The following is a 57671-nucleotide window of genomic DNA, read 5'->3' as shown; positions in this document are numbered from 1 at the left end:
CAACGGCGGCATCTATTACGGAGCTGAGCGGGCTGCTTCCTTCGCGGATGTGGGCAATGGCTCCAAATATTTTGCCTATGTGGAAAATGCCGTTGATCGCGGGCTGCTTGATGTAGGGAAAGAGTTCAATCCAGAAGCTGCGATGAATCGTGAAGAGATGGCGCAATTGATCGTGAAAGCGCTGGGTTATCACAGTCTAACTAAATTTGACGGTGTATTTAACAAAGATTTCTCGGATGCTGGGAAGCTGGCGCATGTGGGTGACGCTGCTATCGTGGTAGGGCTGAATATTATGACGCTCAGCGATGGTTACTTTGCCCCGCAGGATGAAGTGACGAAAGCACAGGCGGCTAGCGCGTTCTATCGCTTCTTGCAAACGAGAGCCGAATTGCAGGAGAAGCCGCGGTATTACTATTAATCTATTGTGAGTCGTATAAGTGAAACGACAAAAGACCTCTCAATGCACCATTGAGAGGTCTTTATTCAGCCGTCTAGGCATTTGGGTGGCCAGAGAGCTAATCTCTTTTGAAAAGAAAGCAGCACAATTGACGGTAATGTGCCTTCATATGCTCTTTCGTATAGGCTTTCTCGTTTTTGATATGAAAATAGCCGATCGGCGAGATGGAGCAAATGATTGTATGGGCTGCAAAATCTGGCTCCGTTTGCTGACCTTGCTCGGGTCCAAGGGATTCGAGAATAAGCTCCGACAATTTATCGCGTATGAAATGGTAGATAGGGGAGAGGAAGAAGTTGCCGCGGTCACCCTCGCAGTTGATATCAATCTTGGTTGACATGGCAACGATTAGCTCAGCTTTTTCTTCAATCTCATCAATCCATAGATCCAAAATGCCTGTCAATCGATCAATGGGTGCGGCCTGGTTATGTTTTTCGAGATACATCATAATGTCATTTATAAATTGCTTCCCATATTGTTGAAGGACATCGAAGCAAAGGTCCCCTTTATCCGCATATCTGCGATAGAGGGTTGCTTGTCCAATGCCCGCTGTTTTGGCAATTTGATGCATGCTGACCGATTGAACGCCATAATCATGAAAGAGTTGTTTGGCGGTTTGGAGTATTAATTGGCGATTTTCCATGGCGTCCTTGCGTTCATGACGAATGGACATCTGTAACCACCTCGTTAGATGTAAATTTATTGTGTTCGTATTGACAAAGAAACGAAGGTTCTGTTAGCATCATGAATGTAAACGGACATCTGTCCGTTTGCAACAGGAGTTATTGATGTTCGTGTAAGTCTGCCACCATTGTATTGTACAGGGTATACTATATACGGTCAACGATAGACAAGAGAGTAATTAATCGGATGGAGGGATGACATGTCTTCACAAGCAACATCGAAAGAAACAGAAGCTCCGTTTTCAATGCGCAGCATATTGGGGCCGCTGGTAGCGATTGTAGTAGGTATTTTCATGGTTATTTTGGACGGAACAGCGGTCAACGTTGCGCTTCCTAAGCTGCAAGAAGAGTTCAATCTATTGAATCTATCGCTCGTTCAATGGACGGTCATTGGTTATGCATTAGCACAAGCCGCGGTTATTCCGTTGGCAGGTTGGTTATCGGATCGTTTCGGTGCCAAGAAAATTTTCTTGATTTCCGTAGGTCTCTTTACAATAGGCTCTGGTCTATGTGCACTAGCGAACTCGGTTGAAATGTTGATTGCTTTCCGTGTTATTCAAGGCTTAGGCGGCGGTGTCGTCGTGCCGATTGCTATGGCCTTCATTTATCGTTTATCCCCTCCAGGCAAAGTAGGGGCTGTTATGGGGATGATGGGTATTCCAATCCTATTGGGTCCAGCTCTTGGTCCTGTTGTTGCGGGTTGGTTAGTTGAGTATCACAGCTGGCAGTGGATTTTCCTTATTAATCTGCCTATCGGTGTTATTGGTATTATTTTAGGTATTCGTACATTGCCAAATATGCAGCGTCAAAGCGTTGCTTCTCTTGATTTGTTGGGTATGTTGTTAGGGCCTTTAGCTTTCGCGGCACTTGTTTATGGTGTTTCCAACGGTGGTATTGATCCAATTACGGGGAAATCCACATGGACAGATGCAGATACACTGATCGGCTCTGGCGTTGGTGTCATTGCACTTATCCTGTTCATTATTGTTGAATTGAAACAGAAGAATCCACTTTTGGAGCTTCGCGTATTCCGTTCAGGGAACTTCACTAAGGGGATTATCGTGCAGTGGATTTCACAGATTGCTATGTTCGGTACAATGTTCCTTGTACCACTTTTCTTACAACAAGCACATGGGTACAGCCCATTGAAAACGGGACTAATCATGCTTCCTCAAGCTTTGGCTTCCGGATTGTTCATGCCAATCGGTGGTAAGCTGTCCGACCGTTTCGGTGCTCGTCCGCTCGTTATTGCGGGGATGGTTCTTACAACGATTTCGGCATTGCTGCTTTCCAATATTTCTGGTGATTCCGGTGTAGGCACTGTTATGCTGCCGCTTACGCTTCTGGGAGCGGGTATGGGACTATTCATGATGCCGCTGAACAATCACTTGATTCAATCGGCACCACAGAATTTGGTTGGTCGTGTAACGTCCTTGACGAACGCGGCACAGCAAGTTATGATGTCTTTCGCTATTGCCATCTTGATGACGATATTCAGTACGAAATTTAAGGATTTGATGGTTGAATCCGGTGCACAAAAGCCAGATGTAGGCTTATATGCTTCTGCATTCGGACATACATTCCTCATTTTGCTGGGTATCGCCATTGTTGGCGGTCTGCTTGGTTTGATGCTGCAGAAGCCTAAGAAAATTGAAGGCGAGTCCGGGAATGCGGCAGAAGTTCCAATGATGGTCGGTCATTAATCACTAAGGTTGGACGTATAAGGAGCCGCTCCTCAAGGTCAATTGACTTCGAGGGGCGGCTTTTGTTGTGTGACCCCGAGGTAGGCTGTAATTGTGAAAGACGTTAATACAGACACGGCAGCGCGAAACCTGATCGCTGTAACGATGAAAAACATGCTTACAGATGGAGAAAAATGCTCCTTCTATATTTGCGTACAGAACGCACCACATATGATACAATACTTGTTAAAACTCTAGTGGAAGCTTCAACAAAGAAAGGGTGTTCGAGAAAATGGTTGTGTCTGGTAAAGTGGGTTTGGAAGATATTATTAGAGCCAATCATGTGCTCAGCAAGGTGATCGAACCATCGCCACTGCAACGCAATGAGCTGCTCTCTAGCCAGTATGAATGTAACGTTTACCTCAAACGTGAAGATATGCAGATCGTGCGTTCGTTCAAAATTCGCGGAGCTTATAATGTAATCCAAAGCTTAACAGAAGTAGAGCGCGCAGCGGGTGTTGTGTGCGCAAGTGCAGGCAATCACGCACAGGGTGTAGCTTATTCCTGTAAGCAGTTAGGCATTGAGGGCAAGATCTTCATGCCGACTACGACACCGCGTCAGAAAATATCGCAAGTGAAGCTGTTCGGCGGCACTTTCGTGGAAGTTATCCTCGTAGGCGATTCCTTCGATGATTCTTCGACCCAAGCCAAGGCATATTGTCTGAAGGAGAATAAGGTATTCATCCACCCGTTCGATGATGTGCGTACGATTGCTGGGCAAGGGACTGTTGGCTTAGAGATCATGAATCAGATGCCAGAAACGCCGGACTTCATCTTTGCTACGATTGGCGGAGGTGGACTGGCTGCCGGAGTTGCGACTTATGTGAAGAGCGTGTCACCTCGAACGCGCATTATTGGCGCAGAGCCGGAGGGCGCGGCAAGTATGACAGAAGCATTGAAGCAGGGAAGCGTTGTTAAGCTGCCTTCCATTGAGAAGTTTGTTGACGGTGCAGCTGTAGCGCAGGTAGGCGAGATGACGTTTGACATTTGCAAAGAGAAGCTAGAGGATATCGTCATCATTCCTTCCGGCAAAGAATGTACAACCATTTTGGAACTCTATAATAGCAACGCAATTGTTATTGAGCCGGCAGGGGCGCTTCCAGTGGCAGCGCTTGATGCGTACCGGGAACAAATTCGCGGGAAGAATGTCGTATGTATTATCAGCGGCGGGAATAATGATATCGATCGGATGCAGCAAATCAAAGAAAGATCCCTCGTATACGAGGGCTTGAAGCATTACTTCATCTTGAATTTCCCACAACGTGCAGGAGCGCTGCGTGAATTTCTGGAGGAAGTACTAGGACCTACGGATGACATCACACGTTTCGAGTACACGAAGAAGAATAATCGTGATGATGCGCCGGCGTTGGTAGGGATTGAGCTTAAGAATAAAGACGATTATGAGGGGCTCATTGAGCGCCTATCGCGTAAGGATTACGGCTATATCGAAATCAATAAAGATCCGAAACTATTTAACCTGCTGATCTAGTATTTTATGACACGAGAGTGTCAAAAAATTAACATTGAGCAATCTAGATTTTATTAACCACTGGTTGTATAATCAATAATTGGGGCTTAGAACCTATATTGTCGGAGAAAACAAAAACAAGATGTTAACTTGTGTGACATGACGAATTATGTGATTCTAGGTGTGATTCGCTTCTCTGTTAGGAATCAAGATGATACACTTAATTTGAAGTCAACTTACATAATTTAACTGAATTTGGTTAACCTACAGTGTGGGCTTCATGGTTTCAATTAAATGATGATACGATGGGGGTAAAATCGATGAAGAAGATTTTTTCAACAGTTCTGATGACTGTAACGGTTTCTGCACTAGTGATTTCCGGTTGTGCCAAAAAAGAAGAGACAGGTTCATCCGCATCACCAGCAGCAAGTGCAGTAGCTAGCGATAATACAGGTAAAGACTTCAAAATCGGCATGGTTACAGATATCGGTGGCGTAAACGACAAATCCTTTAACCAAAGCGCTTGGGAAGGCTTGACGCAACTGAAAAAACAAACAAGCGCTAACGTGAAAAATCTTGAAAGTAAAAGTGATGCAGACTACACACCTAACTTGAATCAGTTCGTTAAAGACGGTTACAACCTGACTTGGGGTATTGGTTTCTTGATGGGTGATGCTGTTAAAACAGTCGCAACTCAAAACCCGAACGCAAAACTTGCGATCATTGATAACGTTGTAGAAGCTCCGAACGTAGAGTCCGTAACTTTCTCCGAGCAAGAAGGTTCTTACCTTGTTGGTGTGGTTGCAGGTCTTACAACAAAAACAAATAAAATCGGCTTCGTTGGTGGTATCGACATCCCGGTTATCAAACGTTTCGAAGCTGGATTCGTAGCTGGCGTTAAAGCAGTAAAACCAGATGCGAAAATTCAAATCAACTACACAGGTGCTTTCGACAAACCTGATCTTGGTAAAGCGGCAGCAGCAACGATCTACAACGATGGCGCTGATATTATTTTCCACGCAGCTGGATCCACGGGTAACGGTGTATTCAACGAAGCGAAGGATCGCGCTAAAAATGGTAAAAAAGTATGGGTTATCGGTGTAGATAAAGACCAATCCCTAGAGTTTGGTGATGAAGTTACACTTACATCCATGTTGAAGCGTGTTGACTCTGCGGTACTTCGCGTATCCAAAGATGTTGTTGCAGGCAAATTCCAAGGTGGTAAAGTCGTTACATTGGGTCTGAAAGATGATGGCGTAGGCCTTCCTGAAACATCCAAGAAAAACGTTTCTGCTGACATCTTGAAAAAAGTTGACGAGTACAAAGCCAAAATTATTAGCGGCGAAATCAAAGTTCCTGAAAAACCATAAGCGTCGAAACGACGTTATTGGTAAGAGCGATAGGTTTGCTTCTGTACAAACAAGGCTAGTTATATTAACTAGCCTTGTTCTTTAGTTTTAATGGGCATGGAGTAATAAAAAATTGATCCTTAGGGTGATCTGATGAGTGAAGCAGTCCCAGTTGTTGAACTTCGCAACATTACGAAACGATTTCCAGGCATTGTTGCTAATGATGCTATAAGCCTGAAGCTGAAAAAAGGTGAAATCCACGCCTTGCTTGGTGAAAATGGTGCAGGTAAATCAACATTGATGAACATTGTATTCGGTTTATATCAGCCGGATGAAGGCAGTATTTATGTGCAAGGCAATGAAGTTTTTATCGATAGTCCGAATCGAGCCATCGAGCTCGGCATCGGGATGGTGCATCAACATTTCAAATTGGTACAACCATTTACAGTAACTGAAAATATCATCTTGGGGATGGAACCCAAACGTGGTATGAATGTGGATATTCGAACAGCACAAGATAAAGTGCGCAAGCTATCTGAGCAGTATGGTTTACGTGTGGATCCAAAAGCCAAAATCGAAGATATTTCAGTCGGTATGCAGCAGCGTGTCGAAATATTGAAAACGCTGTATCGCGGCGCCGATATTTTAATTTTTGATGAGCCTACAGCTGTACTAACGCCGCAAGAGATTAGTGAATTGATGGTCATTATGCGTAACCTTGTGAAAGAGGGCAAGTCCATTATTCTCATTACACATAAGCTGAAAGAAATTATGGAGATCGCTGATACGGTGACGATTATTCGTCGTGGTAAAGTGATTGATTCGTTGGCATGCGTCCATGCGAATCCGCAAATTCTGGCCGAGAAAATGGTCGGACGCGATGTCTCCTTTAAAGTGAACAAGGAAGCATGCAAGCTTGGAGAGCCTGTTCTTCAGGTGCAAGATTTAATGGTGCGTAATCAGCAAGGATTAGCGTCGCTCAAAGGGCTTAATTTTGAAGTGAAAGCTGGCGAAATTCTGGGTATCGCAGGTGTAGATGGCAACGGTCAGAGTGAACTGATCGAAGCGTTGACGGGCTTGCGTGCTGTGGATGGCGGTAAAGTGCTGCTCATGGGCAGCGATATTACCAATCAGACACCGCGTGAGATTTCGGAGGCAGGGCTGTCGCATATCCCTGAGGATCGGCATAAACACGGGCTGGTGCTTGATTTTACAATGAGTGAAAATATGGTGCTCGAAACGTATTTCCATCCAGTGTATAACAAAGGCGGCTTCTTGAATTATGAGGCCATCGATAAGCATGCAGAAGCACTGATTAAGCAGTTCGATGTTCGCACACCGAGTATTTACAATAAGGCACGCTCCTTGTCTGGTGGTAATCAACAGAAGGCGATTATTGCAAGGGAAATACACAAGAATCCCAATCTGTTGATCGCGGCGCAGCCGACGCGTGGTTTGGACGTTGGTGCGATCGAATTCGTTCATCGGATGCTGATTGAGCAGCGGAACAAAGGGAAAGCCGTTCTGTTGATTTCGTTTGAGCTGGATGAAATTATGAATGTTTCCGATCGTATTGCCGTTATCTACGAAGGACAGATTGTGGGCGAAGTGATGCCACAGGATACGAACGATCAGGAGATTGGTCTGCTGATGGCGGGCAGTAAAGCAACCCAGAAAGGAGCCCTTCATGAATAAAATTGTTCGCGTCTTTACAAGTGAATCAGCGGTCAATCCCCTTGTGGCGATCGTGCTGGGGCTGCTATTCGGAGCGCTTGTCATGCTCGCTGGTGGTTACAATCCGATTGCTGCGTATGGAGCATTGTTCTCTCGGATTTTGGGCAGTCCATACGATATCGGGGAGTCGATTCGGGCGATTACGCCACTTATTTTAACCGGTTTATCCGTTGCGTTCGCATTCCGTACAGGGTTGTTCAATATTGGTGCGGAAGGGCAGTTCGTGATGGGGATGACGGGGGCTACCTTTATTGGTGTCAAAATCCATGGTCTACCATGGATCATCCATGCTCCCCTTGCGGTGGTTGTCGGCGCGTTAATCGGCGGACTTTGGGGCGCAATTGCAGGCTATTTGAAAGCGAAGCGCGGCGTTAACGAAGTCATTACCACGATCATGTTGAACTGGATCTCATTGTTCTTGTCCAACTATATCGTGAATGCCTTCCTTCTAGAGCCGAAGCAGCAACGTTCTTATATGATTCAAGACTCGGCCTCACTCAGTATTGGCTGGTTGTCGGAAGCGATGAACCACGCGAGGCTCCACTGGGGAACCTTGATTGCCATTCTGGCCGCGGTCGTCTTCTACTTGATTCTTTGGAAAACGAAGCAAGGCTACGAACTGCGTGCCGTAGGGCATAATATCGATGCCGCCAAGTACGCGGGCATGAACGTGAATAAGAACATCATCAAGGCGATGTTTATTTCCGGGGTATTTGCTGGACTTGCTGGTGTGTTTGAAGTTCTCGGTGTATTCCATTATCAGGTCGTTGCGGCAGGCACGCCAGGGTATGGGTTCGACGGTATCGCGGTATCCTTGCTCGGGGCCAACAATCCGATAGGTGTCGTGTTGGGATCTATCCTTTTCGGTGGCTTATCTTATGGTTCTGCGGGGATGAGCTTTGGTGCGGATGTACCACCAGAAATTATCCGTATTGTCATCGGATCGGTGATTTTCTTCGTTGCTACCCAAGGTATTGTCAAATGGGTGCTGATCCCGTTCTACGGCAAACGCAAGAAAGAGAGGGCTTCGTAATATGGACCTGCTCAGTATGCTTAATGCGTTCTTCACGAAATTCAGTGAACTTATTAATACAACGCTGGTGTATTCCACAGCGCTAATCTTCGGAGCTTTAGGCGGTATTTACTCGGAGCGCTCCGGTATCGTCAATATCGGGATCGAGGGTCTGATGGTTTCCGGTGCATTCGCTTCCGCAGTGGGAGCTTACTATGCGGAAGAAGCGAACATGGGCATCTGGTCACCGTGGATTGGACTCTTGTGCGCGCTGTTATTCGCTCTGATCTTCGCCTTGATTCATGCGGTTGCGACGATTTCGTTCAAAGCGAACCAAGTCATCAGCGGTGTGGTCATCAACTTCTTGGCAGCTGGCGTAACGTTGTACTTGGTGAAAGTATTGTTCAACGGTGCAGGTCAAACCGAAACCCTGAATGATGTTTTCTCCAAATGGGAAATTCCGCTTCTTTCCAAGATTCCTTATATCGGCTATGCACTCTTTACTGCTTATCCGACGACTTATATTGCGTTAATACTAGTCTTCGTGACGTGGTATGTGCTGTTCAAAACACCGTTCGGCCTGCGCCTGCGTGCCGTGGGTGAGCATCCGAGTGCCGCGGATACGGTAGGGATTAAAGTGAAACGCATTCGCTATCTCGCTGTTCTAATCAGCGGTTTGCTAGGTGGTCTTGGCGGAGCAACAATCACGCTAACGACAACAAGTGCGTTCTCGCATAACACGATCTCGGGTCAAGGCTTTATTGCGATGGCTGCGATGATTTTCGGCAAGTGGCATCCATTTGGCGCCTTGGGCGCCGCGGTATTCTTCGGAATGGCGCAAGCGCTCAACAACTTTATGCGGTTGTTCGATTTCTCCAAGGACATTCCGCAGGAATTCCTCTACATGCTGCCTTACGTACTGACAATCCTGGTATTGGCAGGAGCTGTGGGCCGCGCGAAAGCACCGTCGGCACTGGGTGAGCCGTACGATCCAGGCAAGAGATAGATCGATGAATAAGCACCATCATGGGAGTGATCCTGTGATGGTGTTTTTTTGTTTCGAGGAGTGTCGAAATTAGGAGGGTTCTTGTCGAATTATGGCGAATGTCTTACCTAACTGACTATTCAGAAATTTTATTGTTTGGAAGAAGGAAGGAAAACCATCATGCCAGTTTTACGAAATATATTCAGCGCCAAATCTCTTGGGATGAAAATGACACTACTCCTATTGGCGGTTTCGTTGATTCCGCTTCTTATTTCTATGCTCATCCTGAGTGACAAATCTTCATCAACCATCGAGTCGGAAACGATGCAGCATCAGAAGCAAATGGCAGAGTTTAATGCAGCTGAAATCAATTCCTGGTTGAATAGTAAAATCGCTTCTATACAATCCATTGTTAAAACGCATCCCGAATTTATGGGTGGCGATGCGAGGCTGGTTATGCCTGTGCTGAAAGTGATGGCGGAGAGTGACCCTGAAGTATATCGTTTTGCTTATGTTGATCCTATGGGAATGTCCACTGACACAGCAGGAGGCAAAATAGATGCAACTAAGTTTGATAACTACAAGAAAGCCGCTACAGAGAAAAAAGTGGCTGTTTCCGAAATCATAAAAGAGGAGAGCAGCGGCAAGAGCATCCTCATCATCGATGTTCCTCTTTCTGATAACGGTGGTGTGTTCCGTGGTATTGTGCAGGCTTTTGTTAGCCCGGAACAAATACAGTCCATCATGCAAATGATTAAATTCGGAGAAACTGGTTATGGGTACTTGCTTTCACCATCTAGCACGTACCTTGTACATCCCAAAAAGACGGGGCAAAAGCTGGAGGAATCCTCTACTCCCGAAAAGTTAGATCTATATAAAAGAACTGTGTTCGCTGATAAGGTGGGCTATATTGAATACAAGGAGCCAGACGGCACTGCGAAATCCGCTGCTTTCAATACAATTGAAGTAACAGGCTGGAAGCTCATCTTAACAGCTGAGAAATCTGAAGTGTTTCAGAAAGTTGAACAAATTCGAAATGCTTCTTATCTGATTTTAGTGATTTCTGCGTTGCTCGTTGCTGCGTTAGCCATTGTAATATCTCGACTGGTCATCCGACCTATTACCCAAATTTCCTCACTTATGCAGCAAGTTGGACAAGGTGATCTATCTGGCAGGCTTAGCTCCAAAGGGAATGATGAAATCGCTACGATGCGCCAAAATATTAATGCCATGCTGGACTCCTTCACAGTGATGGTTACCAAAATATCCGACGCGGTTTCGCATATAGCGGCCTCTTCGGAGCAATTGACTGCGATCGCAAACGAGTCTACGAAATCATCCGAACACATCACGCGGGCTGTTCAAGGGGTTGTACAAGGTTCTGAAGCTAATTATCAAGCCTCTGAGCAAATTTCCACAGCTATGGGTGAGATGGCAGCGGGTGTACAGAAAATCGCCGAGTCCTCCACCCATGTTTCTGATACAGCGCAAAATGTTGTTCAGGAGGTTAATCGTGGAAATTCCGAGATTCAGCAGGCGATCACCCAAATGAATTTGGTTAGTCATGCAGTTGCGCAAACGGCTGAAGTTATGCGTGATTTGGAAGGGAAATCAGAACAAATACGGCTAATCGTCGGTGTTATTTCTGAGATTGCGACACAAACGAACTTGCTATCCTTGAATGCATCCATTGAAGCAGCAAGAGCAGGAGAGCATGGCAGAGGCTTTGCAGTCGTGGCAAGCGAAGTGAAGAAGCTCGCTGAACAAACAAGCAAGGCGACCGTGAACATTACCGCAATGATCGGGGAGACGATTCAAGCAACGAAGGAAGCGTCTAACGCGATGCAAGGTGGAGTAGTCGAGGTCGAGAAGGGTTCTGCGTTAGTAGAAACAGCTGGAGGTGTGTTTCATACCATTCATGGCTCCATTCAGTTGGTTCACGACCAGATCCAGGAAGTTTCCGCGGCAACTCAGCAAATTTCTGCAGGAACAGAGGAGGTTGCAGCATCTTCGCAAGAGACAGTTAGTATTGTTAAGCAGGGACTGAATGAGTTACAATCCATTGCTTTGTCAGCATCTGGGCAGCTGCAGTCTATGGAGGAAATTACTTCATCGTCGGAGTCACTTAGTGAGCTAGCTGTTGAATTACAAGATCAAATCAGTCGATTCCGATTAAAATAACAGGTGATGCGCCTCTTCCGTATGTCGGAAGAGGCGTTTTTTGAGGAGTAGGATGTGGTGCTCGGTATGTCTGAAGTCACACTTTAATTAGGACTTTTTAACTATATTTTGGGACAGTATGTTATAATCGGCTATGAGGGGTGAATGAAGATGAAAGCGATTACTTTGATGAAGTCAATGTGGACTTTTATCATCATCATTGCTTTACTAATAGCAGTTATTGGAACGAACTTCTATCAGATGTTCGCTCTGAAGGGAACCCTTGACCGTGTCAAGATAAATTGGATGCCGAGTATTGCTAGAATCGTAGAGATGCAAGAGCTCATTACACAGGAAAGAGTTCTTTTGCATAAAATGGTGCTTGAAACGGATAAGAATGCCCTTCTTACAGTGATTACTTCTTATCAGGATGTCCGTCGACAGTTTGATGAAAAGTATCGAAGTTATGAGTCTTTCATCAACTCTGAAAGTGAAAGACAGATTTATATGGAAGTGTCGGATAAAACGATAGATTACTTGCAGAAGGGCCAGCTTATCATTGATGCCGTCCAATCCGGTGATTACAGCATGGGGAAGGGCTTGTTGGACAAGCTTGCACCGAATCGAGAGCAAGCCGATGCAAGCTTACAGAAGTGGATTGATTACAATTTAATGGGGACCCAAAGGGATGTAGATCGCACATCCAATCAGCGTGAGTTAGTACTTTGGATGGCGAGCATTTTTACGATTGTGGCTATTGCCATTGGGGCTGCTCTTGCCTTACAGACGCGTTCTGTGAGAAGGAAGGGCGAACAGAAGTTGAGTAAGGAGAAGGAGAAAGCTCAAAGCTATCTCAATCTCATTGATGTCATGATAGTTGTTTTAGACCGAGATGGCAGAGTTGAGCTGTTGAATCGTAAGGGCTACAAGGTGCTAGGTTATGAGGAAACGGAGATCTTAGGTAAGAATTGGTTTGATGTTTGTGGGCCCGAGTATCTCTTAGAAATGAGAAAACGGCGCTACCAAGAATTCATGGATGGCGATGCTTTGTCCGACTATTTTGAATCGCTCATAGTAGATAAATCAGGTCAAGAGCGACTTTACGGGTGGAGCAATAATTTGATTTGGACAGAAACTGGAGAAGTGGGCGGCGTTATCTTTGCGGGTGTCGATATCACCGAACGTAAGCAGGCTGAAGAGACGCTGAATCAGTACAAGGATCATCTTGAAGTGTTGGTGGAGGAACGAACATCAGAGCTGGAAAGCAAGAATTTGCTTCTTGCTGATGCGAAGGAATCCGCCGAATCTGCTAACCGGGCGAAGAGTGAATTTCTAGCGAATATGAGCCATGAAATCCGCACACCGATGAATGCAATCATTGGACTGAATTATTTGCTTCAGCAAACGGATCTCACGGAGCGGCAGAAGGATTATGTCGGGAAGACGGTGCTTTCGGCGAAAAGCTTGCTGACGATCATCAGTGATATTCTCGATTTCTCGAAAATTGAGGCGAAGAAGATTGTTCTGGAGCGCATCGATTTTGATTTGTATGAAATTATGAGCAATATCTCGAATATCATCGGATTTTCGCTGTATGAGAAAGGATTGAAACTACATTTCTCCATCCATCATGAGGTACCACAAGTCTTGAATGGCGATCCGTTCCGATTGAATCAGGTTTTACTCAATTTGGTGAATAACGCTTTGAAATTTACAGATGAAGGTGAAATTGCGATTGCGGTAAGTGTTTCTTCACAAGATGATAACGGGGTTTCGCTTCGATTCGAAGTGCGGGATACAGGCATTGGGATGACACCTGAGCAGCAGGCATTATTGTTTCACGGATTCACGCAAGCGGATATGTCAACGACTCGTAAATACGGGGGGACAGGTCTTGGTCTAGTCATCAGCAAGAGTATCGTAGAGTTGATGCAAGGGGAGATCCATGTTGAGAGCGAGCTGGGGAGAGGGAGTTGCTTCATCTTCACAGTGAAGTTCGAAGTAGGTTCTGAGCATGTATTCAGTGCGCCAGTTACGTCCTATTTGAAATTCCTGCGCGTGCTGCTCATTTGTGATGACGAGGAAATGCGTCTTGTTCTGCAGAGTCAACTGGAACAGTTCCAATTTATTGTTAATGCTGTAGATTCTGCTCAAAGCGCACTGAAACAACTTAGCGTAAGCGGCCGTTATGATCTCGTAATTATCGATTGGAAGCTTCAGGATGAGAAGGCACAAGCCCTAGCGGAGAAAATAAAGTTGGAGAATGCTACACCTGTGCAAGTCGTACTGATCAGTTCGTATCACGAATCAGAGCTTCAGCTGAAATCTCAGACGACATCCGTGAAAAAGGTACTCTATTATCCAATGAGTCAGTCTCAGTTATATAACCAAATAACGAACTTGTTTCAAGAACAGCTACAGATGAAGATCGCATCGCCGCAGGGTGAGAATGAAGCCAAAAAACTGCACATGCTCCGTAACACGGAGGTCTTGTTGGTGGAAGATAATGAAATCAACCAACAGGTGGCTCAGGCCATTCTTCAGGAGGTTGATATTCGGGTAGACGTAGCAGAGAATGGCATTGAAGCGTTGAAACGGATTGCGACTAAGCAGTATGATGCCATTTTAATGGATTTGCAGATGCCGCTCATGGATGGCTTTGAGGCAACGAGAAATATTAGGGATTTTGATCAAGAGACACCGATTATCGCGATGACTGCTGATACTATGCAGGGTATTAAGGAGCAGGTCGTGGAAGCCGGCATGGATGCGTATATTTCGAAGCCATTTGAACCCATTCAGCTATTCAGCGTCTTACAACGAACGATTCAGAGCTCGCGAGGGAGGGGTTATGCCGAAGTCGCAGCTGCCAAGCAAATCGAGGTGTTACCCGCACTGAACGCAGAAGAAGCGTTGGGGCGTCTGGGACAAAATGTGAACCTCTATGAGCGAATCTTGCACAAGTTTGTTTCGAACCATGCGAACGCGATAGAGGGGATACGAGAGGCGATCGCGGAAAAAGACTTTTCCGAAGCGCTATTGCTTGCTCATACGCTCAAAGGAGTGGCTTCGAACATCGGAGCAAATCCTCTCAGTCATACAGCGGATGAGCTTCAAACTGCGATCCATCAAGGGGCTAGCGAGCTGGTTGAGGAGCTCTTGAACACTGCGGAGAACAAGTTAGTGTTGGTTAATCAAGCTATTGCGGTGTATTTGATGGTAAAATGAAAATAGGGCCAGATCAGCATATAGTTTGTGCTGATCTGGCCTTTTGTTTAGAATGAGTCGACTTACAGGTCGCCGTCAGCGCGGAAGCACGTGCGTAAGTCGAAAAAATCGATTTACAGGTCGCCGTCAGCGCCGGAGCGCACGCAATTTGAACTTACGGAATCAGAGCAATTTGATCTGATTCCGATACTCGCTCGGAGAGACGCCATACCAGCGCCGAAATTGCTTAGAGAAGTACAGCGGGTCATAGAAGCCTACCGACGCTGCGATCTGCTCAATCGTAAGCTCCAGCCGTTCTCGCAGCAGCAGCCGCGCTTTATCGACGCGCAGCTTGAGCAGGAAGGTAACCGGCGTCACCTTGGTGTGCCGCTTGAACATGCGTGATAGATAAGCGCGATTATAGCCCAAGCTCTCAGCCATCATTTCGATGGTGATGGGCTCCGCATATTGCGTGGACAAGTAATGAATCGCTTGCTGCACGATGCGGTCGCTTTCGTCTTCCGTGACCAGTCCTGTCACCACAGGGGCAGACAGGGCTTCGCAGTACTCGCCGAGTAATAAGCTGAGGTAGCCAGTGGCTTTGAGCTGCGCATTTGATTTTTTTGATTTGAGCGCCTGCTGGATCTGGCGAAAAAGCACAGGCATATGCCGATTGCGTGCAATATGGATGATGGGGTTGGCGGGCGTGAGGCCCGCCTCACCAACAAGCTTCGCTGCTTGCACGCCCGTAAAGGCGATCCAACAATAATGCCACGGATCCAGCTCATCAGAGACATAGCTAATTAGTTGTTCTGGTTCAATGACGAAGCTGTCGCCAGCGCTAATAGCATACTCTTCTCCATGTGAGGAGAATACGCCTCGGCCCGATATGACATAATGAATTAAGTAGTAGTCATATACTTTCGGTCCCAGTCGATGCTCAGGCTTGGTCTGGCTTTCCCCTGCGAATAACACCGTGAAATCGCTCTCCCCAGCAGGAAGGGGGTTCGATACGACATAATAGCTCTCTGGCTTATCCATGACGTTGTCTCATCTCCGTTCGAAGTCCATGCGTTCCTTCCACTGTATCATAAATCTAACATAAAACGGAATCTGTAAATCACATTTTTCCATGTTGAAATAACATGCCTCCATAGCCAATTCATGGCGTATCTCTTATACTTAAGCTACAAACTTGCACAAACAACATTTCTAACAACAACCAAGCAAACATACCAATACCACTAAAGGCGGTGCCACACATGGCAGATTTGCAAGCTCTTAAAGACACGTTTATTGAAATTTACGGAGAAACGGCTGCGAAAATCTCAGCATTTCATGCTCCTGGTCGAGTGAATTTGATCGGCGAGCATACGGATTACAACGGCGGTTATGTATTCCCGGCAGCTTTGACGTTCGGAACGACCTTGATCATTCGTCCAAGACAAGATCGTGTAATCGGCTTCGCATCTACGAATTTGGCACTGCGCAAACAAATTTCCATAGACGACTTGTCCTACAAAGAAGAGGATGATTGGATCAATTATCCGAAAGGAATCTTCGTTCACTTGGCGAAGGCAGGTTTTCCAGTGACGAAAGGTTATGACCTTTTGTTCCACGGTGAAATCCCGAATGGTGCAGGACTTTCTTCCTCGGCTTCCATCGAGGTTGTGACAGCTTTCAGCTTGCTGACACTAGAGAAATACCCAGTAGATACCGTGAAAATCGCGTTGCTCGCGCAAGAAACAGAGAACCAATTCGTTGGCGTCAATAGCGGGATCATGGACCAATTTGCCGTAGCAAATGGTAAGAAGGATAACGCGATCTTGCTAATGTGCGATACCCTGGAGTATCGTTATGTTCCTTTCCAAAGTGGCAGTTATAAGCTTGTGATCGGCAACACGAACAAACGCAGAGGTCTCCTCGACTCGGCTTACAATGAGAGAAGAAGCCAATGCGAGCAGGCGGTTACTTACTTGCAGAAGCAATTCCCAGACATCACGCTGCTTGGTCAATTGAACCTTGCGCAGTTTAATGAATATAAGCATTTGATCCCAGACGAAACGATTCGCCGCAGAGCGCAGCATGTTATGGAAGAGATTGATCGCGTTTTGAAATCCATCGAAGTATTGGAAGCTAATGATCTGGAGTCCTTCGGTAAGCTGATGATCGGATCCCACGATTCCCTGCGCGACCTATATGAAGTAACGGGCTTGGAGCTGGATACGATGGTTGCAGCGGCGTTGAAGGTGCCGGGTGTGCTTGGTGCGCGGATGACAGGTGCAGGTTTCGGAGGTTGTACGGTTTCCTTAGTGCATGAAGACAGCGTTCAAACGTTTATCGATCAAGTAGGCGCGGAATATACGGGAATTACAGGGCTTACACCAAGCTTCTATGTTTGCGATATTGGCAACGGTGTAGAGCAACTTGAGGAGGCGTTGTAAATGGCAATTCTAGTTACAGGTGGAGCGGGCTATATTGGATCGCATGCGGTAGCAGAGCTTCTGGCCAAAGGCGAGGAAGTTGTTATCGTCGATAACTTGCAGCAAGGTCACAAGGACGCGGTGCTTGGCGGTAAACTATACGTTGGCGATCTGCGCGACAGTGAGTTCATGGATACGGTTTTTACTGAAAATAATATCGATGCCATCATTCATTTTGCAGCGAATTCACTCGTTGGTGAGAGCATGACCAATCCAGCGAAATATTACCACAATAACGTATATGGAACCCTTTGTTTACTTGAAAAAATGACGCAATACGGCGTGAAACGCATCGTATTTTCTTCGACGGCTGCTACGTATGGCGAGCCTGAGAACATCCCGATCCTAGAAAGCGATCGTACCTTGCCAACGAATACGTACGGCGAGACGAAGCTGGCGATGGAAAAAATGATGAAATGGTTCGATACTGCCCATAGTATCAAATATGTGTCGCTGCGCTACTTTAATGCGGCTGGCGCCCATGCAGGCGGTAAAATCGGTGAAGATCACAGCCCGGAAACGCATCTGATTCCGATTATTTTGCAGGTGGCGCTGGGTCAAAGAGCGCACATCTCAATTTTCGGCGAGGATTATGCGACAGAAGACGGCACTTGCGTACGTGATTACATTCACGTTAGCGATCTAGCAAGCGCGCACGTACTTGCGGTAGAGAAGCTGCGCGGCGGTGCGGACAGCAACATTTACAACCTTGGCAATGGCACAGGCTTCTCAGTGAAGCAAGTTATTGATATCGCGCGTAAAGTCACAGGCCATGCGATCCCTGCGGTAGTTGAGCCTCGTAGAGCGGGCGACCCAGCAACGTTGATTGCCTCCTCGGAGCGTGCAAGAGCGGAGCTTGGCTGGAAGCCTGCGCATGATTCTTTGGAAGCGATCATTGAGAGCGCGTGGAACTGGCACCAGAAGCACCCGAAGGGGTACGCGGCGGAAGTGAACGTGTAACGTAGGGTTGAGGTTCTCATAAGAAAGGGAAGTGGCAATATGGAACGCACATTACAAACGCCGCAATCTGCGGCGTTAACGATAGAAAGGCTTCTGCAGTTCGCCACCCAGAATGGGTTGATTGAACAGCTAGACGTCTATACTTCACGCAATGCTTTGCTGGATTTGTTCGGACTGGCTGAGCCTTTTCAAGGGGAAGTACCTGCGGAGAAATTGAGCAGTCCGGTTGGCTTGCTGGAAGAGCTGCTAGATGCAGCTTGGGAAGCGGGACTACTGGAAGAGAATACGATGACGTACCGCGATTTGCTGGACGCGCGAATCATGGGACTCATGATGCCTCGTCCTTCCGAGGTGGTGCGCCAATTCTGGACGCTGGCCAAGACGAAGAATGTCGAAGCGGCAACCGAGTACTTTTATAAGCAATCCATCGATTCGAACTACATTCGTATGGATCGTATTGCGAAGAATGCTTACTGGCTGGCTGAAACGGCCTACGGAGATTTGGAAATTACGATCAACCTTTCCAAGCCGGAGAAGGATCCGAAAGAAATTGCGCTGCTCAAAACGCTGCCACAAAGCAGCTACCCCCTATGTCTACTGTGCGTAGACAATCTAGGCTATGCAGGCCGTGTGAATCACCCAGCTAGACAGAATCTGCGCGTCATCCCGCTTGAGCTGGATAGCGAGAAGTGGTACCTGCAGTATTCACCTTACGTGTATTACAACGAGCACAGCATCATCTTCCATGAGAAGCATATTCCGATGAAAACAACGGCAAATACGTTCTACCGTTTGCTGGACTTCATCGAACAGTTCCCACATTACTTCATCGGGTCGAATGCGGATCTGCCGATCGTCGGTGGTTCGATCCTGAACCACGATCATTTCCAAGGGGGACGTCACAAGTTCCCGATGGAAAAAGCGCCAAGTGAGAAAGCCTTCTCACATGCGGATTTTGCAGGTGTGAAGGCCGCTATTGTGAAGTGGCCGATGTCGGTGCTGCGCCTGAGCGGGCACAACAAGCAGCTGCTGTACAAGCTGGCGAGCAAGCTGCTCGACGACTGGCGTGCTTACAGTGATGCGGAAGCGGAGGTCCTCGCGTTCAGCGAGAAGGACGGACAGCGGATCCCGCATAACACGATCACCCCGATCGCCCGCAACAATGCGCGCGGCGAGTACGAGCTTGACCTGGTGCTGCGGAACAACCGCACCAGCGCTGAGCATCCGGATGGGATTTTCCATCCGCATCAGCACTTGCACCACATCAAGAAGGAGAACATCGGCTTGATTGAGGTTATGGGGCTGGCGGTGCTGCCAGGCCGCCTGCAGGAGGAGCTGGCGGATATCGCCAAGCTGCTCACCGGCGAAGCCGAGCTCGGCCGCGAGCTGAGCGATCCTAGCCACCCGCTGCATAAGCATGCGGATTGGATCGCGGCGCTGCTCGCGAAGCATGGCGCGTCGCTGACGGCTGACGCGGCGAAAGCGGTGCTGCAGACGGAGGTCGGCAGCAAGTTCATGGACGTCCTGCTGGATGCAGGCGTCTTCAAGCGTGACGAAGCCGGGCAAGCGGCGTTCGGACGGTTTTTGGCTGCGGTGGGCTTCGCCCAGCAGTAGGTTAGTGCGGAATCCCTGGTCGGTGGACCAGGGATTTTTTGTTGCGCGCGCGCGTAGTAGGGCGCGCGGGTATACGGATCTTTCCAGTTGTGCTGGAATAACTGGAAAAGGTACAGCTAATTTCAAGGGAAACACTTGAAATCAGAGATTAACTGGAAATAGTACAGCTAATTTCCATGGATTCTCCCATATAGCGCTAAATGGGGGAAATTAGATGGAGAAAATCCATCTAAACCGAAATTTGAGGTGGGATTAGAGAAACTAGATGGAGATTTTCCATCAAAGTGATTGTTGAGCTAGTTTAACTCCCCAACCCGCCCCCACCAACAGACGCACCAAGCCCACCAAACCACTCGCACCAGAAACAAGCTAATTACTTCCCGAACCATCCCCACCACCCGAAGCCGCATCCCCAACCGCCTCCAGCACCAAAACCAAGCACTCCCCGCCCGCACCACCATAAACATCCTCTCCAAGTATCCTCCATACACCATTTTTCCCCAACTCCCTGCTCATCCCATACTTCCTATCACGGAATCCTCACCCACGCGCAAATGGAAAAAATCGTATTGACAGGACGAGCAGTGCTATCTAAAATATTAATTAGCCGACTAACTAAAAAGGAGAGTGTTTCATTGTCGCGTCACCACCATAATCCAGAATCACTTACCCACCTGATGTCACATTTGCTGAAAATGCACCGACATACGATTGATCAAATCATTCATACCTATGATGTTTATCCGGGGCAACCCCCGTTGCTGCTTGCTTTGTCCGTAGAGGACGGACTTAGCCATAGCGAGCTTGCGGCTCGCATCCACAATAAACGCGCGACCCTGTCCGTCATGGTGGACCGCATGGAAAAAACAGGCCTCGTCGAACGCCGCCCTGACGAGAATGATCAACGGGTTACGCGTGTCTACCTGACCGAGAAGGGCAAGGAAGTCACCGTGCATGTCAAAGAGGCGATCCAGACTGCGGATGAGATGACTTTTGCGCATTTTCTACCTGAGGAAAAGCTACTATTTCGCCGCCTTCTGCTTCAAATGAAAGATAATCTCCGTCCTAAAGATGAATAAAAATAGTTAGGCGGCAAACAAAAGAAAGGACATCATGCCATGTGGAAACTACGATCATTTGTTAAACCGTATTGGTTCATAACACTGCTTGCTCCTTTGCTGATGGTGATGGAGGTATGCATGGATTTATCGCAGCCCCGCCTCATGGCGACCATTGTGAATCACGGGGTTGCCGAAGGGAATCTGGCTTTAGTGTGGTCCACAGGCATACATATGTTGGGCGTCGCTCTCATTGGCCTTGTCGGTGGCGTGGGTTGTACATTTTTCTCAGTGAAGGCTGCCCAAAGCTTCGGTGCTGATCTGCGGCTAAGCGTATTCGAGAAGGTGCAATCTTTGTCGTTCCGACAATTGGATACATTCTCGACCGGATCACTGATCACTCGTTTGACCAGCGATGTGATGCAAATGCTGAACATCCTGCAAATTTTACTGCGCCAATTTATACGTGAAGCGTCGCTGCTTATTGGCAGTTTGATCATGGCTGTGGTCATCTCACCACGCCTTTCCTTGATCCTGCTAGCCGTCGTACCGATTCAATTCGTCATTCTGTATGTATTGATGAAACGCTCTACGCCGCTTTTTCGCCAGATGCAGACGAAGATCGATCGCGTAAACACGGTTATGCAAGAGAGCACGACGGGTATTCGTGTGATCAAAGCTTTTGTTCGCGCCGCCTTCGAGCGGACCCGCTTTGGCAAAGCGAACACGGACCTGTTGAACGCCAGTCTTAGCTCTGCTCGGGCCTTGGCTACAAGCGGGCCGCTGATGACGTTGATTTTGAACATAAGCATCGTTGCCGTTCTTTGGTTCGGCGGTGCTCAAACGTGGAGCGGTTCGATGGCAATTGGTGATTTGGCCGCATTCATCATCTATATAAGCCAAGTGTTGTTTTCGCTCGTTTCCATTACGAATACGCTGATGAATATTTCCCGCGCGCAGGTTTCCGCCGAACGGATTCGAGAAGTACTCGATACGCAAGTGGACCCAAATGAGCCTGCTCAGGATCAGGATAAATCAGAAGCACTTGAACCAAAGCAATCTTTGGCTCCATCCTCCCCAGTGGTGGGCTGTGAGTTAGAATTTGAGCGGGTTTCATTCGTTTATGAAACAGCTCCCGATCAGCCAGTTCTCCAGGATATTTCTTTCAAGGCATTGGCAGGTCAAACGATTGGCATTCTTGGGGCGACAGGCTCAGGTAAATCCACACTGGTTAGCTTGATCCCGCGACTTTATGATGCGTCCAGTGGACATATTCGCCTGAATGGCGTTGATGTGAAAGAACTGCCCGTCGAGCAGCTGCGGAGTCAAGTGGGAATTGTGCTGCAGCAGTCCATTTTGTTTAGTGGGACGATTCGCGATAACATTCTTTTCGGCAAGCCGGGGGCATCGGATGCCGAGATAACGGCAGTCGCCCAAGCAGCAGAGGCCGATAGCTTCATCTCCAACCTACCTGAGGGTTATGGAGCCAAGTTGGGACAACGAGGCGTGAACCTGTCTGGTGGTCAAAAGCAGCGAATAGCGATAGCTCGGGCCTTGCTTCTGCGATCTCCATTACTTGTGCTGGATGACAGCACGAGTGCTATTGATTTAGGTACGGAGAAACGCATCCAACGTTCTCTGCAAGCGTTGATGGCAGGCAGTACACGCATCATTATCGCGCAGCGCGTCTCCTCCGTCCTGCAGGCCGATCAAATTCTTGTCTTAGAAGAGGGGCGCATCGCTGCACGAGGAACACATGAGGAACTGCTGGCGACAAGCGCGCTGTACCAAGATATTTACAACTCCCAGCAGGGGAAGGAGGCGGCTCTGCATGGCTAACAAGCAAGCGCGCAAACCACGCGCGAAAAACATCGGCGCAACCCTCCTTCGCATGTGGGGCTATCTAAGACTTCAACGTACCGGGCTGATCACTGTTGCGATCTTGACGGTTCTAGGCAGCGGTCTTGCCTTGCTTGGACCTTATTTAATCGGTAGAGCCATTGACGATTACATCATACCGCGAGACCGGAGTGGGCTGCTTGGACTGTGTCTCCTTCTACTCGGCTGTTACGTAGTCAGCGGGGCTGCATCTTGGATCCAATCCTATCTGATTGCTGGGGTATCCCAGCGAACCGTCTGGCAAATGAGACAGGATCTTTTCCGCCACCTGCACAAGCTGCCTATCAGCTATTTTGACAAGACCTCACATGGGGAACTCATGAGCCGCACGACCAATGATGTCGATAACGTCGCGACTACGCTCAGTCAAAATTTAACGCAGATCATGACCAGTATCATTATGATTGTCGGGTCGTTGATTATGATGATTACTTTGAATATTTGGCTTACGCTCATCGCCTTAATCACGGTTCCTATCGTACTTTTCACAACCAAGCAAATCACGAAACATACACAACGCTTGTTCAAAGAGCAGCAGCAGCGGCTTGGGGAACTGAATGGCTTAATCGAAGAGACGATTTCTGGGCAAAAAGTAGTGAAAACGTTCCAGCGCGAAGCCGCTGCCGTCGATCAACTTGCTGCAATTAATAAGCAGCTTCGAGTCGCTGGTACAGGTGCACAGCAGCTCTCGGGTATGATGGGGCCGAGCATGAATATGATCAATCATTTTAGCTTCATTCTACTGGCTGCTATCGGGGGTTGGATGGTGCTGAGGGGATGGACGATGGTTGGTGTGATTATCAGCTTTTTGAACTATTCGAAGCAATTTAGTCGTCCTATTAACGATCTTGCCAACCAGTATAATATGATTCAGTCGGGTATTGCGGGTGCGGAGCGGGTTTTTGAAGTGATGGATAAGGAGACGGAATACGATTCGAGCAAGGAAGGCGTACAGCTAACCAATGTCAAAGGTGAAGTTGTGTTTCAAAACGTTTCCTTCAGCTACACGGACGAAGTGCCCACGCTGCATGAGGTTTCGTTCACTGCGGAGCCTGGCGATTTGATTGCTCTAGTGGGCCCTACGGGTGCAGGCAAGACAACGATCATCAATCTGCTGACTCGCTTCTACGATGTAAATGAGGGCAGTATTACGATAGATGGGCTCGACATTCGTGATATGGAAAAAGACAGTCTACGCAGCCAGCTCGGCCTCGTGCTGCAGGATGTTTATCTGTTCTCGGGGACGATCCGAGAAAATATCCGCTTCGGCCGCTTAGACGCTACGGACGAAGAAGTGGAAGCCGCCGCGCAGCTAGCGAACGCGGACGGGTTCATTCGCAAGCTGCCGAACGGCTATGACGCCAAGTTGACCGCCGGTGGCGGCAACTTGAGTCAAGGACAGCGGCAGCTGCTCACGATCGCGCGGGCGATTCTCGCCGACCCCGCGATTCTCGTGCTCGACGAGGCGACGAGCTCCGTCGACACGCGTACCGAGCAGCACATCCAGCAGGCGATGGGCGTGCTCATGAAAGGGCGAACGAGCTTCGTGATCGCCCACCGGCTCAGCACGATTCGCGAAGCGAGTGCAATTCTGGTCATCCACGGCGGCGAGATCGTGGAGCGCGGCACGCACGAGGAGCTGCTGGCGATTCGTGGGCATTACTATGATTTGTATGCGAGCCAATTCAGCGAAGCAAGTTCGCTTTGACGGACGGACGTGGAGTCCGATAAGAAATAGAAAGGGAGTTCCCGTAGAGGGGAACTCCCTTTTGCTATTTAGTAGAGCACGTATCAGTCCGTCGCAGCTGCTGTCAATTCTCGTGGGTCCCCATCAATCCCGCGCCATTCTCTCACTAGTCCTCAACAGACCCACCCAATCCCGCACCAACCCCTTCGTACCCGCTAACTCCCCGCCAGTCCCCCACCAGCCAAACAACTGGATTTTCTCCATCTATTCCAGCTCCTTTTCCCCGCGCGCGCTGAATAAAAGGATTTCCTACGGCTAATTCAGGCCATTTTTGCCGAAATGCTCTCATATGACAGAATTAGCTGTAGTTTTTCCAACTAAACTCAGGAATCGCCGAGTTTAGCCAATTTTAACTGTAGTTTCTACAGCTAATGCTCACCGCGAGGTACCTGACGACGCTTCTACAGGCACGTCATAGACGCGGACCTGATTCCGACCTGCCCGTTTGGCCTGATACAAGGCCATGTCTGCATGCTTCAGAAGCATCTCCAAGCTATCTCCGCGATGGCTTGCCTGCGTCAATCCGAAGCTTGCAGTAACGGCAATCGAGCCGAAGCTGCCGCTCATCGGTTTCGCTTCAAGCTGTGCGCGAATTTGTTCGGCCAGCAAGGCCGCCTCATCCAGCGAGCAGGCAGGCAATGCGATGACAAACTCCTCACCGCCATACCTTGCAATCAGCGCACTAGGTACGTCTACCTCAATTTGCCTCGCCACTTGCACTACGTGCTGAATCGCGAGATCGCCAACATCGTGACCGTAGGTGTCATTGATATGTTTGAAATGATCGATATCGAAGAGAAGGATGCACGTCGACAGCTGGTTACTCAGATCTTCTTCCAAGATCATCTTGCTCCGACGGAGAAACTCCGTTCGATTCAGCAGCTTCGTCAAGCCATCATAATAGGCTAGCTGTTCCAATTGATCTTGGAGCAGTTTCTGCTCTGTGACGTCGATCAGCATCAGTAGGCTCCCGATCGGCTCCCCATTGCGTCCCCGAACAACGGAGGAACGGATCTGGTAAAAGAATTCCTTGCCGTCGGAGGCGCGCCAACTAAATTCTTCCTGCGCACCGTCTTCTGATCGCACTACGGGAAACGGGGTACCCGATAATCGAATCCAAGCTTCATCGAGCGTTAATCCAAGCATGTCGGTTGTTAATCCTGGAAACATCGAGTTAATCACACCGTTGAAGTCCACCAGCCGATCTGAGAAGTCCAGCACAATAGCGCCTTCCCGCATACTTTCAAAAATACGATCTTTCGCAATCGGTATAACCGTCAGCATCCTAGTTGACACAATCGCCCAAATGTACATGGCAGAAGTCACACAAAGGATCATCGGCACAGGATCCATGCCATACGGTGTTAAGCCTATCAAATAAATGAAGGCCCCTGTCATTGGCATGAATTGCCCCATGATTAAGGTCACGAGCTGTAAACGGTAGGCTTTTTTAGTTTGGCGCCATCTGCGTAAGAGCAGGACGACCGCTGCCAGCATACATCCGAATATATAAGCCCCGTGAACGATGTAATATTGTCCGATGACGATATCCGTAGTGGGAAATGGTGCATTTTCACGAAAATACATTTCTTTATAAAATAAATGATGATAATCATTGGTGATCACCATAACGAAGGTAATGGCTGGAATGACGAAGAGCGCTGCTATCTTACTACGAGTCAAGTTCAAGCCAACGTACTGCATGACAATCAGTAAACCAATGGCAGGCGCGGCCCCGATGCCAATATATTCGAGAATCGTCCATCGTTTTACTTCGACTAACGTATCGCTGGCCATTTCAAAAGCATGAGCAAAAATATAAATGGCTTGTGTAGCCGTATAGATGACAAATGTATAGGCACTAGGTATTTCTTTGCGTTTGATATAGGCATACATACACAAAAAGACGGTGAAAACTCCCGAGGTTGCGATGATTGAAATGAACATGGTTAACGTAGGATCCATGGGTCGCACTCCAGTATTTGTAGAATTATTAGTTAAAATGTCGATTTAATGGTATCACATCCTTGCGTGCGGTCATAGGGAACAAATGGAAAATATAATTGAAAGTGTGGGCATGCAAGAATGGAAAGGAGTTACAAAATTTAGTAAACTAATAGAATCGAATGAAATGGTGATAAATAGCTTGGAGGCGTGAATATGGATAGCTTTAACGCAGTAGTCGTCGAGCGAATACAGGATCAGTTTTCTTGCCAAATAAAAGAACTGCGCATGGAGGATTTACCCGCTGGGGAAGTGACGATCCGCGTCGCGTACTCCAGTATCAATTATAAAGATGCGATGGCTTGCAGCCCATCGGGGCGAGTCGTGCGCCAGTACCCTATGGTACCTGGCATTGATTTGGCGGGTACGGTCGTGGCCTCGTCAGATCCCCGCTATCGCGAGGGAGATGAGGTGCTCGTGACCAGCTACGAGCTGGGCACAGGGCATTTCGGCGGATTCAGCGCGTATGCGCGCGTCCCCGCCGATTGGGTCGTGCCACTCCCGCAGGGACTGACGCATCGCGAAGCGATGATCCTTGGCACAGCGGGATTTACAGCAGCGCTGTCCATTCATCGAATGGAGCTGAATGGGCTGCGCAAGGAGCAGGGACCCGTGCTAGTGCGCGGGGCAACGGGTGGTGTAGGCAGCTGCAGCGTCTCGATGCTCGCCGCCCTCGGTTATGAAGTAGAGGCAAGCACAGGGAAGTCTGCTGACTACGCGTATTTGCTTGAGCTTGGCGCGACGCGTGTGCTGTCTCGGGAGGAGCTTTCGCCTGCCGAAAGTAAGCCAATCAGCAAGGAGTATTGGGCTGGGGCGGTTGATCCTGTGGGAGGCCCGGCGCTCGCGCACGTGCTTAGTCGAATGAAATACGGCGCTTCCGTGGCGCTGAGTGGATTGACGGGCGGCGCGGATTTTGCGGCGACGGTGTATCCTTTTATCCTGCGAGGTGTGAATGTACTCGGCATTGATTCCGTCTATTGTCCGTCAGAAGTGAGAACAGCGCTCTGGGAGCGGATGGCAACGGAGTTGAAGCCACGGCTGCTCGAGCAGACGGTGTATAAGGAAGTTGTATTGGATGAGGTTGCTGAGGCAGCGAAGTTAGTATTGGAAGGCAAGGTAAGAGGCAGGGTGTTGGTCAAGCTGTAAAGGTTTGGTTTGAATAATGTGGTGGAGGAGTGTTGAAATCATGAAAATGCGGGTATCTGCCGTTCAATATCATTTACATACGATAAGCAGCTTTGAAGAGTTTGCCGCACAGGTAGAGCATTATGTGAAGGTGGCGCAGGAGTTTGAGGCGGATTTCGTCCTGTTTCCGGAGTTGTTCACCACACAGCTGATGTCCATTGGCGATGAGAACGGCAAGGCATTGCCGATAGAAGCCCTCCCTTCTTTTACGGAGAAATATCGCGACTTATTTCAAGGACTTGCTCAGCAAACGGGCATGCATTTGATTGGCGGTACGCACATTACTGCTGAGGGAGACAAGCTGTTCAACACAGCGTTCCTGTTCTATCCAGATGGTCGTATTGGCGAGCAGAAAAAGCTTCATATTACCCCAACGGAAGTGAAGGAATGGGGGATGGGCGCTGGGGATTCGCTGCAGGTTTTTGATACGGACAAAGGGCGGATTGCCATTCTCGTCTGTTACGATGTGGAATTCCCTGAGATCGTGCGGATGGCCAGAGCCCGTGGGGCGGATGTGCTGTTCGCTCCTTCGTGTACAGATGATCGGCATGGGTTCCATCGGGTTCGGTATACGTGTCATGCCCGGACCATTGAGAATCAGATCTACGTCGTAACAACAGGGACGGTTGGCGCTTTGCCAACGGTTGATTTCATGAGAGCGAACTTCGGTCAAGCCGCTGTCATTACGCCAAATGATGTGCCATTCCCGCCTAAAGGTATTCTCGTCGAAGGGGAGATTAATGGCGATATGGTTGTGACCGCCGATCTCGATCTCTCGTTGCTGACGCTCGTCCGGGAGCGGGGTTCCGTCACCACCTGGCGCGACCGCCGCACAGATTTATATACAGATTGGTCTTGAGATTATGCGAAAACAACTTTATGTGTTTGATGGTGATACGCCCGTGGAGGCGGTCATTCGCACGTATGGTGCAGCCGATTTTGATGCGTTGATTCGCGTTCAGCAGCTGAGCTTTCCACCGCCATTTCCTTCAGAACTCTGGTGGACGAAGGAGCAGCTCACTGAGCATGTCACCCGTTTTCCTGAAGGGGCGCTGTGCGTGGAGATTGCGGGTCAAATTGTCGGCTCAATCACGGGACTGCGGGTGGATAGTGAGCGGATGGCTGGGGCTGTCGATCATAGCTGGTCAGCGATGACGGATGATGGGTATATCCGGACACATCAACCTGATGGTGACACGCTCTACATTGTGGATGTGTGTATCATGCCAGCGTACCGCAAGTTTGGCCTTGGCAAATGGCTCATGCAGTCGATGTATGAGGTTGTTGTTCAGCTAGGACTGGCTCGTTTGCTTGGAGGCGGGCGGATGCCTGGCTACCATAGGGTGGCGGAGCAAATGAGTGCTGATGACTATGCGGCAGCTGTCATGGCGGGGACGATGAAGGATCCGGTGATTACCTTTTTGTTACGATGCGGCAGGACGCCAGTAGGCGTAGTTGCGGGGTATTTGGAGGATGAGGAATCGCTGAATCATGCGCTGTTGATGGAGTGGCGGAACCCTTTTATATATTAAAAATAGGAGTGAGTTGACCTTATGGAATTTATACGCATAACGAGTATTGAGGATCCGTTGTTTCGATCGATGCACGATTTGATGAAAGAGGTGTTTCCGCCGGAGGAAGTGCTGGAGTATTCGTTATGGAGGGAGCCTCTTGAAGATCCAGGGATTCGCGTGTTTGTGGCCGTTCATGAAGGCAAGGTAGTCGGCACGACGGAGTATCGCTATTATGAGGAAGATCAAGTGGCGATGACGGATTTTACGATAATTGGTCAGGCAGGTCTGGGGATTGGGCGGTTTTTGGCAAGAAAACGGTGGCAGGATCTGGAGCGATTGGCCGCTGAATCAGGTAAGCAGATTGCAGGGATGTTCGCTGAGATTTACGATCCGTATCGTATCGAGGGGCATGCTTTTGGCGGCGTGAAGCCGATGGACCCTTACGTTCGACGTGAGGTGCTGTCGCATCTTGGCTACAAGCGGATTGATTTCTCCTACGTACACCCATCCTGGGAGAACAATGGGGACGCTGTCGAGGAGCTGGATCTTTGTTTCTTGCCAACGGATGAAGATATGACGGAGATCAGTGCTGCTTTGGTGGCAAAGTTCTTACGACGGTATTATGCGGTGCTCGCGAATAAACCGCATGCTTGGGAATCCATGGTTGCTGGCTTGGAAGGGAAAGAGACGTTGGCGCTGCTGCCTTTGTAATAATGTAAAAAGGAGTCCAAATGGACTCCTGTATTTCTTTCTAAGGTTAAAAGTCTACCATCCGAAATCTAGCGTTTTACCAGTCTCCGCCAATGTCTTAATATTGCTCAGAATCATCCACCAGCTGGACTTTGTTGACTCAAAGCTCGGGTGATCTGGTGTCCACTGATCGTTCACGAGCGTCAATTTTGTACAGTTGCCTACGGTTTCTAGGGTGATTGTCATGCGTGATTCGAAATCAGCATGGTTTTCCCGATAGGAAGGACCTGCATGCTCGGTACAGCTCAGTAATTTCTCAGGCTCATAGGCCAAAATCTTGCCATACACATGAACCGTTTCATCCCCATCTTGACCTGGGCCAATATAGGAATAGTCAGAGCCAATTTCAAAGGTAGAATGCAGCACGCAGCCAAATAAAATTTGCCGAGTTCCCTCTGGTGTGATGAGAATATCCCAAACTTGCTTCGTGCTTGCACCAATATAAAATTCATATTTCAGTTCCATAACCGCTCGCACTCCTTCGCTTCTGTGATCCTACCTATCATAATGCATCTAGTAATCCCATGTATTGTAAAAACGCGACAAGGAGTGTTCGATATGCCTACGAATACGAATTCAAACAAGAATTCCCCCATGCCTAGCCTGGGTATTATAAATTTTCAGCAAGGTGGGCACAAATTTCAGCTTTCTCGATATGCTCCAGCTGAGGATGCAGCCTTCTTCGTTCGTCATTATTGGGTAGTCAAATGGGATTTGGCTGGGAAAGAACCCTATACACAGCATGTTATTCCTAATCCCTGCGTGAATCTCGTTGTTGAGCTGGGGAAAACGGCGATTTACGGTCCTGGCAAAGAAAAGTACGGACATCACCTAGAAGGGCAAGGGAGTGTGTTCGGCGTGAAATTTAAGCCAGGCGGCTTTTACCCTTTTGTCCAAGAAAACGTGTCTAGCATGTTGAACAATCCGCTGTGTATTGGGGATGTTTTTAACACTGACCCTCGTTTCTTGGAAGCGCAAGTGTTTAGTCATAGCGATGATGGGCGGAACGTTAATCTGGTTGAGAGCATGATTCGGTCCAAGCTACCTGCCCAGGATGAACAGGTCACATTGGTGAATCAGATCGTTGATTATGTGTATGGACAGCCGGAGATCACCAAGGTTGACGCTATTTGTGAACATTTTCAAATGAATATCCGCACGCTACAGCGGCTTTTCGACCAGTATGTTGGAGTCAGCCCGAAGTGGGTGATCAAAATCGCCCGCATCCAAAGCGCAGCAGAGACCACCGACGGTAAGGATACGCACAATTGGGCAAAGCTATCGATGGATCTGGGCTATCATGATCAGTCGCATTTCATCAAGGATTTCAAGTCGATACTCGGTCAGACACCGGAAGAGTATGCTTTGGCGAAGCGGGCGAAGTGAGGGGGAAGTGTGGTGTGGGGAAGAAGCAAGGATGGCACGGCCATTCGGGCTTCGCTGTCACTCCGTCACTATGCGATTCCGCCGCCGAAAGGGATAACTGGAAAACCTCCAGTTATTTAAGGGGATTTTCAGCGAAACGAATGATTAGCTGGAAAACCTCCATCAAATTAGCGAGATATTTGCCTATAGTCCCTAATCGGGGTGAATTAACGGGAGAAAATCCAGTTAATAGCTGAGGAGTCGATCTATGCTGAAGTGGAAAGTAACAGCAACCCGTGCACTAACAGGCCACCATAACTACTTATAACAAACAGCTACCACCCTATCGACAACTAGCAATTCTTCCGCAAGGAGCTCTCCCGAACCAGGACTAACTATCCAGCCCCCACAATTGTCATGAACTAGCTAGCACCTTACACGATCATTCTGTTGAACTTGATCCCGCCATCACTTCCTACAAAGCCTGTTGCTTCGCACTTTGTTGTTTTTTGCGAAGAAGCGGGCTAAGGAACACAACCCCCGCGAACAGTAAACAGCCACTTAGCACATACACCGTCAACAACGACGTCGTATCCTTCAAGTAACCTGATAAAGACATCCCCACTAGCATCATCCCCATGAAAATTGGTGTAATCGCACCGCCGACTCGCCCCATAAACGGCCCTTCCGTGTTACGCATAATAAGGGTTTGAATGCCGACATGGATACAGGGATAAAACAATCCACTAACAATCTGTAGGATCAGCGTCATGGACACGAGGGTAGAGGCTCCGACGCCAATGGTACAAACAGCACTTACTAGCAAACCAGCAGCAAGTAAAAACTGCGGTTTAACCTTCTTCGCAACCCCCATAATGGCCGTCCCGCCGATGAGCATCGCAGCACCATTCGCCATCAGGAACCATTGCAGAGATTGTTTGCTTAATCCTAGTTTTTCAATGGCTATGAATATCGCGAGCGGTTGAACAAGACCGGCGGCTAATCCAGTAACTCCGAAAGTTAGGCTTAGTGTTCTGAGCGCACGGTTAGATTGCACATAGCGCAGGCCGGCTGTTAGCTCATTCAAGAAGCTTATGGTTCCTGAAGCAGCTTCTTCGATCTCGTCTTTCGGGAGGAAAGTAAGGACTAGGGATGATCCGAAGAACATCACGCCTGTGAGGATAAGAGAAGCTTCGATACCGTAGTTCAGATAGATGAACGTACCGATCACAGGGCCCAAGACCATGAAAATAGCAACGAGGGATTGAGACATCGCCATAACACCTTGGAGGTGCTCCGCGGGTACATTTTTTTTATAGAGCTTCATAGCGGAAGGCTGTGAGAATTGCGATAAACTGGCAGAAATGAACGTCCCGATTAGCAAGGCGTACCAAGAGCCAGATAACAGGGTAAGCAATACAAGGAATACCGTTACAGCGGATAAAAGATCACTCCAAACCATGGTCCGCTTCGGCTGCCAGCGATCGGCGAACGTGCCGCCAATAAAGGCGAAGATGAAAATAGGTGCTGTCTCCACAATGGAAATCAAGGATACATACTGCGGATTATTGTGTGTAATGTCCGAGATATAGAGGAGGATAGCGAAATTCCGGATCCAAATACCGAGCTGCAGGAGCACACGGGATAGGAGAATGGTTCGCACATAGCGATTGGTTAACAAAGGTCTCATTCCTTTCGATTTAATTTTACTAAATTACTAATTTACTAAGGTAGTAAAATAACATCCAAATCATAGCTCACGTGACAGATGGAAGTCAATATGATTTTGATTATTTCCAAAAGTATCCGTGTGGGCATGAAAAAACGGCTGCCATGGAGGCAACCGTTTCAAGTAAGAATGGCAGTTCATTTGCGGTGAATCTTACGCACTGCGAACAGATAAACAATCGTGGGAACTGGAGCTTGAACGATGCCCCAAATTCCCCAAAACCAAGGATGACGGGTACCGCGCTTGCGGGAGTCCATGTATAGCCATGTGCTTTGTATAAGCATAATTAATGCAAGACCTATCCAAGCCCAGAGAGGAAGTTGATCGAATTTGGAGTCAGTTGTCGTCATGAGAAGCCACCTGCTTTCTTAAGATGAGCCAAGCTAGCGGAATCAGTATCGCCGCGACTTGGATGGAGAGGAAGGCGACAGGCTGAGCCGTTACCGTCAGATAAAATACATAAAACAAGAACATCGCGCCGATCCATAGAATCGCTAAATCACGCATCAGCATGGATTTTCGCTTGCTTCGCGTCGCGGCGATATGTTGATCAAACCAAGCTGCACTCGGGGTTGTCACATGGATGGCAGTATCGAGCAGGTGAAGCCCGTCGCGCAGTTGACGAGCAACGTCCTCGGCAGATGGATCTTGGCTCGCTCGATACAGATCACTTCCATCCGGCACCTTGCTTTGCCCTTTGCTCAACTCCTTTGTCTCTCGCTGCCGTTGCTTTAGCGAATCTTCGTCCATTCTACTTCAGCTCCTTCCGTAGTTGTTTCAGTGCGTTGTGCACTCTTGATTTCACGGTGCCCTCTGCAAGAGAGAGCATGCCGCCAATTTCTTCGTAGGTGTATCCGTAGTAATGCTTGAGAATGAGCGGAATACGACTATCTCGCGGCATCTCGGCTAAAGCGTCTAACACCTCAGGCCAAGCCTTATCCGTGTGATGTGCTGTCTGCCATTGCAGCTGGCGCAAGGCTTGCTGCTGCTCTTTCTCCTGCCACTTGCGCTCCCACAGGCGGCGTCTCCCTTGATCGATCATCAACCGAGTAGCGATGGTGATTAACCAGGACGAGAACTTCGAAGTCCCGTTGTAGAGCTTTATTTTTTCAATACATCGGGCCATCGTTTCTTGCGTGAGATCCTCAGCTTGGGAGGGATTCAGCGTGATTTTGACCAAATATTTATAAACAAACGCATAATGCATCTGCAGAAGCTGAGACAGAGCGGTAGTGTCGCCTAGCATGGCCTGACGAATGAATTCGTTCTCTTCCAAGTGATTGAACATCCTCTCTACCTGGTTTCATAGATAGTACGAACAGCTCATGAAGATCGTTCACGGCTATAAGAAAAAATGTGTAGAATGATTTATTAGCTTACCACCGCAGTGCTCAGACATGTATAATGACAGCAGGTAAGTCCATATGAATGAGATGACTAATGGAGGACAACATATGAAACAAGGTATCTATGCAAGAGCGGGTTTATCTCCTGAAGAGCTGGAGGAAGTTCGAGTGCTATGGGAGATATGCAATGCTTACGAAAATATCGACATTAAACTTAACTGGGGCACGTTATCCAGCCGTCCTGTTGGCGTGATGAATGATTTTGTTTACTATGAAAATGGCCGAATTGTCGGTTTCCTAGCTATTTACAGCTTCTTATCTACCGAGGTGGAGATCAGTGGTATGGTACATCCAGAGGCGCGGCGCCGAGGGATTTTCAAGCAACTTGTTCAAACGGCTATGGAAGTGTGCAGCCAAAGAGAGGTTCCTAAGCTCATTTTCATCAATGAGCGTGGCTCGGAAAGCGGGAAGGCTTTTCTGACCAAATTGGGTGCGGAGTACTCTTTTTCGGAGTATGTAATGGAGCTGAAAGCTCAAGTAATCCCACCTGCCTCCACCCAAACTAAGTTGAGTATTCGCTTAGCAGATAGTTCCGATACCGAGTTGTTAGTTAAACTGAATATGTCAGGCTTCGACATGTCAGAAGTGGATACGCGCGAGTACGTGAACCAAACCATCACAGGTGACAAGGAACGAACATGGATTGCGGAGCTAGGCGAGAACAAAGAGCCGATTGGCAAGCTTGGTGCGATGGTGGAGCCGGGCGTTAGTGGATTTATTTATGGTTTTTGCATGCTGCCTAGTATTAGGGGCAAGGGGTATGGTCGTCAGATTTTGAGTCAAACGATTACGGCGCTTAAAGAGCAAGATCATGCAGAGGATATCAAACTGGAAGTTTCGGTAGAGAATGAGAAGGCGTTGGGTCTCTATGAATCCTGTGGATTTGCGACGAAAAACGCTAATGACTATTACGTGCTCCTCCGCGGTTAAAAAAAGGATAGTGCAGCAGATTCGTTCTGCTGTCTATCCTTTTTTTTGCTATTTGAAGGGAAATTAGCTTCAACTTGCCCTCTCCCTCCGCCGCCCCGCCGAGCCTAACTGGAAAACCTCCATCTATTTTCGCCGTTTACGCTCGAATTGGTCGATTAGCTGGAAAATATATAGTTAAAAACCCCAATACCCGCCGTTTCAGCGAAATCGGTTTAAATTAACTGGAGAAAATCCAGTTGTTGTATCTTTTAAGGGAAATGTGGAAGAATTAGATGTACTTTATACAGTTAAATCCGCAAAGGTGCGACGATGCGACGGTGCGATGGTGCGATGGTGCGACGATACAATGGAGAGGCAGAGAGGGTGGAGGTTAAGCCAATTCATCAATGATAAATGAGTTCAGATGTCGCGCTAATAATGGTACCGGTATTCAGCCCCGCACAGATGTCCTTCATCGAGCCTGGCTTATCAAAATTGAACACATGAATCGGTACATGGTAGTCCCGCGCTAGAATAAAGGCGGATTGATCCATCACCTTCAAATTGTGCTGAATCACATCGTTGTAATGGAGAGATTTGTACTGGAGCGCCTCCTGATGGTGCTTCGGATCTTTGTCGAAGACACCGTCCACGCCTTGCTTGGCAACGAGAATGGCATCGCAATTGACTTCAATGGCACGTTGCACGGACGGATAATCCGTCGTAACGAAAGGCTGTCCGTTTCCGCCGGCGAAAATGACGATGTATCCTTTTTCCAAGTGATGAATCGCTCGTAAACGGATGAAAGGCTCCGCCACAGAAGCGATCGGAATCGCTGTCATGACACGCACCTCAGCCTCTGTCTTCGCTTTCAGCACACCGCGCAGCATCAAGCTGTTGATGACCGTCGCGAGCGTGCCGATATTGTCAGCCTCCGCTTTCTCGATGCCCCAGCTTTCACCCATATTGCCGCGAAAAATGTTGCCTCCGCCAATCACAAGACACACTTCAACGCCCAAATTCACGACGGTCATAATTTCATTGGCGATATGATCCAGCTGAATGGGGTCAAATCCGAAGGAGTTTTCACCTGCTACAGCCCCGCCACTAAGTTTAATAAGGACTCGCTTGTACCGTAAAGTCATTATCATATCCCCTCTCTTTGATGAGAACGCCTGTACGATAGAATGTGTCTGACTAGGAAGTGTAGTGCGGCAACCAACGGATGCTTGCAAAAAAACACTAAAGCCTTAAATGCTTTAGTGTTTTCTGTGTCTGTTTCCTCATGTTAGAAGTAATTGTACATGAATTAAGCGGGATTTTGCAATTTTTGCGGAACTCGCATATGGATGATGAGTCCAACGATCACAAGGACCAGCAAGGAGCCGAGAGCGACACGACTCGCTAAGTTGCCAGTGGAGGCCAATGCCCATGTAATGGAGCCATACAGTAGAGGTCCGACAATGGAGGACACCTTCCCCGAGAAGGCGAATAGGCCGAAAAATTGACCGCGCTTTTCTTCCGGTGTTAGCTGTACGATCAGCGTACGAGAGGTCACCCACATCGCCCCCATGGAGACGCCATACAAGCTGCCTGCTACCCAGAAGATGCTCTGGCTTGTCGCTAAGGAAGCGAGGGAGATGGCCACAATTAAGATTAAGGCGACGATGGATACCGCTTTCTTAGGTCCGATGCTGCGCGTCACATAACCGAATAGGAAGGAGCCGATCACGCTGGACACTGTGGATACTAGATAAAGTAGAATGAATTGCCCCGTCGAGAAGCCCATGACTGTATTTGCATATATAGCCATAACCGCAATCGCTGTGGCAATGGCATCGTTAAAGAAGAAGTAGGCGATCATGAATGTAAAGGCTGCGTGGTATTTTCGAGCTTCTTTGAATGTCGTCCAAATCTCGCGATAGCCGCTAAGCAATGATTTGTTACTAGCCACAGGCTTCTGACGTTTCTCTTTGTACAGGAACATGATCGGCAGTGAGAAGATGAGGAACATGACAGCACTCGGGATGAAGGTACTCTCAAAGTGATTATCATGAACAAACAAGAAAGCAACAAGGCCGACGAGCGTGCCTACATAACCAACCGCTACACCAAACCCAGAGATCAAAGGAATCTCGCGTTCATTGCCCAGATCAGAGATCATGGAATCATAGAACACTAAGCTGGAGTTATAGAAAAATTTAGCGATCATGAAGAATAAAATAACACCGAGAATTGAAGTGTTGAGTCCTAGCCATTCTTGATCGGTCTCCCATAGGGCCGATGCCCCCATGAGAAGCGTTGCGATAATCGCGATCAGTGTGAAGGGGACGAGATAGGCTTTCTTTTTGCCTGTGCGATCAATCCAGACGCCGAATAAGGGAGATAGGAGTACTAAGAAGAAACTGGATAACGCATTGGAGTACGTGATGAACGTACTTGCAATCTGGTTCAGCTCCTCGCTCTTACCTAAGGTTTCTTTTAGATAAAAAGGATAGAACACAGTTACGATATTGGAAGAAAAAATGGTATTTGCAAAATCGTACATCGCCCATGCGAAAATCGGCAGGGAGAAAAATAACGCCCAAACACTTCGTCCACGTGCTGGATTGGAAGTGGATTCAAGTTTTGCCATGAGGGCACACCCTTTCTCTTCACTTACCTCTATTTCTCTATTATATTGGCGATTCTGCAGGGAAATCCCTCTTCTTAACAATAATGATAAAATCTTTATCGAGGCCATTCAAAGCTGAGCGACCGCTATTCTACCCCACAAAGTGACGATAAGCTTCGAAGTAAATTCCGATTACTTTGTGGTGACCCCGAGAGATGTAGGTTTTATCGCCAATATGAAAGCAGTTTTCGGTTGCCGAAAACTTATACTTTCCTATGTGGTAATAAAATCTCCCCCACCTCAAAAAGGTAGGAGAGATCAATGAACGGTTACTTGTCCGATAGGGGCCTAATGAGATCAACCTCAATCATGTCCTGCTTCTCTTCCATTTTGAGCACATTAATGCCGTTGCGTTCTAAGGTGGTGGAAAGCGTATCTTTGTCTTGAGCAGGAAAAACGTAGGCTAGGCTACTTTTATTGTCGAGCAAGCGTTTTGCTACCTGCACGAGTCGTTCCATCGTAAAAGGCTTCTTCAGATATTTCTCAATCTCTTTCTCATGATAATCATGAGGCGGATCGAGCGCTGTTGAAACAATAACCGGCGTTTGGGCATGCACAGGATGTTTGTACAGGTCTGCGATGAAATCCCAGCCCGTTTTCTCGCCTTCCAGATGAATGTCTACGATGAACAGAATAGGGCCTTCACCCTCACAGCGACGCAGTGCGATCATGCCTTCTTCAGCGGAACGCAGTTGGATAGAGGGCAGACTCAGCTTATGCAAAGCGACTTGTATTAATTTGGCCAAGTTATCATCGTCTTCGAAAATGACGATTTTCCCGTCTAAGCCGGAAATCTCATATTGGTCCATTTCAATACGGAACGTGGTGCCTTGTCCCATTTCGGACGTATAGGAGATGTGCCCGCCATGGCCCTCGATGATTTCCTTCACAATGGCCAGTCCGAGGCCTGTACCACCAATCTGACGACGGTCGGAGTTGTCGACACGGAAAAATTTCGAGAACATATGCTCATTCGCTTCTGATGGTATACCGAGTCCGTAATCTTGGATGGCAATTGTAACTTTACCCTCATGTGCCAATAGATGAATGTCGATGTGATCTGCTGCCGGCGAGTATTTAATAGCATTGCTAATGAGGTTATCAAAGACTTGGCGAATGCGATCAACATCTGCCCGTACCCAAAGCTCAGGCTCTTCCTGGTGAACGACGATCTGATGCAGCTGCTTATCCTGCCATTGTTCTGCAATTTCAGTGACGAGGGACTGCAAATGAATCGGTGCGAAGTTGTACGATTGACGCCCGGACTCCATCCGTTGTAGATCCAAGAAGTCGTTGATTAAATTCGACAGTCGCTGTGCTTCGTTATAAATGGTTTCCATGTAACGTTTCTGCTTCTCTTGCGGAAGGTCGCGATGCAGTAAAATTTCGATAAATCCAAGCACACTGGCCAGCGGAGTCCGCAGCTCATGTGAAACAATGGAGATAAATTCATTTTTCATTTCATCCACGCGCTCTTCTTCTGTACGGTCACGGAAAACGAAGAGGTAGCCTTGCTGCTCAGTGCCTTCGCTAACAACGGTAGCGTAGAGCTCTGCATGTTGGTGCTGCTCGTCCTGCTGGAAGCTGAAGCGCTGCGTCAAATGAGACAGTGAGCGATCAATCAGGGCTTCGATGGAAGCTGCTACCCCATGAAAACTAGGTGATTCAGCTCCAATCTCATAGCTGCAGCTAACAAGGTTCTCGCCAATCCGTTCATTCAGCCCGAAATACTGATTCATCCGATGATTGGAGAAAAGAATCGTGCCTTGCGAATCACACATCATCATGCCCTCGTGGGCAGATTCTAGAATATTTTGAATAAGATCGTGCTGACCTTCTAATAGTTGTTTCTCTGCAGTGAGCTGATCGTTCAGCAAGGCTAGGCTTTCTGCCTGCTGCAGTTTCTCATCATTCACGACCTGTGCATAGAACGCAAGTCCGAATTGACGAACTAAGCCTTTGGTTAAACGTTGGTTATCATCTTGATAGATCGAGCTTTGGTAACTCGTCAGTAAAAGAAAACCAATGACTCCTTGCTTGTCATCCGTGAGAGGAATGTAATGGTCGACGGCTCGCGTTATACCGTTATGGACACCTTGCTCAGTGCCTGTCACATCACGGGTATGTGTGATCGAAACGCCTTCTTCGAATACACGTCTGGCCGGGCCGAAGAGCTCTTTGCGAGAAGCTTGAATATGTCCCTTGGGATACCCGATGGAATGAATAACCTCGTAGGAACTCTCTCCATTCTCTGAGCGATCCTCGAGGACAACCAAGGCAGCATCCTGTGCAAGCGAATTTAATAAGGCAGGCAGCGTATGTTTCAAGAAATCAGTTAATTTCACATAGCCAGTGAGCTTCTCTTGGTAAGAGGAGATGAGTTCCAAATCCCGTTCGCGTTCAGACAGCTTAGCCAGCGTGATCTGCTGTTCCTCTTGCTGGGCAATAATTTCCTCGTTCTGGGCTTCCAGACTTTCCGCCATATAGCGGTATGTTTCCTCACTCTTGCGCAGTTCTTTCTCCGCTTCGTAGGAGCGCAAGGAGATGATGATGGACATACCTCCTGCAAGAAGAGCAATCAGGAAGCCGATAATTGTGATCAAACGGGAGGTTTTACCTGCTTGCTGAGAAGCCTCATAGGCTGTAGACGTAATCTGTTCGATATTATTTTCAATACTCGTATGAATGACCCTGTAGCGATCCATTAGCGTTTTACCGCCAGTGACACGGGCTTTCGCTTCTTCAATTTTACCAGCACGGAACAATTCCAAGGTCGTATCATAGTACTTTTGCAAATTGGTAATGGCAGGTATCGCCTGCGTATCAATAATGATTTGTAGGGTTGGATATTTTTTGTCGTAGGTCGAAAGTGTGTTTAAATCCATGGCGACCTGGTCTCTTCCCGTTGTATAAGGTTCAAGAAACTGTTCATTTCCACCACCTAATTGGTAACCGCGGAGACCCGTCTCCTGATTAATTAAGCTGGTCAATAAACTATTGGCCGTCGTTAGAATCGGAATAGCCTGATTCACGATCGCATTATTTTCCCTCTCCATATTTCGAGAAGCCATATAGTTGGACACACTGACGAAAGCTAGCAAAACGACAATTAAAATAACATATAACATGGAGATTCGTGATCTCGTGAAGGTTTTCATTCCAATCGGTCACCTAACTTCTAATAGAATAAAAGATCACTTAGAAATTCGACAAACATCAACAAATTCCTCTAAAAATTGATAATGTCATGTTTTCTCCCACGGCGGATTGCAGAAAGTGGCGATGTCGTTTAAAATATGAGTCAATAACGATGTGTGATGTTAAGTCATATGACATAAATAATTTTCTGAGAAGGAGGCGCACTGTGCAGGTGAAAAACATCAAGATTCCGCCGCGTCATGAAGTACGTCCCTATTTTCAACCAATTATCTCTTTGCAGAGCCAACGAATCATAGGGTATGAAACACTAGGTAGATGGGAACGTGAGAGTGGTGTGGAGAGCTTAGGTCCCTTTTTCAAAGACCCTGATATTTCCGAGGATATGCAGCTTATGATTGATCGTCATTTAAGAGAGCAGGCCATAGAACGAATAGCCGCTGCATCGGACGAGAGCGAACTGTTTATCAACCTAAAGCCCTCCTGGATTTATAGAACTTACAAACGAACGGGTGTTTTACCAACACTTGAATTGTTGAAAAAGTACCAGATTAATCCCTCGCGGATCGTCATTGAAATCACCGAAGAGGAATTTATGGGCAAGCTCCAGGAGCTGACGTGGATTGTTGAATTATATCGTGACTTTGGATGTACGATCGCCATTGATGATGTCGGAAGCGGCTTTAGTAATTTCGATCGAATTGCGAGCTTGCAGCCGAAGATCTTGAAGGTTGACCTGAATATCTTGAAAAAGAGCATCGTCCATGATGGCTATAAGGCAGTTATGCAATCTTTCTCCATTGTATCTGCTCAGATTGGTGCTTCCCTACTGGTTGAGGGTGTCGAGACGAAGCAGGAGCTGCGCAGCGCTTTGCAGGTTGGGGCTAGATATGTGCAAGGCTTTCTATTCTCAAAAGCAGAGCCAGGCCTGCAGCGTCCAGAGGCGTACAAGGCTATGCTGGAGGAAGAAATAAAATCATTCGGTGAGGATGAGTTTCAGCGATATCATCGCTTGCTGAGTGTGCATCAAAGGTTGGATACACTCAACCATTCTTCCGTTCACATCTCAAATGCCGATGAAGCCGACGCTGTGATTGAAATAACCATCGGCAACGTCACCGACAATTGCATCCGCATGTACATCTGCCAAGGAGATGGTTACCAGATTTCATCTAACTACACACGTTCCGAAGAGGGGTGGGGCAAAGACGAGAGCTACCGTCAAGCGAACTGGACGTGGCGGCCGTATTTCATCTCTAACATTCTGATGATGAATCTGCAAAAGCAAGGCATTCTCTCCCAAGCCTATACTGACTTGGATACCTCGCGTCAGATTCAGACTTACTCGTGTGCGATGGGTGAGGGATACTATTTGTTTTTGGATTTGTTGATCTGATTAACTATTCAACTCTCCTTTTTCGGTAATCCCCCGGGGTAATCCCCTCTATTTTTTTGAAAAAACGGATATAGCTGTTTACATTGTTGTAGCCAACCGCCATGGAGATCTCATTCAAGTTCATAGTTATATCCATTAACAGCTCTTTGCTTTTTTCCATTCGTTTCAGTGTTAAATACTCAAGGATGGTTTGGCCCGTATTCTGCTTGAAAATACGGCTCAAATACGATGAGTTAAAGCCTACGCCCATTGCAATCATTTCGATAGATAAGTCTGTTTGATAGTGCGTATTAATGTATGCAATGACTTTTTCTACGGTTTTATTGTTTTTATTGTCCTGCTCTCGAATGTATGTTGTGATTTGTGCAACAATACCCGAGATCCACAGGTGAATGTGATCAATAGTTTCTCGTTTGGCTAACTCCCGGTAAAGTATGATATCTGGACCGAATAATTGACTCGGGTGGCCATTATTTTCAAGTAACGCTTCAATACTGGCTTCAAGTACTCGATTATAAGCCATATAAACCGATTCTGATTGAAGCTGCTTTTGTGTAATTTCCGTTTTCAGCTTTTCTAGAATCGACAATACCTCTTCCGTGTTCCCCGCCTTTAGATTATTAGTAATCTGCTTCTCGGTCTGCAACAAGGGGTAATAGACTCTATCCAGCTCATTATTCTCCTGTATTTCGTACAAAAGTATAGATTTAGCACCATGGAGGAGCTTACTTTTAAGTACTTGGAGGGCCTCTTGATAAGACTGATGTGTTTGGGTAATGTCTAGATAGACACTGCCAATACCGATTGAAACAGATAATTTTAATAGTTCACTAATGACTGACTGCACATGTTGCGCGAGCTCTCGAAGCTCTTCTGCCTCCATCATATCGAACACATTGATAATAACGGCCTGCTGGTACTCGGATACATCTGTGATGATAAATCTATAATGGGTTTGGCTCTGTATCAACTCTGAAATGATATTCGCTATCGCATATCGGTACAAATTCAGATCTTTGATTGAAAAACGCTGCGCTAATTCGGCAGCATAGTCCATTTCGGCAATGATGACGACATATCCTCGCATGGACAATCCCAAGTTATAAAGTTCGATCTGCTCCTTAATGTCCCCAGAATCAGTTAATCGTTGATGCAGCAGCGCCATTGCGAATCGATCGAGCATTGCTGGTGTCTGCTTGAGGAATATCTGGTCTAGCAGTTTCTTTTTCCCTACGGCTGTCTTCAATACATCGGATACCAAACTTAACTCATTCGTATGATGTAATGGATTTTCTAAAGAGAGCTCATCCATGTATATTCGTGTTCGCTCCATCAATTGTTTGATCGGATCGTACATTTTACGTGAGAGCCAATATGAAATCACAATACCAATTATACTTAATAACACGCACAATCCTAATGTGAGCCACCCAATATAGGAAAGTTTTTCGTAAATATTGGTTAGAGGCGTTTGGGATACAAGTCTCCATCCATTCCATATCGGGGTCGAATAAGCGACTAGCAAATGCGGCTGATGCGCTTTATCTGTAAAAAAGCCCTCACCTATACTTGAAGCAACTTGCTTCATATTGGCTTGAATCACGTCATTTCCTATATTCGCTTGCTTGTATGATGTAATAAATTGACCGTCCGAAGCGACGATATACGTGTTCATGTGCGCAATATTTTGCATTTGCTTCAACAGTTCCTGCAGTTGATCCTCATAAAGATGTATCGCCAGATATCCTATTTTATTATGGTAGCTGATAGGTACCTTGCTAATAAATGTGATAATACTTTTCCCATGTTCGTCATTATTGCTTATGAGCCTAGGGGAAAGCCAAAGATGATCTTGATCCGTTCTCCGAATCGCCTCCACCCAACGGTCGGCCATTTTACCCTGGTAAGGATGAATAAGCACATCGGAAGAAATCATAACCTGGCCGGATTCGAAAAAAAGCTGGATGGATTGAATCTTCTGATCTTGTGCGACGGCTTGCTTGAGCATATCTTGAAACTCATTAAGCAAGTAACGATTTTCATTATCGGCGGAATAACTGTTTAATCTCCCATCCAAGCCAATAGCCACGGTCAGTGAATTGATTCTTCTTAGTGTATCGTCAAAGGTTGCCGCCGTGTGCCGCAACGAATTGATATGAGAACGGCTGATCTCATCTACAGCCGTGTAGAAAGCAAGACGATATGAAAAGAAACCGATTCCAATAACAGGCATGAGAATGACGATTATATAAGAGAGGAAATATAACAGCAGCAGACGATTCGTATTTTTCCATTGTGTCCATTGCAGTGTAAATGTTCTCATTATAGTTACCTTTCTTTATATACAATATGCCTTAATTATGCCATACCTCATCCCATATATGTATGAAGTGTCAGAAAATCATGATGCACGTCAGGAATGTATGATGCCGAAATGCGGCTTTTTGAGATGAATATACCGATACTTCACATATACAGTTAAGATTCACGAACGATATGATAAATGTGCAAGTCAACGATATGTTAGGGGGATTGAAAATGAGAAAATATTTAAACATTGTATTAACAGGTTGCTTAATAGCATCATTATTAGCTGCTTGCTCGTCACAGGGGAATTTACCGAATGAATCGCCAAAAGGGAATGATCAAGCATCTGCACCAAGCACCTCCAGTTCACCCGTTACGTTAAAGTTTGCAAGCTGGAGTATTAATGAAGCAGCAACTAAAGATGCGCTGCAGCAGATGGCTGACACGTATATGAGTTTGCATAAGAATATTAAAATTGAATTTATTGGTATTCCGTTCGGAAACATTAAAGATCAAACCTTTGTAATGGCATCTAGCGGTGATGCACCTGATATCATCCAAACCTTCACCGCTTCATTTCCAACCTATGCCGCATCCGACATCGTGGAACCGCTTGACGATTTGCTAGGCAAAGACTACGTAAATGACCTGCTTCCTTCCTATAAAGATGATTACACTTACAACGGGAAGCTGATGGGTATTCCTTGGGCTGCTTCACCTTACGTTCTGTATTGGAATAAGGAGCTGTTTAAAAAGGCTGGATTGGAACAAACACCACCGAAAACCATTGACGAAATGCTGGATATTGCACGTAAACTTTCCAAGTTAAAAACCGACAGCGGAGAAAGTATATATGGGCTGGGTGAACCGACGGATAAGCTGCCTATCAACGGTATGATCTTCTTGAAGACGCTTTACAGCTTTGGCGGCTCCATCTTAGATACGAACGGTAAGGTAAACGTAAATACACCGGAAACAATCTCTGCCTTTAAGTACTATCAGACATTGATAAGCGAGAACTTGTCGCCGCAAGCGGCGAAACTGAAAGACCTCCGCAATTTGTTCGCGATCGGCCGTCTCGGCATGTATGCAGATGGATATTACGGAAAAGCCGTATTCCGTTCGTTAAGCGGTAAAGGCGAAGCATTCGATAGCAGTTGGGAAGCAGCTCTGATGCCTGCTGGCAAATCGGGCAAAAGCGTCTCCATAGGTGAAGCCCATGGACTCGTCATCTCCAAAGATTCCAAGAATAAGAAAGAAGCAGCTAATTTCATTAAGTTCTTAACCGACAAAGACATGATGCTGCTGTATCATCAAAAAAGTGATGTCGTTTCCGCCAGAAAATCGGTCAGCTCACTGCCTGAATTCAATAGTACTCCTTTCGATAAAGCGTTAAACCAACAAATGAATGCGATTAACGTATTACCAAAAAATAATCAGGGCCTAGAGCAATCATACCTGGATATGGCGGATTCCATTCTTAAAGTAACCCTTGCTAAAGAAACGCCGGAAAAAATAGCGGCCGACTTGGATGCCAAACTTAAACAAACGCTGAAATGAACTCCCTTAGAGAGAAGTGAACAACATTGAAAAGCATAGTGGATGCGAGTGCAAAACTCGAGAAACCTTATAGAGTTGCTTGGTTATCGAGTCGCGCCAAAGACAGATGGTTTCTCATCTTTTTGCTAGCGCCACCTATGGTGCTGCTACTGCTGACCCTTGGCATTCCCATCATTAAATCAATTTATATGAGTTTCTTTGATGTCACACTGATACGAATGAATGACTACAAGTGGAATAACTTCGCCAACTACTCACACTTGTGGACCGAAAAAGAATTTATGCAAGCACTGCGAACAACTTTGCTATATGTCGCAGGTGTCGTGATACTTCAATTTGTCTTAGGTATCTTCTTGGCTTTGATTCTAAATCAAGTGGTTAGAATGCGTAAATTGCTGCGCACTGCGATCCTGATTCCATGGACGATTCCGACAATTGTTGTTGCTTTATTATGGATGTGGCTGTTTCAGCCTCAATACGGTGTATTGAACTATATCCTTGTCAGCTGGGGTATTATCGATAAACCTTATGAATGGCTGAGCAGTCTTCATCTTTCACTGCCAGCGGTTATGGTGGCTGCCCTTTGGCGGCAGCTGCCCTTCATGAGTACCATGCTGCTTGCCGGGATGCAAGGAATCTCTACGGAAGTTTATGAAGCAGCCAAAATTGACGGGGCGAGCCCGCGACAAACGTTCTGGTACATTACGCTTCCACTGTTGAAAAATACGATAAAAACGGTCACGTTGATCGCCATGATCGAGAATTTCAAAATGTTTCCGCTATTCTGGATTATGACGGGCGGCGGACCACTTAACTCAACCACAACGTTAGCGATTCTAAGTTACAAAACGGCCTTCGTCAAATTAAACCTGGGTGAAGGCGCAGCAATAGGAGTATTGTGGCTGCTATTGTTACTATTCATATCGTGGGGCTACAATAAGCTGTTTTCGATTGGCGAAGGCAAGCAAGCAGGGGGGCACTGACATGGACAAAACCTGGAAAGGACGTTTGCTGCGACAGGTTGCAACCCCTGCTGCACTAATCTTTTATCTTTCATTCTTTCTGTTTCCACTTTATTGGATGACCATCACGTCATTCAAAGACAATTCTGAGCTTTTCGCACTGCCGCCTAAATGGATCGTGATTCAACCAGTCCTTGGACACTATATCAAACTATTAAGTGAATCGGCATTTCTTATCTATTACAAAAACAGCTTAATGGTTAGTTTATCGACTACGTTATTAACGTTGTTGCTTGCAACCATGGCTGGCTATGCGTTCTCTCGGTTCCGGTTTCCTTTCAAGGGTTTCGCCATGCTATCGATCATGTCAACACAAATGCTGCCTGTAGTTTCCATTCTAATAGCGCTGTATGCGATGTACAAAAGTTATGGGCTTCTTAACACGCATCTAGGTCTAGTTATTGCTCTCACAACATCGGCCTTGCCTTTCTCTATCATGATGATGAAGGTGTTCTTCGATAATATTCCCATTTCTTTGGAAGAAGCTGCTAAAATGGATGGCGTAAGCCGAACGGGGATCTTGTTTCGTATTGTGATGCCTCTATCTAAACCGGGCATTTTTGCAGTGGGCATCTATTCCTTCATCATGTCTTGGGACGATTTGCTGTATTCTCTCACACTCATCACCAAGGACGCGCTGAGGACACTAAATCCTGGTATTTCCATTCGTTACATGGGCGAAGTCGCCTACGATTGGGCAAATATTATGACAGTCTGTGTCGCATCGACCATTCCCATTGTGCTGCTATTCCTATTTTTCCAAAAATATATGGTTTCCGGCATGACCGCAGGTGCAGTTAAGGAATAAAGAATATTGCCGTATCGACAGAACAGTCGATACGGTTCTTTTACTTTTCTATGAGAGATAAAAGAGAAGAAAAACGGATATGGCATGGAGCACAAAAGAGGTTATCCCAGGTGAAGCTTGGGATAACCTCTTTTGTGTGTAAAGCGAGAACCGAACCCCTTACGCCTCCACCCACTCGCGGCGGAGCGAGAATAGATCGCGCAGCTCGTCGGTCGACAGCTCGGTGATCCAGTTCTCGCCAGAGCCGACGATTTGCTGGCTGAGGCCGAGCTTGCGCTCGATCATCTCGTCGATGCGCTCCTCGAGCGTGCCAAGCGTCACGAACTTGTGCACTTGTACGTGACGTGTCTGCCCGATCCGGAAGGCGCGGTCCGTCGCCTGATTCTCGACGGCGGGATTCCACCAGCGATCATAGTGGAACACATGATTCGCCGCCGTCAGGTTAAGCCCGATGCCGCCGGCCTTCAGCGAAAGAATGAACACATTTCGCTGCTCGTCTGCCGGCAGGCTCGAGTCTTGAAAGTGCGCGATCATCTCATCGCGCCCATTCTTGGATGTTCCGCCGTGCAGGAACAGCACTTTTTCACCGAGCTCCTGCTGAAGCACATGCTGCAGCAGGTTGCCGGTCTCGACAAATTGCGTGAAAATCAAGCATTTGTCGCCCTCTTGGCGCAGCTCGTGCACCATCTCGAGCAAGCGCTCTAGCTTGTTGGAGCGTCCGCTCCACGGGACGCCAAGCCCTTCCTTGAGCAGCAAAGCAGGGTGGTTACACACTTGCTTGAGCTTCGTTAACGCAGCGAGGATGAGGCCACGCCGCTCCATCGCGGAAAGCTTATCCAGGCGGTCGAACATATCCTGGATGTAGTTCTCGTACAACGAGCCTTGCTCCGCTGTGAGCGAGATGAACGTTTTGGACTCGTTCTTCTCTGGCAGATCCAGCTGAATGGCGGGATCTTTCTTCTCACGCCGCAGCAGGAAAGGGCGGATCAGTTTCTGAACCTTACCGATCGTCGCTTCATCGCGCGTCTTCTCGATGGCGTTCACATAGCGAGTCGTGAACTCGCGCACCGTGCCGAGATAGCCAGGATTCGCGAAGTCGAAGATCGACCATAGCTCGGTCAGTCTATTCTCGATCGGCGTTCCTGTTAAAGCAATGCGATGAAACCCATTCAGGTGGCGGATTGCCGTAGCTTGTTTCGTATAAGCGTTCTTGATATTTTGAGCTTCGTCCAAACAGATCGAGTTCCAAGCAATAGCGCCCAGCTCACTCTCATCCAAATGGGAAAGCGTGTAAGACGTTAAGACGAGATCGTAGTTGCCAACGATTTTCTCCCCGAAGGCAGGGCCTTTTAACCGCTGTGGTCCATAGTGAAGATGGACGCGCAAGGAGGGCGCAAATCGTTTCAGCTCCATCTGCCAGTTGCCCAGCACGGAGGTCGGACAAACGAGCAACGATGGTGTATCTGGCTGCTCGGTCTCTTTGACTGTGAGCAAGTACGTGATCCATTGGATCGTTTTCCCGAGACCCATGTCATCGGCTAAGCAGCCGCCAAGACCGAATCTACGTAAGAACAACAGCCAAGAGATACCGTCCACCTGATAGTGGCGAAGTGAGCCATGAAAGCTAGGCGGCGGCTCAATCGTCGGGATCGCCGAGGTTTGCGTCAGCTGGTCAATCATGTGGCGCAGCTGTTCGTTCAGCTCAACCTCCATGTCGAGGTAGCGCATCGCGTCAGGATCATCCTCGGCCGGCAGCAGGCCGCCAGCATCACCGGCAAAATGCAGTTCCAGCACATCGCGGAACGAAAGGCCTTGCTTCTTGTGCACCTGTTTCATAATCTGCTCGACCTGTGCCATGAATTTCGGGTCGAGCTGAATCCAGTTGCCGCGAATCTGGATCAGCTTGCGCTTCTCCTCCAGAAGCTGACGGAATTCCTCTTCCGTCAGCTCCAAATCCCCAACAGCCAGCTTCCAGTCGAACTGCATCAGCTGGGTCAGCCCGAACATTGTCTCCCGTCCAGAACCGACGGAAGACTTGATCTTCGCGCGCAGCTTCGGCCGCATTTTGCGGATGCGCTCCCACCACGCCGGCAGGAACACGCTCGTTCCTGACTCAACAAGTCTCACGCTTCCCTCTGCGAGGAAGCGCCAAGCCTCGTCCTCCGTCACCGTCTGACGGAGGACGCCTTCGCCCGCATCCAGCCACGGCAGGATGCGCACCCACTTCGCCGCGTCACGTTCGACGCGGGCAATCTCAGGCAGCCACGCCTCCGGCAGTGGCTGTTCACCTGCGACCGGCTCGCCGACGGTCGTTACGGTGCGCAGCACCTCCGGCGCGAGCCGGTCCTGCAGCAGCACGCGCAGCTGCCAGCCTGCGCCGTGCGCCAAGTCCGGCTCTACGAGCTGCAGGCACGTGCGCATCGGCGTCCGGTCCTGACGCCAGCCAATGCTGACGAGCCAGTCTTCCTCGTCCAGCCACACCTCCGCGCTGACATCGCCGCGCCGCATTAATGGATACGCAGCTTCCAGCTTGCGTAAATTGTCTTTCATGATCCCGTCGGCATCGACCCATTCCGGGATCAGCGCATGAATCCAGCGTGATATCGCTGGCGTCTCAAGCAGCTGCAGCTCCTCTGGCAGTTGCAGCTTCCAACCGATTTCGCCGGACTTCCATTTCTCGTAGTCCGGCATAAAGCGGCCTGTCGCGAGTGACTCGCGAATAGCAGGAGCTAGCGCAATCACATCCGCGCAAGAAGCATGCCACTTCAATTGCAAGTGCTGAACCGGCTGCGGTTCGCTGAAATAATCAAGTGCTTCAAGCGGCAGCAGCTCTATGCCTTCCCGGTTTTGCCATTCACTCGGTTCCATGAAGGTGCCGAAGAAGGAGGCGCGATGCCAGGCGAATAGCATATGTTTTAAATCAAGAGCATCCCAAATACCACCGTTTTCACGGGAACCCCATAGAAATAATGACCCGTTAGGTAAGGAACTAACGTGAACGGTCAGCGCGCTGGTTTCGATCATCGAATCCATTTTCCTTTCTTGAGCTCTTCTTGGAAAGCACGCAAACGCGAGAACTTATCCGCTAAGCGGTAAATATAGTGCTCCCAGCGGTCATCCTGGCCGATGTGTTTATAAATGCTATGCAGCTTCTTAAGGAGGCGTACTGCCGTCTTGTAAGAAGCTCTATTTTTCTCCAGAACAGCCCGTTCGGCTGCTTGATGATAGAGCGGAAGGAGCAGCGCTGAGTCGTGCTCTTCAATCGCTTTGAGCTCCATTCCATATAGGTTTAAGGGTGAAATTCGATTCGCCAGCTGCAAATCCACCCACTGACGGTACCGCTTCGTTTGCAGCAAATATGCGGTGTAATAGTAGTAAGAACGTGGGAGTAAAGACTCCATCACCTGAACCCACTCGCTATCGTTCGCCAGATGCTTCGTCGTATCCAGCCAATATTGACAGAACGTGCGGAAATCATCATGATTCGCATTCGTTATCGACGGGAACAGCCAGCGAAGCCAGACCAGCATGTGATCCCACTGTCCATCGCTCGCGAATTTATTTAAATAGAGGAAGAAATCCTTCGCATGCGGATGAGCAAGCTGCCCAAGCCGTTCGAAGGCTTGCTCGGTATGCCCCTGCATAATATCAAAATGAGCCCTAGCTGCAAGCAGCGTATCCTTCTTCTTCGGAAGCAGTTCCTTTTTCGCCAAAAGGCCATCGAGACGAGCGACTTCCTCTTTCTGTGCGCTAGGTTGATCAGTCAGCTTCCACCAGATGAAACGATACACGAACAGCCAATCAACTGGACTGTCTTTGCCTTGCAGAGCGGATTCTCCGACCATTTTCATCGTGGATAACCATATCTTAGGCTCCGCTAGGAAAGAGCGGTTCACATCGATCCGATCGACGAATTCGACAAGCTTATCTTCACAGTTTTTGGCGGAAATTTTGCACCCATTTTCATGATAGTAGCTCAGGTATGAGCTCTTCGTTTCTTGATAAAACTGTTCGATCTTCCGCATCATGAACAGCACAATGTGGAACATATAGAGTTCACGCGTCGTATCGCGCCAATTGGCAGCATAAGGCGGCAATGACTCCAAGGCGGACTCATAGAAGGTTTCTATGGAATGCTGATGCGATATGGAGAAGCCGTGAAACTTACCTTCAAAAAAACGATGCCAATCACTAGGCATACTCTCTTCCAAAGGCACGTTCGCCTGTGCGGCTGCTTTACGTTCTTGTATAACAGAAGCTGCTGCACTTCGAGCTGGCTTTTTCCGTGTATGGATTTGCTGCTTTAGCTGCTGCAGGACAAGCTCTGCACGACCATAGGCGGCGTATAGGCTAAAAAACGTAGCACCAATATGCTGGCAGAAGCCCTCAAAGGAGCACGTGCAGGTACTCGCAGCGAAATTCTCTAAATGAACTTCTACATTATGGACTTGTTTGCTTGTGACAATGGCCAGAACACTAAGCCCTTTGAGATCAACCTCGGTCACTCGGCCTTTATGATAATACTCCCAGCCTTGCTCCAGACGGATGGCGTCGAAGTGAAGCGGGATTTGCTTAATGAGGTAGTTCATTCGATTTTTGGGAATTTGAAGTTTCAACATGTGATCGTTCCTACCCTCCGAGCGGCGCATTCCTTCTTCCATAGTAACAGATTTTTCCCGAAATTGCCCATTTCCACAGTTTATGCCAAAGGCGATATTTTTAATCCGTCCCGAAAGGGGTTAACCCTGCATTCTTACCTAGAATATGATAAAGTGAAGCTAGATAAAATGCTTCTTGAAGGGAGACTGCGCGAGTGGGTATTAAATTTGGTCGAGAATATAAAGACATTGTTACTGATTTTGTACGTGGGATCGAAATGGTGAATGGTTTCTATGAGCTGCTGGAGATGAATGCAGAAGACTGGCAGGAGCTAGACGCACATGAACAGGAAGAATGCCTGCGTACGCTGGCTGACGATATATTCTACGGATTAGGCAGTTCACCGGTGATGCAGGTTGGAGCAGGCTCAGTTAAGCATGATGCGGGTAATCACGTGCTCAAGGTGCATGATGGCGAAAAGCTGGTTTCGGTCATCTATCTGGTCTAAAAAAGGCAGAACTGCGATATAGAAAGGTGTAAAGAAGCTATGTTGGATGGCGCAAGGAAGGTTCTACAACAGGTTTACGGGTACCCGGAGTTTCGGGAAGGCCAGAAAAATATTATTACGAACCTTCTCGAAGGGAAAGATACGCTGGGTATTATGCCGACAGGCGGCGGGAAATCGATCTGCTATCAAGTTCCAGCACTGCTGATGGAGGGAGTGACGTTAGTCATTTCCCCTCTTATCTCCTTGATGAAGGATCAGGTGGATGCGCTCGGCGCGCTCGGTGTTCCTGCCACGTTTATTAATAGTACGTTGGAAGCTAGAGAAGTGGAACAGCGCATGCAGGGGGCTATGCAGGGCAAATATAAGTTGCTTTACATAGCACCTGAACGTCTGGAGTCGGAACGTTTTCGTGCACGGATGGCAGCATTGAATCTGCCTCTGGTTGCGATTGATGAGGCCCACTGTGTCTCGCAGTGGGGACATGATTTCCGTCCAAGTTACGTCTCGATTGCACCGTTCATTCGTCAGCTACCGAATCGGCCGATTGTGGCCGCATTCACGGCAACGGCTACTGCTGAGGTCACCGCGGACATCGCGCGATTGTTGGACCTGGATACCGCAGGGATTTTCATCAATGGCTTCTCACGTGACAATTTGGAGCTAACCATTCTTCGCGGGGAGAAGAAGCGGGATTACATACAGAACTATGTGAAGGAACATACCCATCAGCCAGGCATTATTTACGCTGCAACGCGTAAGGATGTTGAGGATTTGTATGAGACGCTGCGCAAAAAAGGCTTTGCCGCTGGCAAGTATCATGCCGGTATGTCCGATGATGAGCGCTCCTACATGCAGGAGGCATTTCTCTACGATGATATTCGCGTGATGATCGCGACGAATGCTTTCGGGATGGGGATCGATAAATCCAACGTCCGGTACGTGATTCACTACAATATGCCGAAAAATATGGAAGCTTATTACCAGGAGGCCGGCCGTGCGGGGCGTGATGGTGAGCCAAGCGAGTGTATTCTGCTGTTCAGTGCGCAGGATATTATGACACAGAAGTTCCTGATCGAGCAGAATCAGCTTTCGCCAGAGCGTAAAGCGAACGAGTACAAGAAGCTCCAAACCATGATCGACTACTGCTATTCGCCGCGCTGTTTGCGGAATGCCATTTTACATTATTTTGATGAGCAAAATATTAAAGATACCTGCGGGAACTGCAGTTCCTGCAAGGACGATCGCGATACCGTCGACATTACTGTCGAGGCGCAGAAGATCTTTTCCTGTATTCGCCGCATGAACGAGCGCTTCGGGATCTCCATGGTCGCTTCGGTGCTTAAGGGCTCTAAGGCGAAGAAGATCATGGACTATCGATTTGATCGTCTGCCGACACACGGGATTATGAGCAATTTGCCTGAAAAAGAGATCGCTGAATTGATCAATGTGCTCATTTCGGAAGGTTTCTTGCAGTTGTCCGAGGGTCAATACCCGGTTGTTCGGTTGATGCAGCCTGCTGCGGAAGTGCTTCAGGGCAAGCTGCCCGTGAATCAAAAGGTACGGAGGGAACCCGTTCGCGCTGTTGCTGCGATGGACAATACATTGTTCGAGCAGCTGCGATTGCTGCGTCGTGAAATGGCTGCGCGTGAGAAGGTGCCGCCTTATATTATTTTCGCCGATAGTACGCTGCGTGAGATGAGTGAGAGCTGTCCGACAACGGAAGCCGCGATGCTGCGCATCAAAGGGGTCGGTGAGGTGAAATACCGCAATTACGGGAAGCCGTTTCTGGAGCTTCTTCGCACGTATGCGGGAGAGAGTGATATGGGTGCGGTTGCGTATGAATTCGAGTGAGGGGCATGTACCCAATCCAATCACAATCCCAGAAGTCGCATCCCCAGTAGGCGTCGTTGAACGAGAGTAGGCGGTGAGAGGTGAGAGGGTGGTAGGTGATGGTGAGAGTGAAACTAGAAAGAGTAACTGTGGATGAGCGGCTTGCTGAGCTAGGAACGTGGGTCCTAGAGGCAGAGGATAGCAAGTGGATCGTACGTAAGTACCGATTCAAGGCTTTCTTGCAGGGAATCGACTTCGTTAACGAGGTCGCTCGCATATCGGAAGCGGTGAACCACCACCCCATGATTGCCATTGATTATAAAATGGTGACGCTGCGCCTGACCTCGTGGAGTGCTGGAGGCTTGACCGAGCTCGATTTCTCGACTGCTGCGAAGTTTGATCAGGCTTATGTGGATGTTAACGCGATAAGTTAATGCTTGGACCTGTGTAGACCATACAGTGGAAGTCAGCCGTTCCGGTTGGCGTCCCCTTTTCGTACGTGTCCGTGATGGTGAAGCCAGCACGCTGGTAGGCGCGAATGGCTCGCTCGTTCCAGACGAGTACCTCGAGGTCGATTTCTTGCTCGGGGTTGCGGTGCTGGGCTTCTGCAACAAGCAGCTGAACGAATTGCGTGCCGAGCCCGCTGGTGCCAGCTCCGCCTTTACCGCAAAGATCCGGCCGAAGCCCAAGGCCTAGTCGGGTAACGCCAACGATCGGGAAGAATTGAACGAATCCGGTTAGCGTGCCATTGCTATCCACTACACTGCAATATTGTTCGTCCCTGATTTGGGGATCAGCGAATTCGGATTGGTTGTCGAGCATCGTGGCCCAGGATGGCCAGTTGTAAATGGCGTACGGAGCCGGATAGCTCCACGTGCATAGCTCCTGACAAGCCAGTTCCGTTAGCGGAACCACGTGCCAAGGTAAGGTTAAGGTAATAGGTTGAGGCATATATGGGGCAACCTTTCTATAGGTAGTATTTGGCCATTGTTCTATTTTAAAATAACAACTCACCGAATGCCATTCGATGCTAGCTAGATAGAGAATGTCGTTCCGTAACTTTTTAACATTCGATGCTGAAAGCGCCCGTTTCATTATATCAATTACAATTAAGGAGGGTACCCGTGATGACACAAGTGACCATTCGTGAAGCCGTTATGTCCGATATACCCCAGCTCAAAACTTTAATGCTCGCTTATATTGTGGATTTCTACCAGTACCGACAACCGGAGGATGAGAAGCTGAACGCTTTGATTCATGAATTGCTCGAACAGAAAATTGGCATTCAATTTGTAGCTGAAACGGAGGAGGGGGCGTTAGTCGGTTTTGCGACGTTATATTTCACCTTCAGCACGCTGCGTGCCTCCAAGATTGCGGTCATGAACGATTTGTACGTTGTTGAAGCTGAACGTGGACAGGGTGCGGCGGCAAAGCTTTTCGCTGCCTGCAAAGGATACTCAGCCAGACACGGTTATGCAAATTTAACCTGGACAACAGCACCAGATAACTTACGCGCGCAGGCATTTTACGATAAAATGGGTGGAGATCGAAGCAATTGGCAATCGTACTCCGCTAATCCCACAAGTGGGATGGGAGATTAACTGTAGGTAGGGGAAGGTGGCAGAAACCGTGGAAAATATCGTAAGTCAGTCGTGGTTGCTTGGGCAATTGGGGGATGCGAATATCGTCATCGCGGATTGTCGGTTTGCGCTTGGCAAGCCTGAATCAGGCCGTGAACAGTATGAGCAGGATCATATTGAAGGAGCGGTGTATGTCGATTTGGAGAAGGATCTATCCGGTGCCAAAATGGCGCACGGCGGACGACATCCGCTTCCGGATCTCGGTGCGTTCTCGATCCTCGTCGGCGGCCTCGGCATTGACGGCACGAAGACCGTCGTTGCTTACGACGATCAAGGCGGAGCTATGGCATCACGCTTGTGGTGGATGCTGAAATTCCTCGGCCACTCCGAGGTCTACGTATTGGATCAAGGGTACACCACGTGGAAATCCGCGGGGTACCCGGTCACGGCTGAAGTGCCGGCGGTATTCCCGCGCACCTTCTCACCGAAGGTGCACCGCTCCATGCTGGCGAGCATGGATGAAGTGAAGGACAAGCTCGGTCGCCCTGGCACCGTGCTGGTTGATTCGCGCGAGGAGCGCCGCTACCTCGGCTTGGAAGAGCCGATCGATGCGGTGGCTGGCCACATCCCGGGCGCGCGCAGCTTCTTCTGGAAAGGCGTTCTCGGCGAGAACGGCGCTTGGTTGTCAGCTGCGGAGCAGGAGCAGCACTTTGCCGCACTGCGTGACGCTGATGAAATCATCGTCTATTGCGGCTCGGGCGTGACGGCGTGCCCGAACGTGCTGGGACTTAGCGAAGCGGGCTTCGACAACGTG

General features: G+C 48.1%; 46 protein-coding genes (2 of these 46 only partly in view). 30 read left to right on the top strand and 16 right to left on the bottom strand.

Annotated features, from left to right (window positions below):
• Positions 1 to 418, top strand: partial view of a YcdB/YcdC domain-containing protein gene (locus ACSQ8P_RS34160; RefSeq protein ID WP_436239197.1) — the end only. It extends 1949 nt beyond the left edge of the window; the window shows 418 of its 2367 coding nt (coding positions 1950–2367); the start codon falls outside the window, past its left edge; it ends in the stop codon at positions 416 to 418.
• Between the two features lie 97 nt (positions 419 to 515).
• Here ACSQ8P_RS34160 and ACSQ8P_RS34155 read toward each other — a convergent pair whose 3' ends face one another.
• The gene (locus ACSQ8P_RS34155; RefSeq protein ID WP_436239196.1) at positions 516 to 1127 is read right to left on the bottom strand and encodes a TetR/AcrR family transcriptional regulator; all 612 of its coding nucleotides are present in this window, start codon (positions 1125 to 1127) and stop codon (positions 516 to 518) included.
• Positions 1128 to 1337: 210 nt separating this feature from the next.
• Here ACSQ8P_RS34155 and ACSQ8P_RS34150 point away from each other — a divergent pair, with 210 nt between their 5' ends.
• The 8 genes from ACSQ8P_RS34150 to ACSQ8P_RS34115 all read left to right on the top strand — a co-directional run bounded on the left by ACSQ8P_RS34150 (position 1338) and on the right by ACSQ8P_RS34115 (position 14815).
• Positions 1338 to 2840, top strand: a complete 1503-nt coding sequence (locus ACSQ8P_RS34150) for an MDR family MFS transporter (protein ID WP_436239195.1) — start codon at positions 1338 to 1340, stop codon at positions 2838 to 2840.
• Positions 2841 to 3117: 277 nt separating this feature from the next.
• On the top strand, positions 3118 to 4368 hold the full coding sequence (gene ilvA / locus ACSQ8P_RS34145) for a threonine ammonia-lyase IlvA (RefSeq protein WP_436239194.1): 1251 nt from the start codon (positions 3118 to 3120) through the stop codon (positions 4366 to 4368).
• Positions 4369 to 4667: 299 nt separating this feature from the next.
• Positions 4668 to 5717, top strand: coding sequence for a BMP family lipoprotein (locus tag ACSQ8P_RS34140; RefSeq protein WP_436239193.1), 1050 nt, complete (start codon positions 4668 to 4670; stop codon positions 5715 to 5717).
• 132 nt (positions 5718 to 5849) lie between these two features.
• Positions 5850 to 7391, top strand: coding sequence for an ABC transporter ATP-binding protein (locus ACSQ8P_RS34135; protein WP_436239192.1), 1542 nt, complete (start codon positions 5850 to 5852; stop codon positions 7389 to 7391).
• Positions 7384 to 8463 (top strand): ABC transporter permease, encoded by a 1080-nt coding sequence (locus ACSQ8P_RS34130; RefSeq protein ID WP_436239191.1) that lies wholly within the window; start codon positions 7384 to 7386, stop codon positions 8461 to 8463. Before ACSQ8P_RS34135 ends, ACSQ8P_RS34130 begins: the two co-directional genes overlap by 8 nt.
• A 1-nt stretch (position 8464) precedes the next feature.
• Positions 8465 to 9448 (top strand): ABC transporter permease, encoded by a 984-nt coding sequence (locus tag ACSQ8P_RS34125; protein WP_436239190.1) that lies wholly within the window; start codon positions 8465 to 8467, stop codon positions 9446 to 9448.
• A gap of 159 nt (positions 9449 to 9607) precedes the next feature.
• Positions 9608 to 11608, top strand: coding sequence for a methyl-accepting chemotaxis protein (locus tag ACSQ8P_RS34120; protein WP_436239189.1), 2001 nt, complete (start codon positions 9608 to 9610; stop codon positions 11606 to 11608).
• 150 nt (positions 11609 to 11758) lie between these two features.
• Positions 11759 to 14815: a response regulator gene (locus tag ACSQ8P_RS34115; RefSeq protein ID WP_436239188.1), complete on the top strand. Its 3057-nt coding sequence runs from the start codon at positions 11759 to 11761 to the stop codon at positions 14813 to 14815.
• Positions 14816 to 14977: 162 nt separating this feature from the next.
• Here the strand turns inward: ACSQ8P_RS34115 and ACSQ8P_RS34110 are convergent, their stop codons facing one another.
• Positions 14978 to 15835, bottom strand: a complete 858-nt coding sequence (locus ACSQ8P_RS34110) for an AraC family transcriptional regulator (protein ID WP_436239187.1) — start codon at positions 15833 to 15835, stop codon at positions 14978 to 14980.
• Between the two features lie 221 nt (positions 15836 to 16056).
• Here ACSQ8P_RS34110 and ACSQ8P_RS34105 point away from each other — a divergent pair, with 221 nt between their 5' ends.
• From ACSQ8P_RS34105 to ACSQ8P_RS34095, 3 genes are read left to right on the top strand one after another with little or no spacing between them, the layout of a single operon-like run.
• Positions 16057 to 17238 (top strand): galactokinase, encoded by a 1182-nt coding sequence (locus ACSQ8P_RS34105; protein WP_436239186.1) that lies wholly within the window; start codon positions 16057 to 16059, stop codon positions 17236 to 17238.
• The gene (gene galE / locus ACSQ8P_RS34100) at positions 17239 to 18237 is read left to right on the top strand and encodes a UDP-glucose 4-epimerase GalE (protein ID WP_436239185.1); all 999 of its coding nucleotides are present in this window, start codon (positions 17239 to 17241) and stop codon (positions 18235 to 18237) included.
• Between the two features lie 39 nt (positions 18238 to 18276).
• The gene (locus tag ACSQ8P_RS34095) at positions 18277 to 19851 is read left to right on the top strand and encodes a UDP-glucose--hexose-1-phosphate uridylyltransferase (RefSeq protein ID WP_436239184.1); all 1575 of its coding nucleotides are present in this window, start codon (positions 18277 to 18279) and stop codon (positions 19849 to 19851) included.
• 369 nt (positions 19852 to 20220) lie between these two features.
• Here ACSQ8P_RS34095 and ACSQ8P_RS34090 read toward each other — a convergent pair whose 3' ends face one another.
• Positions 20221 to 20367, bottom strand: a complete 147-nt coding sequence (locus ACSQ8P_RS34090) for a hypothetical protein (protein ID WP_436239183.1) — start codon at positions 20365 to 20367, stop codon at positions 20221 to 20223.
• Positions 20368 to 20486: 119 nt separating this feature from the next.
• Between ACSQ8P_RS34090 and ACSQ8P_RS34085 the strand changes: the two genes are divergently transcribed.
• From ACSQ8P_RS34085 to ACSQ8P_RS34075, 3 genes are read left to right on the top strand one after another with little or no spacing between them, the layout of a single operon-like run.
• Positions 20487 to 20930 (top strand): MarR family winged helix-turn-helix transcriptional regulator, encoded by a 444-nt coding sequence (locus ACSQ8P_RS34085; RefSeq protein WP_436239182.1) that lies wholly within the window; start codon positions 20487 to 20489, stop codon positions 20928 to 20930.
• Between the two features lie 39 nt (positions 20931 to 20969).
• Positions 20970 to 22748 (top strand): ABC transporter ATP-binding protein, encoded by a 1779-nt coding sequence (locus ACSQ8P_RS34080; protein ID WP_436239181.1) that lies wholly within the window; start codon positions 20970 to 20972, stop codon positions 22746 to 22748.
• Complete coding sequence (locus ACSQ8P_RS34075) at positions 22741 to 24516, top strand: ABC transporter ATP-binding protein (protein ID WP_436239180.1); 1776 nt, start codon at positions 22741 to 22743, stop codon at positions 24514 to 24516. Before ACSQ8P_RS34080 ends, ACSQ8P_RS34075 begins: the two co-directional genes overlap by 8 nt.
• Before the next feature lie 414 nt (positions 24517 to 24930).
• On the opposite strand, the gene ACSQ8P_RS34070 is transcribed toward ACSQ8P_RS34075, so the two are convergent.
• Positions 24931 to 26520, bottom strand: a complete 1590-nt coding sequence (locus ACSQ8P_RS34070; protein ID WP_436239179.1) for a histidine kinase N-terminal 7TM domain-containing diguanylate cyclase — start codon at positions 26518 to 26520, stop codon at positions 24931 to 24933.
• Positions 26521 to 26715: 195 nt separating this feature from the next.
• Between ACSQ8P_RS34070 and ACSQ8P_RS34065 the strand changes: the two genes are divergently transcribed.
• From ACSQ8P_RS34065 to ACSQ8P_RS34050, 4 genes are read left to right on the top strand one after another with little or no spacing between them, the layout of a single operon-like run.
• A complete protein-coding gene (locus ACSQ8P_RS34065) occupies positions 26716 to 27705 on the top strand; it encodes an acrylyl-CoA reductase family protein (protein ID WP_436239178.1) in 990 nt (329 codons plus the stop codon).
• Positions 27706 to 27745: 40 nt separating this feature from the next.
• Complete coding sequence (locus ACSQ8P_RS34060; RefSeq protein WP_436239177.1) at positions 27746 to 28603, top strand: carbon-nitrogen hydrolase family protein; 858 nt, start codon at positions 27746 to 27748, stop codon at positions 28601 to 28603.
• A gap of 4 nt (positions 28604 to 28607) precedes the next feature.
• Positions 28608 to 29276, top strand: a complete 669-nt coding sequence (locus tag ACSQ8P_RS34055) for a GNAT family N-acetyltransferase (RefSeq protein WP_436239176.1) — start codon at positions 28608 to 28610, stop codon at positions 29274 to 29276.
• 21 nt (positions 29277 to 29297) lie between these two features.
• Positions 29298 to 29969, top strand: a complete 672-nt coding sequence (locus ACSQ8P_RS34050; protein WP_436239175.1) for a GNAT family N-acetyltransferase — start codon at positions 29298 to 29300, stop codon at positions 29967 to 29969.
• A 54-nt stretch (positions 29970 to 30023) separates the two neighbouring features.
• On the opposite strand, the gene ACSQ8P_RS34045 is transcribed toward ACSQ8P_RS34050, so the two are convergent.
• Positions 30024 to 30473, bottom strand: coding sequence for an SRPBCC domain-containing protein (locus tag ACSQ8P_RS34045; RefSeq protein WP_436239174.1), 450 nt, complete (start codon positions 30471 to 30473; stop codon positions 30024 to 30026).
• A gap of 93 nt (positions 30474 to 30566) precedes the next feature.
• Here ACSQ8P_RS34045 and ACSQ8P_RS34040 point away from each other — a divergent pair, with 93 nt between their 5' ends.
• Positions 30567 to 31394, top strand: a complete 828-nt coding sequence (locus ACSQ8P_RS34040) for a DUF6597 domain-containing transcriptional factor (protein ID WP_436239173.1) — start codon at positions 30567 to 30569, stop codon at positions 31392 to 31394.
• A 454-nt stretch (positions 31395 to 31848) separates the two neighbouring features.
• On the opposite strand, the gene ACSQ8P_RS34035 is transcribed toward ACSQ8P_RS34040, so the two are convergent.
• The 4 genes from ACSQ8P_RS34035 to sigY all read right to left on the bottom strand — a co-directional run bounded on the left by ACSQ8P_RS34035 (position 31849) and on the right by sigY (position 34378).
• Positions 31849 to 33054, bottom strand: a complete 1206-nt coding sequence (locus ACSQ8P_RS34035) for an MFS transporter (protein WP_436239172.1) — start codon at positions 33052 to 33054, stop codon at positions 31849 to 31851.
• A 185-nt stretch (positions 33055 to 33239) separates the two neighbouring features.
• The gene (locus ACSQ8P_RS34030) at positions 33240 to 33452 is read right to left on the bottom strand and encodes a sigmaY antisigma factor component (protein WP_436239171.1); all 213 of its coding nucleotides are present in this window, start codon (positions 33450 to 33452) and stop codon (positions 33240 to 33242) included.
• On the bottom strand, positions 33439 to 33852 hold the full coding sequence (locus tag ACSQ8P_RS34025) for a YxlC family protein (RefSeq protein ID WP_436239170.1): 414 nt from the start codon (positions 33850 to 33852) through the stop codon (positions 33439 to 33441). The genes ACSQ8P_RS34030 and ACSQ8P_RS34025 overlap by 14 nt, the downstream gene beginning before the upstream one ends.
• A gap of 1 nt (position 33853) precedes the next feature.
• Entirely contained in the window at positions 33854 to 34378 is a 525-nt protein-coding gene (gene sigY, locus ACSQ8P_RS34020; protein WP_436239169.1) for an RNA polymerase sigma factor SigY, read from the bottom strand.
• 178 nt (positions 34379 to 34556) lie between these two features.
• Here sigY and ACSQ8P_RS34015 point away from each other — a divergent pair, with 178 nt between their 5' ends.
• Entirely contained in the window at positions 34557 to 35438 is an 882-nt protein-coding gene (locus tag ACSQ8P_RS34015) for a GNAT family N-acetyltransferase (protein WP_436239168.1), read from the top strand.
• A 383-nt stretch (positions 35439 to 35821) separates the two neighbouring features.
• Here ACSQ8P_RS34015 and pyrH read toward each other — a convergent pair whose 3' ends face one another.
• From pyrH to ACSQ8P_RS34000, 3 genes are all read right to left on the bottom strand, one after another.
• Complete coding sequence (gene pyrH / locus ACSQ8P_RS34010) at positions 35822 to 36562, bottom strand: UMP kinase (RefSeq protein ID WP_436239167.1); 741 nt, start codon at positions 36560 to 36562, stop codon at positions 35822 to 35824.
• Positions 36563 to 36726: 164 nt separating this feature from the next.
• Positions 36727 to 38052, bottom strand: a complete 1326-nt coding sequence (locus tag ACSQ8P_RS34005) for an MFS transporter (protein ID WP_436239166.1) — start codon at positions 38050 to 38052, stop codon at positions 36727 to 36729.
• A 308-nt stretch (positions 38053 to 38360) separates the two neighbouring features.
• The gene (locus tag ACSQ8P_RS34000) at positions 38361 to 41249 is read right to left on the bottom strand and encodes an ATP-binding protein (RefSeq protein WP_436239165.1); all 2889 of its coding nucleotides are present in this window, start codon (positions 41247 to 41249) and stop codon (positions 38361 to 38363) included.
• Positions 41250 to 41461: 212 nt separating this feature from the next.
• Between ACSQ8P_RS34000 and ACSQ8P_RS33995 the strand changes: the two genes are divergently transcribed.
• Complete coding sequence (locus ACSQ8P_RS33995; RefSeq protein WP_436239164.1) at positions 41462 to 42643, top strand: EAL domain-containing protein; 1182 nt, start codon at positions 41462 to 41464, stop codon at positions 42641 to 42643.
• A 4-nt stretch (positions 42644 to 42647) separates the two neighbouring features.
• On the opposite strand, the gene ACSQ8P_RS33990 is transcribed toward ACSQ8P_RS33995, so the two are convergent.
• Positions 42648 to 44966 (bottom strand): helix-turn-helix domain-containing protein, encoded by a 2319-nt coding sequence (locus ACSQ8P_RS33990; protein WP_436239163.1) that lies wholly within the window; start codon positions 44964 to 44966, stop codon positions 42648 to 42650.
• A 215-nt stretch (positions 44967 to 45181) separates the two neighbouring features.
• On the opposite strand from ACSQ8P_RS33990, the gene ACSQ8P_RS33985 reads away from it, so the two are divergent.
• The 3 genes from ACSQ8P_RS33985 to ACSQ8P_RS33975 are packed head-to-tail and all read left to right on the top strand — an operon-like array spanning position 45182 to position 48340.
• Complete coding sequence (locus tag ACSQ8P_RS33985) at positions 45182 to 46510, top strand: ABC transporter substrate-binding protein (RefSeq protein WP_436239162.1); 1329 nt, start codon at positions 45182 to 45184, stop codon at positions 46508 to 46510.
• A gap of 38 nt (positions 46511 to 46548) precedes the next feature.
• Positions 46549 to 47493, top strand: coding sequence for a carbohydrate ABC transporter permease (locus ACSQ8P_RS33980; protein WP_436239161.1), 945 nt, complete (start codon positions 46549 to 46551; stop codon positions 47491 to 47493).
• Between the two features lies 1 nt (position 47494).
• The gene (locus ACSQ8P_RS33975) at positions 47495 to 48340 is read left to right on the top strand and encodes a carbohydrate ABC transporter permease (RefSeq protein WP_436239160.1); all 846 of its coding nucleotides are present in this window, start codon (positions 47495 to 47497) and stop codon (positions 48338 to 48340) included.
• Positions 48341 to 48499: 159 nt separating this feature from the next.
• Here ACSQ8P_RS33975 and ACSQ8P_RS33970 read toward each other — a convergent pair whose 3' ends face one another.
• Entirely contained in the window at positions 48500 to 51373 is a 2874-nt protein-coding gene (locus ACSQ8P_RS33970) for a DEAD/DEAH box helicase (RefSeq protein ID WP_436239159.1), read from the bottom strand.
• A complete protein-coding gene (locus ACSQ8P_RS33965) occupies positions 51361 to 52959 on the bottom strand; it encodes an SWIM zinc finger family protein (RefSeq protein WP_436239158.1) in 1599 nt (532 codons plus the stop codon). The genes ACSQ8P_RS33970 and ACSQ8P_RS33965 overlap by 13 nt, the downstream gene beginning before the upstream one ends.
• Before the next feature lie 194 nt (positions 52960 to 53153).
• On the opposite strand from ACSQ8P_RS33965, the gene ACSQ8P_RS33960 reads away from it, so the two are divergent.
• The 3 genes from ACSQ8P_RS33960 to ACSQ8P_RS33950 all read left to right on the top strand — a co-directional run bounded on the left by ACSQ8P_RS33960 (position 53154) and on the right by ACSQ8P_RS33950 (position 55711).
• A complete protein-coding gene (locus ACSQ8P_RS33960) occupies positions 53154 to 53447 on the top strand; it encodes a hypothetical protein (protein WP_436239157.1) in 294 nt (97 codons plus the stop codon).
• Positions 53448 to 53486: 39 nt separating this feature from the next.
• Positions 53487 to 55298: a DNA helicase RecQ gene (recQ, locus tag ACSQ8P_RS33955; protein WP_436239156.1), complete on the top strand. Its 1812-nt coding sequence runs from the start codon at positions 53487 to 53489 to the stop codon at positions 55296 to 55298.
• Between the two features lie 107 nt (positions 55299 to 55405).
• Entirely contained in the window at positions 55406 to 55711 is a 306-nt protein-coding gene (locus ACSQ8P_RS33950) for a 4a-hydroxytetrahydrobiopterin dehydratase (RefSeq protein ID WP_436239155.1), read from the top strand.
• On the opposite strand, the gene ACSQ8P_RS33945 is transcribed toward ACSQ8P_RS33950, so the two are convergent.
• Positions 55695 to 56228 carry a GNAT family N-acetyltransferase gene (locus tag ACSQ8P_RS33945; protein ID WP_436239154.1) on the bottom strand — a complete coding sequence of 178 codons (534 nt, stop codon included), beginning with the start codon at positions 56226 to 56228 and terminating at the stop codon, positions 55695 to 55697. The genes ACSQ8P_RS33950 and ACSQ8P_RS33945 overlap by 17 nt on opposite strands.
• A 176-nt stretch (positions 56229 to 56404) precedes the next feature.
• Between ACSQ8P_RS33945 and ACSQ8P_RS33940 the strand changes: the two genes are divergently transcribed.
• Positions 56405 to 56878, top strand: a complete 474-nt coding sequence (locus tag ACSQ8P_RS33940; protein ID WP_056622098.1) for a GNAT family N-acetyltransferase — start codon at positions 56405 to 56407, stop codon at positions 56876 to 56878.
• A gap of 28 nt (positions 56879 to 56906) precedes the next feature.
• A protein-coding gene (locus tag ACSQ8P_RS33935; protein WP_436239153.1) for a sulfurtransferase crosses the window boundary here: on the top strand, positions 56907 to 57671 show its 5' portion. The gene runs 75 nt beyond the window's last position; only the first 765 of its 840 coding nucleotides appear in the window; it begins with the start codon at positions 56907 to 56909; its stop codon lies beyond the right edge, outside the window.

It is taken from the genome of Paenibacillus sp. LjRoot153, from assembly GCF_964253085.1.
Classification (GTDB): Bacteria; Bacillota; Bacilli; order Paenibacillales; family NBRC-103111; genus Paenibacillus_E.
Note: the sequence above shows the minus strand (reverse complement) of the source record. Positions and strands in the feature narration are given on the sequence as shown.

Coding starts and splice junctions, on each gene's coding strand:
- ACSQ8P_RS34105 (WP_436239186.1), top strand. CDS start 16,057: ATGGCAGATTTGCAAGCTCTTAAAGACACGTTTATTGAAATTTACGGA.
- ACSQ8P_RS34005 (WP_436239166.1), bottom strand. CDS start 38,052: ATGGCAAAACTTGAATCCACTTCCAATCCAGCACGTGGACGAAGTGTT.
- ACSQ8P_RS33945 (WP_436239154.1), bottom strand. CDS start 56,228: ATGCCTCAACCTATTACCTTAACCTTACCTTGGCACGTGGTTCCGCTA.
- ACSQ8P_RS33990 (WP_436239163.1), bottom strand. CDS start 44,966: ATGAGAACATTTACACTGCAATGGACACAATGGAAAAATACGAATCGT.
- ACSQ8P_RS34115 (WP_436239188.1), top strand. CDS start 11,759: ATGAAAGCGATTACTTTGATGAAGTCAATGTGGACTTTTATCATCATC.
- ACSQ8P_RS34050 (WP_436239175.1), top strand. CDS start 29,298: ATGGAATTTATACGCATAACGAGTATTGAGGATCCGTTGTTTCGATCG.
- ACSQ8P_RS34150 (WP_436239195.1), top strand. CDS start 1,338: ATGTCTTCACAAGCAACATCGAAAGAAACAGAAGCTCCGTTTTCAATG.
- galE (WP_436239185.1), top strand. CDS start 17,239: ATGGCAATTCTAGTTACAGGTGGAGCGGGCTATATTGGATCGCATGCG.
- ACSQ8P_RS34090 (WP_436239183.1), bottom strand. CDS start 20,367: ATGAGCAGGGAGTTGGGGAAAAATGGTGTATGGAGGATACTTGGAGAG.
- ACSQ8P_RS33965 (WP_436239158.1), bottom strand. CDS start 52,959: ATGTTGAAACTTCAAATTCCCAAAAATCGAATGAACTACCTCATTAAG.
- ACSQ8P_RS33985 (WP_436239162.1), top strand. CDS start 45,182: ATGAGAAAATATTTAAACATTGTATTAACAGGTTGCTTAATAGCATCA.
- ACSQ8P_RS33975 (WP_436239160.1), top strand. CDS start 47,495: ATGGACAAAACCTGGAAAGGACGTTTGCTGCGACAGGTTGCAACCCCT.
- ACSQ8P_RS34135 (WP_436239192.1), top strand. CDS start 5,850: ATGAGTGAAGCAGTCCCAGTTGTTGAACTTCGCAACATTACGAAACGA.
- ACSQ8P_RS34130 (WP_436239191.1), top strand. CDS start 7,384: ATGAATAAAATTGTTCGCGTCTTTACAAGTGAATCAGCGGTCAATCCC.
- ACSQ8P_RS34055 (WP_436239176.1), top strand. CDS start 28,608: ATGCGAAAACAACTTTATGTGTTTGATGGTGATACGCCCGTGGAGGCG.
- ACSQ8P_RS34015 (WP_436239168.1), top strand. CDS start 34,557: ATGAAACAAGGTATCTATGCAAGAGCGGGTTTATCTCCTGAAGAGCTG.
- ACSQ8P_RS34095 (WP_436239184.1), top strand. CDS start 18,277: ATGGAACGCACATTACAAACGCCGCAATCTGCGGCGTTAACGATAGAA.
- ACSQ8P_RS34040 (WP_436239173.1), top strand. CDS start 30,567: ATGCCTACGAATACGAATTCAAACAAGAATTCCCCCATGCCTAGCCTG.
- ACSQ8P_RS34030 (WP_436239171.1), bottom strand. CDS start 33,452: ATGACGACAACTGACTCCAAATTCGATCAACTTCCTCTCTGGGCTTGG.
- ACSQ8P_RS34075 (WP_436239180.1), top strand. CDS start 22,741: ATGGCTAACAAGCAAGCGCGCAAACCACGCGCGAAAAACATCGGCGCA.
- ACSQ8P_RS34080 (WP_436239181.1), top strand. CDS start 20,970: ATGTGGAAACTACGATCATTTGTTAAACCGTATTGGTTCATAACACTG.
- ACSQ8P_RS33970 (WP_436239159.1), bottom strand. CDS start 51,373: ATGGATTCGATGATCGAAACCAGCGCGCTGACCGTTCACGTTAGTTCC.
- ACSQ8P_RS34065 (WP_436239178.1), top strand. CDS start 26,716: ATGGATAGCTTTAACGCAGTAGTCGTCGAGCGAATACAGGATCAGTTT.
- ACSQ8P_RS34070 (WP_436239179.1), bottom strand. CDS start 26,520: ATGGATCCTACGTTAACCATGTTCATTTCAATCATCGCAACCTCGGGA.
- ACSQ8P_RS34000 (WP_436239165.1), bottom strand. CDS start 41,249: ATGAAAACCTTCACGAGATCACGAATCTCCATGTTATATGTTATTTTA.
- recQ (WP_436239156.1), top strand. CDS start 53,487: ATGTTGGATGGCGCAAGGAAGGTTCTACAACAGGTTTACGGGTACCCG.
- pyrH (WP_436239167.1), bottom strand. CDS start 36,562: ATGACTTTACGGTACAAGCGAGTCCTTATTAAACTTAGTGGCGGGGCT.
- ACSQ8P_RS34110 (WP_436239187.1), bottom strand. CDS start 15,835: ATGGATAAGCCAGAGAGCTATTATGTCGTATCGAACCCCCTTCCTGCT.
- ACSQ8P_RS34155 (WP_436239196.1), bottom strand. CDS start 1,127: ATGTCCATTCGTCATGAACGCAAGGACGCCATGGAAAATCGCCAATTA.
- ACSQ8P_RS34140 (WP_436239193.1), top strand. CDS start 4,668: ATGAAGAAGATTTTTTCAACAGTTCTGATGACTGTAACGGTTTCTGCA.
- ACSQ8P_RS34120 (WP_436239189.1), top strand. CDS start 9,608: ATGCCAGTTTTACGAAATATATTCAGCGCCAAATCTCTTGGGATGAAA.
- ACSQ8P_RS34045 (WP_436239174.1), bottom strand. CDS start 30,473: ATGGAACTGAAATATGAATTTTATATTGGTGCAAGCACGAAGCAAGTT.
- ACSQ8P_RS34060 (WP_436239177.1), top strand. CDS start 27,746: ATGAAAATGCGGGTATCTGCCGTTCAATATCATTTACATACGATAAGC.
- ACSQ8P_RS33940 (WP_056622098.1), top strand. CDS start 56,405: ATGACACAAGTGACCATTCGTGAAGCCGTTATGTCCGATATACCCCAG.
- ACSQ8P_RS34025 (WP_436239170.1), bottom strand. CDS start 33,852: ATGGACGAAGATTCGCTAAAGCAACGGCAGCGAGAGACAAAGGAGTTG.
- ACSQ8P_RS34125 (WP_436239190.1), top strand. CDS start 8,465: ATGGACCTGCTCAGTATGCTTAATGCGTTCTTCACGAAATTCAGTGAA.